Origin of the sequence: Paenibacillus sp. S-38 (assembly GCF_049942825.1) — a bacterium.
Classification (GTDB): domain Bacteria; phylum Bacillota; class Bacilli; order Paenibacillales; family NBRC-103111; genus Paenibacillus_G.
The window spans coordinates 2055670-2111366 of record NZ_CP187970.1 but is presented as its reverse complement, the minus strand read 5'-3'; the positions used below and the strand labels follow the sequence as shown (position 1 = coordinate 2111366).

58 protein-coding genes and 2 pseudogenes (2 of these 60 only partly in view) are annotated in these 55697 nt (G+C 58.5%); 25 read left to right on the top strand and 35 right to left on the bottom strand.

Annotation, left to right across the window (positions count from 1 at the left end):
• Positions 1-195, top strand: the 3' portion of a protein-coding gene (locus ACP26L_RS10115; RefSeq protein WP_426452402.1) for an LCP family protein. 801 nt of this gene lie to the left of the window's left edge; 195 of the gene's 996 nt are visible here — the last part of the coding sequence; its start codon lies beyond the left edge, outside the window; it ends in the stop codon at positions 193-195.
• 556 nt (positions 196-751) lie between these two features.
• Entirely contained in the window at positions 752-979 is a 228-nt protein-coding gene (locus ACP26L_RS10110; protein ID WP_426452401.1) for a hypothetical protein, read from the top strand.
• Between the two features lie 59 nt (positions 980-1038).
• Here ACP26L_RS10110 and ACP26L_RS10105 read toward each other — a convergent pair whose 3' ends face one another.
• The 3 genes from ACP26L_RS10105 to ACP26L_RS10095 all read right to left on the bottom strand — a co-directional run bounded on the left by ACP26L_RS10105 (position 1039) and on the right by ACP26L_RS10095 (position 2276).
• Positions 1039-1260, bottom strand: coding sequence for a hypothetical protein (locus ACP26L_RS10105; RefSeq protein ID WP_426452400.1), 222 nt, complete (start codon positions 1258-1260; stop codon positions 1039-1041).
• A gap of 72 nt (positions 1261-1332) precedes the next feature.
• Positions 1333-2049, bottom strand: coding sequence for an adenosylcobinamide amidohydrolase (locus tag ACP26L_RS10100; protein WP_426452399.1), 717 nt, complete (start codon positions 2047-2049; stop codon positions 1333-1335).
• Positions 2046-2276, bottom strand: coding sequence for a hypothetical protein (locus tag ACP26L_RS10095; RefSeq protein WP_426454884.1), 231 nt, complete (start codon positions 2274-2276; stop codon positions 2046-2048). Before ACP26L_RS10095 ends, ACP26L_RS10100 begins: the two co-directional genes overlap by 4 nt.
• Before the next feature lie 95 nt (positions 2277-2371).
• Here ACP26L_RS10095 and ACP26L_RS10090 point away from each other — a divergent pair, with 95 nt between their 5' ends.
• Complete coding sequence (locus ACP26L_RS10090; RefSeq protein WP_426452398.1) at positions 2372-2695, top strand: hypothetical protein; 324 nt, start codon at positions 2372-2374, stop codon at positions 2693-2695.
• Positions 2696-2827: 132 nt separating this feature from the next.
• Here ACP26L_RS10090 and ACP26L_RS10085 read toward each other — a convergent pair whose 3' ends face one another.
• Positions 2828-3151 carry a hypothetical protein gene (locus ACP26L_RS10085; protein WP_426452397.1) on the bottom strand — a complete coding sequence of 108 codons (324 nt, stop codon included), beginning with the start codon at positions 3149-3151 and terminating at the stop codon, positions 2828-2830.
• A gap of 253 nt (positions 3152-3404) precedes the next feature.
• Complete coding sequence (locus ACP26L_RS10080; protein ID WP_426452396.1) at positions 3405-3974, bottom strand: xanthine phosphoribosyltransferase; 570 nt, start codon at positions 3972-3974, stop codon at positions 3405-3407.
• Positions 3975-4338: 364 nt separating this feature from the next.
• On the opposite strand from ACP26L_RS10080, the gene ACP26L_RS10075 reads away from it, so the two are divergent.
• On the top strand, positions 4339-5061 hold the full coding sequence (locus ACP26L_RS10075; RefSeq protein WP_426452395.1) for a DUF4309 domain-containing protein: 723 nt from the start codon (positions 4339-4341) through the stop codon (positions 5059-5061).
• A gap of 111 nt (positions 5062-5172) precedes the next feature.
• Here ACP26L_RS10075 and ACP26L_RS10070 read toward each other — a convergent pair whose 3' ends face one another.
• Positions 5173-5793: a DedA family protein gene (locus tag ACP26L_RS10070; RefSeq protein ID WP_426452394.1), complete on the bottom strand. Its 621-nt coding sequence runs from the start codon at positions 5791-5793 to the stop codon at positions 5173-5175.
• Between the two features lie 195 nt (positions 5794-5988).
• Here ACP26L_RS10070 and ACP26L_RS10065 point away from each other — a divergent pair, with 195 nt between their 5' ends.
• The gene (locus ACP26L_RS10065) at positions 5989-7035 is read left to right on the top strand and encodes a YkvI family membrane protein (RefSeq protein WP_426452393.1); all 1047 of its coding nucleotides are present in this window, start codon (positions 5989-5991) and stop codon (positions 7033-7035) included.
• Here ACP26L_RS10065 and ACP26L_RS10060 read toward each other — a convergent pair.
• Both ACP26L_RS10060 and ACP26L_RS10055 read right to left on the bottom strand, forming a co-directional pair.
• Entirely contained in the window at positions 6961-7407 is a 447-nt protein-coding gene (locus ACP26L_RS10060) for a hypothetical protein (RefSeq protein ID WP_426452392.1), read from the bottom strand. The genes ACP26L_RS10065 and ACP26L_RS10060 overlap by 75 nt on opposite strands.
• Before the next feature lie 73 nt (positions 7408-7480).
• The gene (locus ACP26L_RS10055) at positions 7481-7750 is read right to left on the bottom strand and encodes a hypothetical protein (RefSeq protein ID WP_426452391.1); all 270 of its coding nucleotides are present in this window, start codon (positions 7748-7750) and stop codon (positions 7481-7483) included.
• A gap of 169 nt (positions 7751-7919) precedes the next feature.
• Here ACP26L_RS10055 and ACP26L_RS10050 point away from each other — a divergent pair, with 169 nt between their 5' ends.
• Positions 7920-8684: a glucose 1-dehydrogenase gene (locus ACP26L_RS10050; RefSeq protein ID WP_426452390.1), complete on the top strand. Its 765-nt coding sequence runs from the start codon at positions 7920-7922 to the stop codon at positions 8682-8684.
• A gap of 75 nt (positions 8685-8759) precedes the next feature.
• Positions 8760-9692 carry an EamA family transporter gene (locus ACP26L_RS10045; protein WP_426452389.1) on the top strand — a complete coding sequence of 311 codons (933 nt, stop codon included), beginning with the start codon at positions 8760-8762 and terminating at the stop codon, positions 9690-9692.
• A 1321-nt stretch (positions 9693-11013) separates the two neighbouring features.
• Here ACP26L_RS10045 and ACP26L_RS10040 read toward each other — a convergent pair.
• Positions 11014-12153 (bottom strand): glycosyltransferase family 4 protein, encoded by a 1140-nt coding sequence (locus ACP26L_RS10040; RefSeq protein WP_426452388.1) that lies wholly within the window; start codon positions 12151-12153, stop codon positions 11014-11016.
• Between the two features lie 201 nt (positions 12154-12354).
• Here ACP26L_RS10040 and ACP26L_RS10035 point away from each other — a divergent pair, with 201 nt between their 5' ends.
• Positions 12355-13503: a GGDEF domain-containing protein gene (locus tag ACP26L_RS10035; protein WP_426452387.1), complete on the top strand. Its 1149-nt coding sequence runs from the start codon at positions 12355-12357 to the stop codon at positions 13501-13503.
• A 793-nt stretch (positions 13504-14296) separates the two neighbouring features.
• On the opposite strand, the gene ACP26L_RS10030 is transcribed toward ACP26L_RS10035, so the two are convergent.
• The 5 genes from ACP26L_RS10030 to queD form a co-directional block, all read right to left on the bottom strand.
• Positions 14297-15115, bottom strand: a complete 819-nt coding sequence (locus tag ACP26L_RS10030; RefSeq protein ID WP_426452386.1) for an aminoglycoside N(3)-acetyltransferase — start codon at positions 15113-15115, stop codon at positions 14297-14299.
• On the bottom strand, positions 15112-15600 hold the full coding sequence (locus tag ACP26L_RS10025) for a hypothetical protein (RefSeq protein ID WP_426452385.1): 489 nt from the start codon (positions 15598-15600) through the stop codon (positions 15112-15114). Before ACP26L_RS10025 ends, ACP26L_RS10030 begins: the two co-directional genes overlap by 4 nt.
• Positions 15601-16080: 480 nt before the next feature.
• Positions 16081-16779, bottom strand: a complete 699-nt coding sequence (gene queC / locus ACP26L_RS10020; protein WP_426452384.1) for a 7-cyano-7-deazaguanine synthase QueC — start codon at positions 16777-16779, stop codon at positions 16081-16083.
• A gap of 105 nt (positions 16780-16884) precedes the next feature.
• Entirely contained in the window at positions 16885-17619 is a 735-nt protein-coding gene (locus tag ACP26L_RS10015) for a 7-carboxy-7-deazaguanine synthase QueE (protein ID WP_426452383.1), read from the bottom strand.
• Positions 17616-18086, bottom strand: coding sequence for a 6-carboxytetrahydropterin synthase QueD (gene queD, locus ACP26L_RS10010; RefSeq protein WP_013915373.1), 471 nt, complete (start codon positions 18084-18086; stop codon positions 17616-17618). The genes ACP26L_RS10015 and queD overlap by 4 nt, the downstream gene beginning before the upstream one ends.
• A 137-nt stretch (positions 18087-18223) precedes the next feature.
• Here queD and ACP26L_RS10005 point away from each other — a divergent pair, with 137 nt between their 5' ends.
• The 7 genes and pseudogenes from ACP26L_RS10005 (at position 18224) to ACP26L_RS09975 (ending at position 22282) form a co-directional block, all read left to right on the top strand.
• Positions 18224-19606, top strand: a complete 1383-nt coding sequence (locus ACP26L_RS10005; protein WP_426452382.1) for an RsmB/NOP family class I SAM-dependent RNA methyltransferase — start codon at positions 18224-18226, stop codon at positions 19604-19606.
• Between the two features lie 37 nt (positions 19607-19643).
• Positions 19644-19802 (top strand): annotated as a pseudogene (locus tag ACP26L_RS10000) (methyltransferase RsmF C-terminal domain-like protein); the annotation flags it as partial.
• Between the two features lie 19 nt (positions 19803-19821).
• Positions 19822-20097 (top strand): hypothetical protein, encoded by a 276-nt coding sequence (locus ACP26L_RS09995; protein ID WP_426452381.1) that lies wholly within the window; start codon positions 19822-19824, stop codon positions 20095-20097.
• Positions 20098-20154 (top strand): annotated as a pseudogene (locus ACP26L_RS09990) (methyltransferase RsmF C-terminal domain-like protein); the annotation flags it as partial.
• 58 nt (positions 20155-20212) lie between these two features.
• Positions 20213-20599 (top strand): hypothetical protein, encoded by a 387-nt coding sequence (locus ACP26L_RS09985; protein WP_426454882.1) that lies wholly within the window; start codon positions 20213-20215, stop codon positions 20597-20599.
• Positions 20568-21727 (top strand): IS3 family transposase gene (locus ACP26L_RS09980; RefSeq protein ID WP_426449808.1). Its coding sequence is split into 2 segments (ribosomal slippage): positions 20568-20823 and positions 20823-21727, totalling 1161 coding nucleotides; the frame shifts between segments, so codons are not numbered across the junction. The genes ACP26L_RS09985 and ACP26L_RS09980 overlap by 32 nt, the downstream gene beginning before the upstream one ends.
• A gap of 336 nt (positions 21728-22063) precedes the next feature.
• On the top strand, positions 22064-22282 hold the full coding sequence (locus ACP26L_RS09975; protein ID WP_426452380.1) for a CsbD family protein: 219 nt from the start codon (positions 22064-22066) through the stop codon (positions 22280-22282).
• A gap of 169 nt (positions 22283-22451) precedes the next feature.
• Here ACP26L_RS09975 and ACP26L_RS09970 read toward each other — a convergent pair whose 3' ends face one another.
• Complete coding sequence (locus tag ACP26L_RS09970) at positions 22452-23525, bottom strand: hypothetical protein (protein WP_426452379.1); 1074 nt, start codon at positions 23523-23525, stop codon at positions 22452-22454.
• A gap of 257 nt (positions 23526-23782) precedes the next feature.
• Between ACP26L_RS09970 and ACP26L_RS09965 the strand changes: the two genes are divergently transcribed.
• Positions 23783-23872: a YjcZ family sporulation protein gene (locus ACP26L_RS09965; protein ID WP_426452378.1), complete on the top strand. Its 90-nt coding sequence runs from the start codon at positions 23783-23785 to the stop codon at positions 23870-23872.
• Positions 23873-23956: 84 nt separating this feature from the next.
• On the opposite strand, the gene ACP26L_RS09960 is transcribed toward ACP26L_RS09965, so the two are convergent.
• Genes ACP26L_RS09960 through ACP26L_RS09950 form a run of 3 tightly spaced genes read right to left on the bottom strand, consistent with a single transcriptional unit; the run spans position 23957 to position 27088 of the window.
• Entirely contained in the window at positions 23957-24778 is an 822-nt protein-coding gene (locus ACP26L_RS09960; protein WP_426452377.1) for a Cof-type HAD-IIB family hydrolase, read from the bottom strand.
• A gap of 54 nt (positions 24779-24832) precedes the next feature.
• Positions 24833-25573, bottom strand: coding sequence for a pseudouridine synthase (locus ACP26L_RS09955; RefSeq protein WP_426452376.1), 741 nt, complete (start codon positions 25571-25573; stop codon positions 24833-24835).
• Positions 25574-25579: 6 nt separating this feature from the next.
• Positions 25580-27088 carry an RsmB/NOP family class I SAM-dependent RNA methyltransferase gene (locus ACP26L_RS09950; RefSeq protein ID WP_426454880.1) on the bottom strand — a complete coding sequence of 503 codons (1509 nt, stop codon included), beginning with the start codon at positions 27086-27088 and terminating at the stop codon, positions 25580-25582.
• Between the two features lie 278 nt (positions 27089-27366).
• Here ACP26L_RS09950 and ACP26L_RS09945 point away from each other — a divergent pair, with 278 nt between their 5' ends.
• The gene (locus ACP26L_RS09945) at positions 27367-27852 is read left to right on the top strand and encodes a thioredoxin family protein (RefSeq protein ID WP_426452375.1); all 486 of its coding nucleotides are present in this window, start codon (positions 27367-27369) and stop codon (positions 27850-27852) included.
• Between the two features lie 521 nt (positions 27853-28373).
• Here the strand turns inward: ACP26L_RS09945 and ACP26L_RS09940 are convergent.
• The 3 genes from ACP26L_RS09940 to ACP26L_RS09930 are packed head-to-tail and all read right to left on the bottom strand — an operon-like array spanning position 28374 to position 30761.
• Positions 28374-28790, bottom strand: coding sequence for a DUF309 domain-containing protein (locus tag ACP26L_RS09940; protein ID WP_426452374.1), 417 nt, complete (start codon positions 28788-28790; stop codon positions 28374-28376).
• Positions 28791-28832: 42 nt separating this feature from the next.
• Entirely contained in the window at positions 28833-29639 is an 807-nt protein-coding gene (locus tag ACP26L_RS09935) for a GTP pyrophosphokinase (protein ID WP_426452373.1), read from the bottom strand.
• Between the two features lie 18 nt (positions 29640-29657).
• Positions 29658-30761, bottom strand: a complete 1104-nt coding sequence (locus ACP26L_RS09930) for a quinone-dependent dihydroorotate dehydrogenase (protein WP_426452372.1) — start codon at positions 30759-30761, stop codon at positions 29658-29660.
• A gap of 176 nt (positions 30762-30937) precedes the next feature.
• Between ACP26L_RS09930 and ACP26L_RS09925 the strand changes: the two genes are divergently transcribed.
• Positions 30938-31075 carry a hypothetical protein gene (locus ACP26L_RS09925; RefSeq protein WP_426452371.1) on the top strand — a complete coding sequence of 46 codons (138 nt, stop codon included), beginning with the start codon at positions 30938-30940 and terminating at the stop codon, positions 31073-31075.
• A 162-nt stretch (positions 31076-31237) separates the two neighbouring features.
• On the opposite strand, the gene ACP26L_RS09920 is transcribed toward ACP26L_RS09925, so the two are convergent.
• From ACP26L_RS09920 to ACP26L_RS09895, 6 genes are all read right to left on the bottom strand, one after another.
• Positions 31238-32851, bottom strand: a complete 1614-nt coding sequence (locus tag ACP26L_RS09920; protein ID WP_426452370.1) for a stalk domain-containing protein — start codon at positions 32849-32851, stop codon at positions 31238-31240.
• 35 nt (positions 32852-32886) lie between these two features.
• Entirely contained in the window at positions 32887-34719 is a 1833-nt protein-coding gene (locus ACP26L_RS09915) for a FecR domain-containing protein (RefSeq protein ID WP_426452369.1), read from the bottom strand.
• 124 nt (positions 34720-34843) lie between these two features.
• Positions 34844-36673: a CHASE2 domain-containing protein gene (locus tag ACP26L_RS09910; protein WP_426452368.1), complete on the bottom strand. Its 1830-nt coding sequence runs from the start codon at positions 36671-36673 to the stop codon at positions 34844-34846.
• A gap of 144 nt (positions 36674-36817) precedes the next feature.
• Positions 36818-37051 carry a ferredoxin gene (locus tag ACP26L_RS09905; protein ID WP_426452367.1) on the bottom strand — a complete coding sequence of 78 codons (234 nt, stop codon included), beginning with the start codon at positions 37049-37051 and terminating at the stop codon, positions 36818-36820.
• A gap of 149 nt (positions 37052-37200) precedes the next feature.
• Positions 37201-37716 (bottom strand): molybdopterin-guanine dinucleotide biosynthesis protein B, encoded by a 516-nt coding sequence (mobB, locus tag ACP26L_RS09900; protein WP_426452366.1) that lies wholly within the window; start codon positions 37714-37716, stop codon positions 37201-37203.
• Positions 37713-39035 (bottom strand): DNA polymerase IV, encoded by a 1323-nt coding sequence (locus ACP26L_RS09895; protein ID WP_426452365.1) that lies wholly within the window; start codon positions 39033-39035, stop codon positions 37713-37715. The genes mobB and ACP26L_RS09895 overlap by 4 nt, the downstream gene beginning before the upstream one ends.
• Before the next feature lie 193 nt (positions 39036-39228).
• Here ACP26L_RS09895 and cimA point away from each other — a divergent pair, with 193 nt between their 5' ends.
• Complete coding sequence (gene cimA, locus ACP26L_RS09890; RefSeq protein ID WP_426454878.1) at positions 39229-40848, top strand: citramalate synthase; 1620 nt, start codon at positions 39229-39231, stop codon at positions 40846-40848.
• 200 nt (positions 40849-41048) lie between these two features.
• On the opposite strand, the gene ACP26L_RS09885 is transcribed toward cimA, so the two are convergent.
• Complete coding sequence (locus tag ACP26L_RS09885) at positions 41049-41609, bottom strand: TlpA family protein disulfide reductase (protein WP_426452364.1); 561 nt, start codon at positions 41607-41609, stop codon at positions 41049-41051.
• 202 nt (positions 41610-41811) lie between these two features.
• Between ACP26L_RS09885 and ACP26L_RS09880 the strand changes: the two genes are divergently transcribed.
• Positions 41812-43128 carry an MFS transporter gene (locus tag ACP26L_RS09880; protein WP_426452363.1) on the top strand — a complete coding sequence of 439 codons (1317 nt, stop codon included), beginning with the start codon at positions 41812-41814 and terminating at the stop codon, positions 43126-43128.
• Between the two features lie 122 nt (positions 43129-43250).
• Complete coding sequence (locus ACP26L_RS09875; protein WP_426452362.1) at positions 43251-43694, top strand: M67 family metallopeptidase; 444 nt, start codon at positions 43251-43253, stop codon at positions 43692-43694.
• A gap of 49 nt (positions 43695-43743) precedes the next feature.
• Here ACP26L_RS09875 and ACP26L_RS09870 read toward each other — a convergent pair whose 3' ends face one another.
• The 3 genes from ACP26L_RS09870 to ACP26L_RS09860 are packed head-to-tail and all read right to left on the bottom strand — an operon-like array spanning position 43744 to position 47032.
• A complete protein-coding gene (locus tag ACP26L_RS09870) occupies positions 43744-44481 on the bottom strand; it encodes an exonuclease domain-containing protein (RefSeq protein ID WP_426452361.1) in 738 nt (245 codons plus the stop codon).
• A 46-nt stretch (positions 44482-44527) separates the two neighbouring features.
• Complete coding sequence (locus ACP26L_RS09865) at positions 44528-45607, bottom strand: DUF294 nucleotidyltransferase-like domain-containing protein (protein ID WP_426452360.1); 1080 nt, start codon at positions 45605-45607, stop codon at positions 44528-44530.
• A gap of 33 nt (positions 45608-45640) precedes the next feature.
• Positions 45641-47032 (bottom strand): ammonium transporter, encoded by a 1392-nt coding sequence (locus ACP26L_RS09860; RefSeq protein ID WP_426452359.1) that lies wholly within the window; start codon positions 47030-47032, stop codon positions 45641-45643.
• 396 nt (positions 47033-47428) lie between these two features.
• Here ACP26L_RS09860 and ACP26L_RS09855 point away from each other — a divergent pair, with 396 nt between their 5' ends.
• On the top strand, positions 47429-47860 hold the full coding sequence (locus ACP26L_RS09855) for a MerR family transcriptional regulator (protein ID WP_426452358.1): 432 nt from the start codon (positions 47429-47431) through the stop codon (positions 47858-47860).
• A 39-nt stretch (positions 47861-47899) separates the two neighbouring features.
• Positions 47900-48580, top strand: coding sequence for a zinc metallopeptidase (locus ACP26L_RS09850; protein WP_426452357.1), 681 nt, complete (start codon positions 47900-47902; stop codon positions 48578-48580).
• A gap of 64 nt (positions 48581-48644) precedes the next feature.
• Here the strand turns inward: ACP26L_RS09850 and ACP26L_RS09845 are convergent, their stop codons facing one another.
• Together ACP26L_RS09845 and ACP26L_RS09840 are read right to left on the bottom strand one after the other, a co-directional pair.
• Positions 48645-50486, bottom strand: a complete 1842-nt coding sequence (locus ACP26L_RS09845) for an ABC transporter substrate-binding protein (protein WP_426452356.1) — start codon at positions 50484-50486, stop codon at positions 48645-48647.
• A 316-nt stretch (positions 50487-50802) separates the two neighbouring features.
• Positions 50803-51717, bottom strand: a complete 915-nt coding sequence (locus ACP26L_RS09840) for a LysR family transcriptional regulator (protein WP_426452355.1) — start codon at positions 51715-51717, stop codon at positions 50803-50805.
• A 209-nt stretch (positions 51718-51926) separates the two neighbouring features.
• Between ACP26L_RS09840 and tpx the strand changes: the two genes are divergently transcribed.
• Positions 51927-52430 carry a thiol peroxidase gene (gene tpx / locus ACP26L_RS09835; RefSeq protein WP_426452354.1) on the top strand — a complete coding sequence of 168 codons (504 nt, stop codon included), beginning with the start codon at positions 51927-51929 and terminating at the stop codon, positions 52428-52430.
• 158 nt (positions 52431-52588) lie between these two features.
• Here the strand turns inward: tpx and ACP26L_RS09830 are convergent, their stop codons facing one another.
• A complete protein-coding gene (locus tag ACP26L_RS09830) occupies positions 52589-52978 on the bottom strand; it encodes a DUF1499 domain-containing protein (RefSeq protein WP_013915338.1) in 390 nt (129 codons plus the stop codon).
• A 100-nt stretch (positions 52979-53078) separates the two neighbouring features.
• A complete protein-coding gene (locus ACP26L_RS09825; RefSeq protein WP_426452353.1) occupies positions 53079-54308 on the bottom strand; it encodes an ROK family protein in 1230 nt (409 codons plus the stop codon).
• Between the two features lie 187 nt (positions 54309-54495).
• On the opposite strand from ACP26L_RS09825, the gene xylB reads away from it, so the two are divergent.
• Positions 54496-55697, top strand: partial view of a xylulokinase gene (gene xylB / locus ACP26L_RS09820; RefSeq protein WP_426452352.1) — the 5' portion only. 337 nt of this gene lie beyond the right edge of the window; the window shows 1202 of its 1539 coding nt (coding positions 1-1202); its start codon is at positions 54496-54498; the stop codon falls past the right edge of the window.

Below are 55697 nucleotides of genomic sequence, written 5' to 3'. Positions count from 1 at the left end.
GATACGAATCTTACGGACAGCGACATCATCTCCCTCGCTTTGATGTACAAGGATTTGATGCCGGAGGATATGGTCTATGTACAGCTTCCCGGGCATTCTCTCACCGCCCAGGATCCGCTGGTGGGCCAGCCTCTGTGGTACTGGGAGCCGGATCTCCCGGCTGTTCGGGCTATTGGCAGCCAGTATCTGCGCTGATCCCGGCCGCCTTCGCGGTCCTGTCCTTCGGTACGCGATTCTTGACCTAAGCTCTAGAGCCATGGCTGAGGAATACCTCTATCGGGCCTCCGCACCAACCGGGCAGCCGCGTCCCCCTTACACCCCAAAGAGCCGTTTCCGCCAGGGAACGGCTTTTTGCTGCGAGCAACCGCCATGGTCCGGGCTAATGGAAGCCCCGCTCCTCCTCTTCCACACAACGAACGCTGCCGGCTTCCTGCCTTCCAAGCGCGTCGCTGCTCTCCGCCTTCACACCTTCCGTCATCCTGCCTCAACCCAATCACTCGATAACCATAGCCCCATTACCCGATCCACCGACTGATGCCCCAAATGATCAGCGCCCAGATCGGCAGCGTAAACAAGATGCCGAAAACCGTCCCCCGCAAAGCCGAGCCCTCTCTCATCAGCCCCGCCTCCTGCACGTATAGTGGTCTAACAGTATATGCTCGGCGCCTGTCCCGGCATACCACAACCGGCTGGGTACCGGATCATCATCTTTTGTCCGGGTCTTCATATACTCCTCATAGGAGGGATGAACGTGGTTATACTGCAAATTTTGGCAGGTATTCTGCTCGCGGTGCTGTTCTGGAAGCTCGTTCAATTGACGGTTCATATTCTGCTGACGGCCGTAGGTTTGTTCTTCCTGCTGTCCTTGGTGTTCCCCGGTGTCCTGCTTCTGCTTGGGAGTCTGCTGCTCGTGATGGTCAGCCTGATCGCTACCTTGGCGCTGCTTTGTATCGGGACGGCCTTCCGGACCAAAACATGACATGAACTTGTCATGGAACCGGTTCGATACGCTTACACTCCAGCAGCTGCTCCATCCGTTCAGCCTTCCCTGATCGCCCTAAGAGCCGTAACCGCCCATGAAGCTGCGGCTTCTTCGGAAGACTGAAGGGGAACATCAAAAAGATGCGTTCCCGTACCCGGAGAGTTCAGGTCTCTCATCACGACCTCCCCCTCCACCCCGCTGCCTGCGGTATATAATTTCAGTATATAATCTTTCTCGAGCTCCACACTGCCCGAAGGTTCTTCCCGTCTGTGTTCCATTCCCGTACCTCCTGTCCGGATCCGCTTCCTTCGGCGGTCTGCTGCCTATAGCATGTACGCCCCCGGAAGCTCTCATTCCTTCGCAGAAAGCTGCCGGTTTAGATACCTGGCCGCCGATTCCACCGTTGCTTCGTATACGGTACGCGAAATCGCGTAGCCCAGCCTGGTCGAGATGCCTGCGTACCGGTGACGCTCTCCGCGCTGCAGCGAAGCGATGATCACCGCATCCGTCGACGTGCCGGTGGCGGTCAGTCCGCAGTCCTCCAGACGCACATCCAGGTCCTGCAGGGCTGCCGTTTTGGCTTCGGTCACCGTAATGACCGCGTTCACGAAGGCCGCGTCCGTCATATCCCCGTCCACGACTACGATGGTGTTGATCGTGCCGGGATAGAGTGCCGCATCCTCACAGTCTTTGCCGCCGCGGATCTTGTTGCCGAGCCCCGCCGTCACCCAGGCGCACACCCCTCCGCCGAGGCCCAGCTCCACGTAACGGTACCCCCGGTCCTTGAGCTCGGCGGCCGTCAGCAGCGCTGCGCTCCCCTCCCAAGGCGTTCCCTGCCCCTCAAAGTAAGCCTGCATCTCCTTCAGCGGATCCTCCGCAAGGTAATGCTTGGAGACCTGGCGGTTGATCAGCCTGCGGGAAGCGGTGAATCCTTCGCCCCACATGGAGGAATTCAGCGCCCGCATCGGCGCTTCGCTCTCGATCATCATTACGCTTTCGTACCCGCTGTCCACGTAACCGAAGCGCAGCCCCTCGATCGGCAGCGGCTCGTACTGGACCCCTCTCATTCTTCCTCCTCCTCTGCGAACAGCTCTGCCCGCGTTTCCGTATACGGCTGGTACACATACCCGCGGTCGAGCTTCACCACACGGCGTGTCCGTTTGCGGATCATGACCGTCTCGTCATCCCATGCTACGACATAGCCGCGCACGTCATTGGCCCGGTCCGCATCACGGACAATCCGCAGCAGCGTTCCATCCACCCGGTATTGATCGAGTTCTTCGTCGGTAATCATCATCTACCCGCCTTTCCTTTGTTATAAGAATACACCATTTGGGGGATACAATAAACAAGAGAGAACGCGAGAATAGCCGGAGGAGACCACAGACCATGGACAAGAAAACCTACTATATTGCGGTCGGATCAGGGGAAATTCTGGAACCTGCCGATTCCACCGGCAATTTTGAATTCGAGATTCAGGCCACTGACGAGGAGATCGATCAGCTCGCGGAGCTGTTCGAGGACCAGGATGATGCCGAAGGCGATACGGCGGTAAGAGCCGTCATCCCCTACCGTCTGTACCACAAGGATAAAGAAAATGACGTCTATGACGCCAACCTGGAGGAAATTTACCGGATGCTGCACAAGCTGGGTACCCCCGAGACCCGCAGCCATATCGAATCCATGAACATTCTTGACGGACTGCGGCAGTAGCCCGGGGCCGCTCGAGGCAGCCCCTTTCCTCGTGAAGCGGGTCAGCAGCTGTCCGGAGCCCGTCCCCGGCTTACAAAAAAAGAACCTGTACCACCGGATACCGGGGACAGGTTCTGTCATTATCAAAACGGATTAACCTACATGCTCGCGGGAATCATTGGTCTCGAACCAGTAATCCAGCACCTTGCTGGACATCACGCGCTTGTTGATGTACTCGATCTGCTGCTCCGTGAATTGTTCCTCCCACGAAACCTCAAGCTCCTTGCACAGCTTCACAACCGTGAGAAGTTCGGACCAGGCGACATAACGTTTGTACCAGAAAAATTGAGGATGCTCAATCATATAGGGATACAGATCGTCAAAATCCGTATGTTTACAATCCAGGGCACGTTCAAAGTGGATCTTGGCTTCGTTCAGCTTCGTTACGAAAAAATCAACCGGAATTTCTTTCCCCATGCTAGCTGCACCTCCCCTTGTTAGTCAAGCAACAATCCTTCCTGCGTCAAAACCGTGACCTCTCTCGTCTGTAGCTCCGTCAGTCCAGCTTCTTCTGCACAGCAAACGGTTGGGATGAAGCTCCCCCTGCCAGTAATCGCACCCTGCCGTCCGGGACGGCCATGCTTGTTTACCTTAGTCGCTTAAGGCTATTATAAAGGAAAACGACACCGGATGGAAGGCTTCATCCCCGAACCCTCCCGCCCAAATCTTGTTATTCAAACTCGATCCGGCCGCCGGCGAGAGACGAGATTCTCACGAGTGACTCCACGCGCACGCCCGACTCCCGGATGGTCCGTCCGCCCGCTTGGAACGATTTCTCCACAGCGATTCCAAGGCCGAGCAGTTCCGCACCGGAGCGGCGGATAATTCGGATCAGCCCGCGGGCCGCATCCCCGTTCGCGATGAAATCGTCGATGAGTACGACACGGTCTGTCTCGTTCAAGAATTCTTTACCCACCATAATATCCGTTACAAACCCTTTGGTGAAAGACGGCACGCGTTCGCAGTACGTTTCGACATCCGTATTCAGCGTTTTTTTGCGGCGGGCGAACACCATCGGCACCCCAAGCTCCTGGGCGGCTGCGAAAGCAATCGGAATCCCCGAGGATTCGATCGTCAGAACCTTCGTCACCCGCTGCTCCCGGTAGAGTCTGGCAAACTCACGGCCCATCTCCGTCGTCAACACAGGATCCACCGCGTGGTTGAGTATGGCGTCCAGCTTGATCACCTCGTCCGAGACCACCACGCCCACTTCGCGAATCTTTTGTTTCAACAGTTCCATACCTCGTTCTCCTTCCGCTCTTCAACCTTATTCGTAAACTTATCACAAGGTCCGCAGGGGTTTCAAGTGCAGCAGGCGGGGAAGTTTCCCCAGCAGGGGTGCAACCTTCCGGTTTCAGCTTTCGTTAAATAGGGTATATAGGGTAGAAAGACGAGCGATTGCCTAATATTTGCAGTGATGAAAATGAAAAGGGCTGATCTTCTTTCATTTTGACCGGATTTGGCCTGATTTGATCTTTGAAGACTTGGAGCGAACAGAGTATGATGAGATAGTCCATCTCTATAGGTTGCTGTGGAAGCCCATCGGCAGTCATGCGAGAGCATCAATTGCAAGCGCGTAACCATGTACGGAAAGGAAGTTCGTGATGACCAGAGAGAGAGCCTTCACCGGTTTCTTGTCCGTCTTGACCATAATTTCAACCCTCGCCGCGGCGGGGTGCCAGACTGCGGACACCCGAACGGAGGCTTCACAGCCTGCCCAGGGGCCGGCAGCACCGCAGCAGCAGAAGCCGGCGGCCGTCCTTGACCTGCCTGCCGGTCCCCCGTCTCCAGCACCGCAGACCACGCCCGCAGCCTCCGACGATCAAGTATCGCTTGCGAGCAATGCGGAGAAGACGGCCGGCGCTCCAACGCCGCCGCCGGCCAAAGACGCCAAAGGAAAAACCGCCGCGGCGGACAAACCAAAGATCGAGATCAAGTCGCCTTACACGGAAGCGAATCCGACCCTGCTCGGCCTGACGCTCAAAACGGATGCCGGGGAGATCACAAGCAGGTTCGGCAAGCCCAAAGACCAGTTCGTCATGGAGGACGATGCGGACCCGATCACCGTCTACGACTACACGGATTTCCTGGTCGGCTTCAACAGCCAGAACCAGCTTCACTTCGTCGACGTGCGGAGCGGCGAGATCAACCCGGGACTGAACGGACTGAAGCTGGGGGATCCGGTGTCCAGCGTATACGAGGCACTCGGCAAGCCTGATTCCAATACCAGCTATGTATTGACGTACAAAGCGACGGGGGCCATTCTCAAGCTCGACGTCGATCCGAAGAGCCAGAAGGTCAATTCGATCAAGCTTTTCGCCGAATAGCTGCATGCAAAAAGAGACCTTGACCCTAACCGGTCAAGGTCTTTTGGCTGTGCCTATGTTTATAAATAAAAATGGGAGACGCGGTTGACATAGAGCCGACCAGCGGCGCCGTTACTCCGAGGAACCGAATGCCGATTTCTTGCGGCGGCGGTACCGAATATACAGGATGATGCCTGCAGCCAGGATAAGAATGAGTATGATAGGTAACGCCATGTGATGATGAAGCCCGTTAATCAGACGAATCGCATTCGTGCCGATGACATGACCCAGCGTGAGGAACGTTGTAACCCAGACGAGAGCGCCGGAAGCTGCATACAGCAGATACCTCCAGATGCTCACATTGCTGACTCCCGCCAAATAACAAGTAAAGTGGCGTACGCCTGGAACGTAATACCCGAAGAACACGGCCCACATGCCGTACTTCTTGAACCAGCCCTCCGCCACCGAGAGGCGCTCCGGCGTCAGTTTGACCCACCGGCCGTACTTGTACAGGAAAGGCTTGCCCACCGTCCTGCCCAGTGTATAGCTCAGCATCATGCCCGTCATCGCCCCGAGAAACGATACCAGAAGCGTCGTACCGAAGTGCAATACGGGATTATTGGCTGCCGTCAGGGTGCCCACCGTCGTCATCAGAATCTCATCCGGCACCGGAATCCCGACAATGCCCAGTGCCAGCAGCCCGTACAGAGCGATATAACCGTACTGGTTTATATACTGAAGAAGATGCTCCACTCTGACACGCTCCAGCAATTTTTTTCAAGAGAAGAAAGGCACTTGTCGAATCTTGTACCCCATCTCCCATTGTATCAGAAAACGTCCGAAAGCCCAAGCTTCCCTCAATGCAAATCGGAAGAAAAGGCATGAGGCTTGCCCCTGTTTCATAGGTTGTATAGTAAGCTCAGGTCGGCGAGGAGGACTCGGGTACACATGAAAAAATGGACTGACGTCTTGCAGGTCAGTTTTACCTATGTGGGCACGGTGGTCGGCGCCGGCTTCGCGACGGGACAGGAGATACTCCAATTCTTTACCCGGTACGGGTGGATGGCCACCTTCACGATCGGGGTCTCCACCTTCCTGTTCATCTGGATCGGCATCAAGCTCATGATTCTGGCCAGCGAAGTAGGCGCCAAATCGTATGAGGGTCTCAACAAGCTGCTCTTCGGCGATAAAGTCGGCGGGTGGGTCAGTCTGCTTACGCTGATCTCCCTGTTCGGCGTATCCACCGTAATGCTCGCGGGCTCGGGCGCCGTCTTCTCGGAGCAGCTCGGCTTCCCGCACCAGCTCGGCCTGCTGATCACTCTGGCCCTAGCTTACATTCTGCTTGTCCGGGGGATGGACGCCATCGTGGCTGTGAACACCGTGGTGGTCCCCCTGATGGGCGCCTTCATCTGCCTGATCGTCTGGCAGACGCTCGGCACCCCGGGAGCCGGTAATTGGCTTAGGCTCGAATCGGACTACCCTGCCGCCCGGATCTGGTTCTCCCCGCTGCTCTACGCCGCATTCAATCTCACGATGGCACAGGCGGTGCTGGTCCCTCTCGGGGTGCGCGTCGGGGACCGGAATGTGCTTCGCTGGGGCGGCATCATCGGCGGGGTGTGGATCGGCGCCATGCTCCTTGCGGTACATTTTGCCCTCTCCGCCCATATGCCCGGCATCACCCAGTTCGACATTCCGACAGGCCAGCTGATCCACCAGGTCGGGCCGCTGCTGCAGCTGCTCTTCATTCTCGTCATCTACGGCGAGATCTTCACCACGCTGCTCTCGGATGTCTACGGAGTGGTACTGCAGCTCGAACAGCGGACAAGATGGCCCTACCAGATCCTGCTTCCGATCATTCTGTGCCTGTGCTACTTCGTGAGTCAGGTCGGCTTCAAGACGCTGCTCTCGTCGCTCTATCCCTTATTCGGCATGCTCTCGCTCGCCTGGTTGGTTCTGATGATCCTCCGCCGGAACAGTGCTTCCAGCGCCTCCTGAATTCAGTACCAGGAAGAGGCGGAGCGCCATCATGAGCATTCCGGTAAAGCTGAAGACAAAGCCGCACAGCAAATATCCGTAATGGTACGGCGGGAACAGCTCCGCGTCGCGCAGTACGGCGATCAGATCCGTGAAGAGGAACATGCTGCCGGTCAGGAACAGAAGAAGAAGCATATAGTCAAAATAAGTCCACTGCCGCGGAACAGCCGCCTGCAGGTGGGGCAGCAGTCCGGGCTTCACGCCCCCTGCCCCGTTCGAGGCCGCAGCCGCACCGGCACGCCCGGCCGACCACACCGTCCAGGCCATCCATACGGCGGCCGCCGTCATCGCCAGTCCCAGGACAGCTCCAAGTATTGCAAGCACCATCATCATACGCTCATACACCTCGGGTTATCATCTCTCGTTCAGGTTATGCGGTGAGTACCGGAGAACGCGGCCCCCGGTTTCATATCATCCGGGCCAGGAGATAGACCAGCCAGAGAAAGCCGGCGAAGACGGCTGCAGGCAGCAGGAGCAGCAGCAGCGGGGTCCACCGGGGAAGGCTCCGGTGAGGGCTCTGCCAGAGCAGGCTGTGCCGGTGCGCCGGGTACCCGCTCTCCCCTGCGCTTCTTCCCCCACGATCCGAGACAGTCTCCCTGCCCGCGGGGCAAATCTTCCCGCGCCTCCATCCGTCCCTGTAAGTAAGTTCTCTTGGTTCACGCCCGCCGGAGTCCATAAGGAAGCTCCTTTCTACTTGAAATACTCCCGGAGAATTCGCTATACTCAGAGGAATAAAGCGACCCCTAAAAAGGATGTGCCTGGAAATTCGGGATATGTCCAGAATATACGATCGGGCTTTCTTTGTACAAGTCTATCATCAATCCCAGCGAATCGGAGGTGAGCTTATGACGAAGGTAGCCGCCGTCACGGGCGGAGCCCAGGGAATCGGCCGGGCGGTGTCCCTTGCTTTCGCTTCGGCGGGCTATGAGATCGCCGCGGCCGATCCGGACAAGGAAGCGGGACTCGAGCTGGTGCAGGAGATCCGCCGGCTCGGCGGAAGGGCCATGTATGTACCGGCCGACGTCTCCAAGGAAGAGGATGTGGAGCGATGGTTCAAACTGATCCGTGAAGACTTCGGGCGCGTGGACGTGCTTGTGAACAACGCCGGGATCATGCGGGCGGGATCGATGCTCGAGCTTCCGCTCGCCGCGTTCGACGAGGTGCTCGGGGTCAATCTTCGGGGCACCTATATGTGCTCCCGCCTCGCCGCCAGGCTGATGAAGGAGCAGCGCTCCGGCGTGATCCTCAACATGTCCTCCACCCGGGCCCTGATGTCGGAGCCCGATACGGAGTCGTATGCCGCCTCCAAGGGAGGCCTGCTCTCGCTCACCCACGCCATGGCCGTATCGCTCGGCCGCTACGGCATCCGGGTCAATGCCATCTCCCCGGGCTGGATTGAGACGGCCGACTGGCAGAAGGCTTCGGCCCGCCGCAAGCCCGTCCATTCCGATCGGGACCGGCTGCAGCATCCCGCCGGTCGTGTCGGCACCCCGCCGGACATCGCCTCCGCCTGCCTGTACCTGGCCAGCGACCAGGCGTCGTTCATCACCGGTCAGAATCTCGTCATCGACGGGGGCATGACGGTGAAGATGATCTACGAAGAAGAGTAACATGCACTTCATCTTGAGGCGCCGCTTCCGTCCGTCGGAAGGGCGCTATTCCATGTCAGCAGGGAGTTTTTCGTCATGTGGTTCGTATTTGCCGCCGCCTCAGCGCTGTGCTTCGGGCTGAGAGGCATCCTGTATCAATGGTCCTCCCAGCGTCCGCTGGACCGCAATTTGATGCTGCTGGGCGTTTATTTCTGCGGCATGGTGGTGGCTCTGGCCGCCAGCCTGCTCACATCCGCCCCTTGGAGTCCGGCTGTCTGGATGGGCACGCTGCTCGGGCTCTTCTCTTTCACCTCCAACGCGGCGATGTACAAAGGGTATGCCGTAGGCAAAGCCTCGCTCGTCGCGATGTTCACCGGCCTCCCTCCTGTCGTCGTCGTGCTGCTCGCGTACCTGGTGTGGGGCGAGAAGCTCAACGGGTGGCAGCTTGCCGCCTTCCTTATCATCGTCGCCGGTGTGCTCATGATCCGCTATTCCAACGATATCTCCCTGAAGAACCTGCAGGGGGCCCACTGGGGTGCGATCGCCATGCTGTTCTTCGGGCTGACGGACCTGTCGACGAAGGGCGCCACCCTGATGGGAGCGGCCACCCTGCCGACCCTCACCCTGATGTACGCGACCGGCACCGTGCTCTTTGGCCTGATGTGGCGGCTTGGCCGCAGCCAAGCGGAGGCAGCGCGGAAGGAAGCCGTCGCGGCCCGCAGCGAACTGGCGGCCGCAGGGGATAGCGGAACGGCTGAAGGGCTTCCCCATGCACCCGCCGTCTGGACGAGCAGCCGCACGTTCCTGTGGGGCATGGCGGTAGGCCTGACGAACATCTCCGGCATGATGCTGATCATGCCGGCCTTCCGCCTCGGCGTCACGGGACTTGTCTCCGTCGTCTCCGCGATGAACGTCGTGATCGTTCTGCTCTACGCCCGCTTCGGGCTGCGCGAGCCGTTCACCCGGCTGGAGGCCGCCGGTTTGACCGCAGCGCTGCTGGGCGTCATTGTGCTGCGCCTGGCTTCGTAGGGCGGAAGCGCGGTGATGCGGCTCGCGTGGGGCGGCGACTGCAGGCGCGGTGATGCGAGCGTGCTCGGGCAGCGTCGTAGCGCGGCGGCGATGCGGCTCGCTTGGGCGGCGACTGCAGGCGCGGTGATGTGAGCGCTCGGGCGGCGGCGGAGGCGCGGTGATGCGAGCGCTCGGGCGGCGGCGGAGGCGCGGCGATGCGAGCGTATAGAAGCTGTGGTGCGAGCGCGATGATTCAGGCGCACACGTGTGGATGCGGTGAAACAAACGTGCTCGGCGCCCTAGCCGGCGTGGGTATCAAGCATGCCCGGGCAGCGGACCGGGCACGCGTGCTATAGCGGATGCATACGGGCTAGTACCCGTAAGCTAATGTACTGGAGCACCAAAAAGCCTGACGGTATACGTGCCGTCAGGCTTTTATTTCATGCATCGCTGGTCCTTGGCTTGTTCCAATAGCGAAATAAAAATAAGGGAACTAGGATGCCTTATTTGAGTATTTCCCGTTATTTCCCGACGAATAGCGGAACTCAGGTGTCTTATCGGCCCCATTTTGAACAAAAGACAGCCTTTCGCTAATAGATAGCGAATCTCAGTTCCTCTATTTACGGAATAGCCCTGCAGATGCAGAACTTAACGCATCTGAGTTCCTCTATTAGGCGAGGCGTACTAAAGTGAAGTGTACTAGGTCCAGCATCTTGGCAAAAAATATCTCCAGAAGGAATCCGTCCAGCTATCTTTGCTAGCACACGCTCCTCCGGCCAGGCGAACCAGCTATGCAGCTCAGTCTTCCGTCCAGGTCGGGGCTCTGCTGACTATGCAGCACTCACTCCACTGGCCAGGCAGTCCAGCTATGCAGCTCAGTCATCCGTCCAGCTCTCCTCTGATGACTATGCAGCTCACGCTCCTACGGCCAGGCGGACCAGCTATGCAGCTCAGTCATCCGTCCAGGCCGGGCTCTGCTGACTAAGCAGCCACCCGCTCCTCTGGCCAAGCTGACCAGCTATGCAGCCCAGTCATCCGTTCAGGTCCGGGCTCTGCTGACCAAGCAGCATGCACATCACGCGCCAGGCAGTTCGGCTTGCGCGCCGCTCTCCCTCCAGCCCTCCTCAGCCCGCAAACGGTACAGGGAACTACCCTGCCACCTCTCTCGCTTAGTCGATAAGACCCGCGGCAGGCGAGCAACCCAAGGACACTGTTTGTGCCCCTACGGCCCCTACAGCCTTCTACAGCCAGCTCTGCCGCTCCTTCCCCCACGATCCGCACGCGTATGCTTTACTGACCGCAGTCATCCAGCCACCTTAAGCATTGTCCCTTGCCGCACGGCTTACGAGTCCTTTTTTTCCTTGCGGTACGTCCGGTATACGCCCCGCAGCTGCTGGACGACCCGCGCCATCGAGTACGACTTCGTCGCCTTCTCGAGGGCTATGCGTCCTAGCTGGTAGCGGTACATCGGGTCGCCGATGACCTTCTCCAGCGCGCTGGCAAGCGCCTGCACGTCACCGACAGGCACAAGCAGGCCGTTCACCCCGTGCTCGATCTGCTCGGCGATGCCGCCCACCTGCGTCCCGACGACAGCCAGGCCGCACAGGGCCGCCTCCGCGAAGACCGAGCCGAACGCCTCCGCCTGCGAAGGCAGGACGAAGACGTCAAAGAACGGCATGAAGTCTTCCGGATGCAGCATGTAACCGTAGAAAATCGTGTCCTCGTAGAGCCCCTGCTCAATGGCCAGCGCCTCGAGCTCCGGCCGCATCGGCCCGTCCCCGATCAGGTGCAGCACGAACGCATGGCCTCTGCGCCGCAGTTCGGCGCAGGCAAGCAGCAGCGTATCGAGGCCCTTGGCCGGAACAAGACGGCAGACCGTGATGAGCTGCGGCACCTTGTTCTCATGGTGCACCGGCTTGAACCGCTTCTCGTCGAATCCGTTCGGGATGACGCCGATTTTCTCGGGCTCCTGCACATACTCGGAGAGATAGTGCTTGAAGGAATTCGACACGGTAATGAGCTGGTCCACCGTCTCCTCCAGCTCGCGGTAGATCGAAGTGAGGAACTGGTGCTCAGGCCCGTTCTCCTTGATGCGGCCGTTCAGGATGAGCTCCCGCTCATAGCTCGAGTGGATCGTCATGATCAGCGGAGTGTCCGGGAACAGCCGCTTCATCACGAGGGCGGCAATGGGATGATGCGCATGAATGAGGTCATAGGTCTTGTTCTGGCGCATCTTTGTCCACCAGACGTAGTCCTTGAACGTTTGTATGTATTTGTCCACAATGGGATGGCCTGCATAGACCGTCCAATCGAATGTGGAGAACGTCACTTCCTCGCTCCCCTTGCTGCGCACCCGTTTCGGAAGCGAGAACAGATCCATCTCCCAGCCCCGCTTGTTGAACCGGTCCAGCATGAAGGGGACCATGGAGGATACGCCGCCCGGCTGCTCCGGCGGAAAAAACAACGCTTGCAGTATACGCATGATTCTCCTCCTCCGGTCTTTCTCTTTGTTGTCGCTTGCGGCTTGGCACGTCCGCGTGCCGCTGCACTGCTTACTCTTCCATCCTAACAGATTCTCAGAACCTATCACAAGGCTTCCCGAAACGAATATACGTTTGGTATAATAGGCAGGTGTCAATGAGATTTACACCATTTTTCCAGGGCGGAGGCCTTCCCAAACCGCATGAACGCAAATCCAACATCCCTTAGTGAGACGCTGTACGGACCCTCGGGCTCCGTCTATCTTTACAGTCTGCTTATCGTCATCATCCTGATGACCATGCTCGTATCCTTCCGCCTGCTGGTCACGCGGCGCAAGATCGGCTACCTGTCCATGATCATAGCCCTCGGGCTCCTGGTCATCCAGCATATCCAGATGATCGTCCTGGCCTATTCAGGCTCCCTGTCGCCGGGCGAGGAATATACTGCGCTCCTGTTGAAGGTGCTGGCGTTCGTCATGGTGAACATCGGGCTCTATCAGCTCTACAACGCGACCAAGCGAAGGGATTTTATTCTCTACGGCTTTACCTTCGCCTTAACGGTCTGTGTCTCTATTACATATTGGTCCGCCAACCGCTGGCTGGCCGGCAATGAGGAACTCCACACGCTGCTGCGCCCTCTTGGCATGGATTTATTCCTGTTCGTGCTCATCTTCCTGTGCTTCATGCTCGTCCATCCGCGGATCGGGCAGAACGGGAAGTATCAGACGATGCTTACCGTGTATTTTGCCGCACATGCCATTCACACGGTGAACGCGTATCTCTTCGACGGGAACCAGGGGGATCTGCACCTGCTCGAGCTGACGATTCCCTTCCTTTTTTATATCGTACTCTTCCTGTTCATCGTTGAGAGGGTCATCGAAATTCTGCAGGCCGTCTACACCTCCTCAATCACGGATGACCTGACGAAGCTCTATAACCGCAAGTACTTCGATGCCCGGGTCGTCCAGTATGTCAAAAGCGGCGTACCAGTGACGGTGATCTTCAGCGATATCGACAACTTCAAGAAACTGAACGATACGCAAGGGCATCATATGGGCGATAAAGTGCTGAAGCAGGTTGCCCGGATTCTCACCGAGGAGACGGAGGAGAGCGGAATTTGCGGAAGGTATGGGGGCGAGGAGATGGTCATCCTGGTCAAAAATCCGGATACGGACCCGCTGGAGCTGGCCGAACGGATCCGCCGGAGGGTCGAGGAAGAAACGATCGTGACCGTCAGCATGGGCTGCAAAAAGTGGCGCAGGCGGATGTCTCCAGCTTCCCTGATCAAAGGGGCGGATAAGGCTATGTATGAGGCCAAAACAACGGGGAAAAACAAGGTGGTTCAAGGCTGACAGGTCTGCCGCCTTGTTCTGCGCCGACACCGGCAGGAGCAAAACCGGATAGGTGAGCGCCTACACAAGCGGATGAACGGACCTCGCTGGGAGTATCGGAACCCCCTAGTATCGGACCCCTTTTGGAAAGTCGATCTGCAGGCTGACCCGTGGGGACAAGTCTCTCGCGCGGTCCCCGCAGCCACGCGGCTCGTAGATTCTTGGTGTGAAGGGGGAACGAAAGGCCGAAGAGGTACCGGCTGGAAGACACGCTGCAGACAAACAAAGACTTCTGGTCATTCGGTTGCCGCTAACCGGTTATGGTTCGCATCTCGCGGGTGGATGGGAAGTGCGACACTGGCATCGGTCTATATGAAAAGACGCAGCGCGGCTCGTAGATTCTTGGTGTGGAGGGGGAACGGAAGGCCGAAGCGTACCGGCTGAAAGACACGGTGCAGACGGATAAAGACTTCTGGGTCATGCGGTTGCCGCTAACCGGTTATGGTTCGCATCTCGCAGGTGGATAGGAAGTGCGGCACTAGGCATCGGTCTAAATGAAAAGACGCAGCGCGTTCAGTTGATCCGAATGGCGCCGGGGCTCACCCTTCATCGGGAGACCGTCCATCAGCAGGCAGGTCCCCTGCTCCCCCGCTTTTCCCTTTTCCGGTTCGCCTCCATCCTCTTTACCGGAGCATGCCGGCGTACGAGCGTGGAGTTTACCTAACCATGCTGAAGCGCAGCACTCCTGCTTGGAGTAAGCGCGACTCCGTCACCCCTTTTTAACAAGAGACGCTCCCCTCAGCGGGCAGTTCTGCTACCCTCTCTTTTCCCTTCCCCGGTTCGCCACCATCCACTTCACGGCATAGTCGACCAGAGCTCGCTGCGGCATGAATAAAACCGGCGACTCCGCTGCCCTGCCTCGGGTAACAAGTCCGGTCTCAGCCCCGAACGCCTCTCCAATCGCCTCAAAATCATCACTGTCCAAGCGGATATCCGGATAGGTTGTCCATTCCCTTGCTCCGTCCTTCCAGACAGGGGTTCCCTGCTCCTCTTCTTCCTTACCGGGATAAGAAGCGCGGTATTCCGCCAGGTGAAGCGATGTATTATTTCCATGCCCGACCCCGAGCAGCAGCACGCGGGCATCCGCTTCATACAAGCGTGCGAGCGGAGAGTCCTCGCCGAGACTGTAGGCTAGCGCATGCCCTTCCGTGATCCGCTGAGCCCCCGCCCCCCAAGCGGCAAAAGACACCAGTGGATGCGAGCTGCGAAGCACACCCTCCTGCTTGCGGAAGCACTCGGGGATCACCCCCATGGCACGCGTGGGCGTGAGACTCGGGTCGTACGCCGGCATCGTGCGGCGGATCGTCTCCCACCAGGCTTCGGGGACCGGCGGGTTCTGCCAGCGCGAGGGCTCGGATAGATCGGACGAATGGGTCGGCATCACAAGCGTTCCTTCCCGTCCCAGCACCTCTTCGAGTGCCAGTATGACCGCGACCGGTCCTCCGGGAATCCAGCCGCCGAACGATTTGAGCGAAGAATGCACGATCACCGTCATCCCCCTCCGGAGTCCGATACGCTGCAAATCTTCAACCAGGCTGTCGATCGTATAAAGATTTCCTTCGATGGGCTTCATGACTCTTCCCGCTCTTTCTTTTTGGATTTGGCAATCGCTGCCCCCGCGATACGGGTACCCCAGTAGAAGGATGCCAGCGCTGCAGCCGTGCCCCATACGTAATAGCTCCAGACATAATTCGCTCCGCAGTACATCGGCAGTTCCTCACAGAGCACAGCATATCCGCTGCGGGGATAATCCCGGCCATACCAGGGGTAGCCCGTCCCGAGCAGTGTTCCTAGATAGACAAAGACCACCTTCTCCAGCAAAAATCCAATCCCCACCGCATGAAGCATCAGGATCAGCGGCCTGCGTCTCACATAACTGAACAGCAGACCGCCCATCGGCAGATAGGACAGCACGGAGAACAACACGCCGTAATAGATCCACGACACCTCCCGGGACATGTCCGCCGGTACGCCTGATAATAAGCCGTAGCTCGTCGCGGTGATCATAAAAGTCAGCAGATAAAAACCGCCGAACAGCCAGCAGGACAGAAAAGTCACGCTTATCCACGGATACCGCTTGTTCAAAGGGATCACCTCGTTATTTCAGACGTCCCGGGGGAGACAAAAGTTACCAGCAAATGTGCATTACGGCAAAAAAGCGCCCGGTTCCACACAGGAACAGGGCGCTGGGGCAGGGGCATGCTGCGCAGACGGCATCCAGGCCCGGACGAGCACTGCCAGAACGGCACGCAGCATGTTCAGCATGCCGTGAAGAGGGCTGTACACATCTGACGGCACGGTGCACGAGCGGCTCTGGGAGAACTTGGCCGCCGCCTGCACCGCCCGTAGAGAGCGAAACTGCTCGTTGAGCGGGACCTCCCGCGGCGCGAAACCGCTCGATGACCGGAGCCTCACGCGGCGCGAAGCCGCTAGCTGGGCGGGGGCCTCACGCGGCGCGAAACCGCTCGCCGGGCGGCCACCTCCCGCGGCGCGAAACCACCCGCTGCACCATCGCAGCAAGCCCGCGCTCTTACTCCCTTACACTTCGCGGTAAGCGATCGGGTCGGTCGAGCCGGCTTCCTCGAAGCCCTTCAGCCGCAGGCGGCAGCTGTCGCATTCGCCGCAGGCTTCCTCCTGCCCGTTATAGCAGGAGGTCGTCAGGTGATAAGGGACGCCGATCCGGTTGCCCTGACGGACAATCTCCGCCTTGGTCCAATCGATGAGCGGGGTCTCAATGCGGATCGGGCCGCCTTCGACGCCGACGCGTGTCGCCAGCGCCATGACTTCTTCGACCTTGCGGATGAACTCCGGACGGCAGTCCGGATAGCCGCTGTAGTCGAGCGCATTCACACCGATATAGATCGCTTCGGCTCCCGTCACTTCCGCATACGAAGTGGCAATGGAGAGGAAGAGCAGGTTGCGGCCCGGCACGTAAGTAACCGGAATGTCGCTTCCCTCGAGCCCGGTCTCTCCGGCAGCCGGCACGTCAATGCTCTCGTCGGTCAGCGCACTGCCGCCGAATTCCTTGAGGAAGCCGAGCGAGATGACCTTATGCCGGTCGGATACGCCGTAGAACTCAGCCACTTTGCGCGCATTCTCGATCTCGCGCTTCTGGCGCTGCCCGTAATCGAACGTAATCGGATACAGGTCGTACCCCGCTTCGCGTGCGAGCCCCATGCAGGTAGTGCTGTCGAGACCGCCGCTCAGGATCACAACCGCTTTTTTGATGGTGGTCATGGTTTGGTTCCTTCTTTCCTTAGATAACTTGGTCTTGGTATCTCAGCAGCTTAAGGCAAACTTATGTAAGCCGCCGCAGCGGATGGAAAAACCCGGCCCGCGCGCTTACACGCCCCGTTCGGCCGGGTCCCAGATGATTTTGTGCAGCTGCATGTTCAGCTTCACATGGCTCAAGCCGTGCTCCAGCATCAGACCCACCAGCTTCACCGGCGGCATCGTCTCCCATACCGGGGAGAACAGCGGCAGCGCCTTCGTCGGGTAATCCTTCAGCACCTGCACGGCCGTGAAGAAATCGCGCTCGCTTCCGATCACGAACTTCAGCTCGTCCTGTGGACGGAGCAGCGCCAGGTTGCCGGTCAGCATCTTCTCCTGCTCGCCGGAATCCGGCAGCTTGTAATCCATCACATAGCGGACGACAGGAGAGTCAATACGCTCCAAGAACGGGGCAAGGTCGATGGCTCCGTTCGTCTCCACATGAAGATCCGTATAGCGGCCTGTGGCCACAAGCGCTTCGATCAATGCAGCCGACTTATCCCCGTAGAGCAGCGGCTCCCCGCCGGTGAAGCAGATGTGCTTCGACTTGTACTTGGCCGCTTCCTCCACAATCCCGCCGATCGTCATGACATACTCGGCCTCGGCCGGAGGATAGCTGTACTTCGTATCGCACCAGGTGCATCGCAAGTTGCAGCCGAACAGCCGGATGAAGACCGTCGGGAAACCTGCTCGGGTTCCTTCGCCTTCTACGGTTTCGAAGATTTCGACCATCGGCAGGCGAATGTCAAGCGGACTCTTGATGCTTTCCTGCCGCACTGTAAGCTCGTGCTGTTCCAACTCGATCATTCCTCTCCCATTAAGCGGGCGGTGACGGCTGCAAACGAGGTCGGCGTCTCCCACAGGCGCACTTCTTCGAGGCGCACCGCCGGATACAGATTCTCTTCGCGCAGGGCTGCCGCCAGCTGCTCGTACATCCAGACGACCATATTCTCCGCCGTCGTATTCATCGGAGGCAGCACGTCGTTCAGGTAGCGGTGGTCGAGCCTGTCGATCACCCGCTCCTTGGCGATCCGCTTGATATCGCCGAAATCGATCGTAATCCCGCGATGATCCACCTTGCCTCGCATGATGACCTGCAGCTTGTACGTATGGCCATGGAGGCTCTGGCATTTGCCCTCATAGCAATGAAGATGGTGAGCGCTGTCGAAGGTGAACTCCTTCGAGACGAGCACTTCCCGATCATGATATTTGAGCTGGCTTTGCTGTATATCTTCTCCCAGTATCTGCACTTTCTTGGGAATTTCGTACTCCATTTGAACTCCCCTCTCCCAAAAGACAATCCATTATATCACGTACGGTTGACTTCTCACAATAAGGCGAAACTTGTATAATAAAGGAACCGTGCGGGTCCGCACGGCCGAAGTGACGATAGGGGAGCCAAGTGAAGCAAATGACCACCTTACTTTCAAGCTACATTGAACAAATGCGGAAGCAGCTCGGCAGCGATACCGATGCTTTCCTGGCCAGCTACGATCAGCCGAGAACACAGGGACTGCGAATTAACCCGCGTAAAATAAATGAAAATCACCCGGGCGTACTGCCTGAATTGCAGCGGCTCTTTACGCTAGAGCCTATACCATGGTGTCCCACCGGCTATTACTATGAGGAAGAAAGCAGGCCCGGCAGGCATCCATATCATGCAGCCGGCGTGTACTACATCCAGGAGCCGTCCGCGATGTCGGCGGTAGAGCTGTTGGATCCGCAGCCGGGCGAGATTGTGCTCGATCTTGCGGCCGCGCCCGGCGGCAAGTCGACCCACATCGCAGGCAAGCTCGCGGGAGAAGGCCTGCTGATCACCAACGAGATCCACCCCGCCCGGGCCAAAATCCTCGCAGAGAATATCGAGCGGATGGGCATTCCGAATGCCGTCGTCGTCAGCAGCAATCCCCCACAGCTGGCCGCCCGCTTCCCGAGCTTCTTCGACCGGATCATGGTCGATGCCCCCTGCTCCGGAGAAGGCATGTTCCGCAAAGATCCGGACGCCGTAGGCGAATGGTCGCCCGCCCATGTGGAGATGTGTGCGGCACGCCAGCTCGACATTCTGCAGGACGCGGTGCGGATGCTGAAGCCGGGCGGGCGGCTGGCCTACTCGACCTGCACCTTCAACGAGCAGGAGAACGAGAACACCGCCGCTGCGATCCTGAAGCTCTGCCCGGGACTTGAGCTCGAGCGGACCGAGCGGATCTGGCCGCATCTGCACCGGGGCGAAGGCCACTTTGTCGCCGTGTTCCGCCTCGCCGAGGCGGCCGGTGAAGACGCGCCTAAGCCATCCGTCAGAGGCCGTACCCAGGGCAGGGGCAAGCGGGGCACCGTACGGCCGGAGGAGGAAGCCGTACGGCTCTACGAACGCTGGGCCGCTGAGACCTGGATGCCGGAAGGCACCGGCTTCCAGCTGACTCCCGGGGAGCCTTTCCTGTACGGTGAGCAGCTCTACTGGCTGCCGCAGGCTGACTGCTGTCCCTTTGACAGCAGCTGGCTCCAGGGCCTGAAGGTACTGCGCCCTGGGCTTCACCTCGCCGAGGTGAAGAAAAACCGGGTCGAGCCGGCGCACGCCCTGGCCCTGACGCTGCCCCCTGCAGCCGGCGTGCGGCTGCAGGTCGACCTCCCCTCCGATGGCGAGGAGGTCCAGCGCTACCTGCGCGGCGAGGCACTGCAGAGCGTGGAGTCCGGCAGCGGCTGGACGCTGGTCACTGTCGACGGGTACCCGCTCGGCTGGGGCAAGCTGTCCGGCGGCATGCTCAAGAATCACTACCCGAAGGGCCTCCGCCGGTAGAGCGTACTCGGATCCGCAGGTGGACCTCCCCTCCGATGGCGAGGACGTCCAGCGCTGCCTGCGCGGCGAGACGCTGCAGAGCGGAGAGTCCGGCAGCGGCTGGACTCTCGTCACCGTCGACGGATACCCGCTGGGCTGGAGCATGCTGTCCGGCAGCATGCTCAAGAATCACTATCCGAAGGGTCTCCGCCGGTAGAGCGTACGCGGGTCCGCAGGTGGACCTCCCCTCCGATGGCGAGGACTTCCAGCACTGCCTGCGCGGCGAGGCACCGCAGAGCGGAGAGTCCGGCAGCGGTTGGACACTTGTCACCGTTGACGGGCACCCGTCTCGGCTGGAGCATGCTACCCGGCGGGCATGCTCAAGAATCACTACTCGAAGGGCCTCCGCCGATAGAGCGTACGCGGGTCCGCAGGCGGACCTCCCTTCCGAAGGCGGGGAGTCCAGCAGCGAATGGACGCTGGTCGCTGTCGACGGATGCCCGCTCGGCTGAGGTAAGCTTTCCGACGGCATGCTCAAGAATCTCTATCCGAAGGGCCTCCGCCGGTAGAGCATAGGCGGGTCCGCAGGTAGACCTCACCTCCAATGGCGAGGAGGTCCAGCGCTACCTGCGCGGCGAGGCACCGCAGAGCGAGGAGTCCGGCAGTGGCTGGACGCTGGTCACCGTCGGACGATACCCTCTCGTCTGGAGCAAGCTGTCCCGCGGCATACACAAGAACCGCTGCCTGGAGGACTCCGACGATACTAGACCAGAGCATTTTAACCAATTAGGCAGACTCAGCATTGCTTTCAATAGATATAACGGAACCAGGATGCCTTATTCGAATATTTCCCATCATTTCCCGGCAGATAGCGGAACTCAGGTGCGTTATGAGTCTCCTTTTGGATGTAGACTAAACGGTGGACACAACTTAAGGAACGACCTTTATAATAAAGACAAACGAACAAAGGTCGAGGTGTGCCATGAGTCAGCAACGGGAGAGTTACGACAGTGAGTTTAAGAAAAAAACGGTGGAGCATATAGAGAAGGAGGGGAAGAAGCCAATTGAGATTGCCCGGGAACTTGGGATTCCGAAAAGTACCTTAAGCCGCTGGATCAAACAGTACGGGAAAAGTGCGGCTTCGGAACAATCACAAGTCTTTGTGGATTACGAACGACTAAAGAAGTTGGAGCAGCAAACCCGCGAACTGCAAGAGGAGAACGAAATCTTAAAAAAGGCAATGCACTTCTTCACGAAAGACCGGCACTGATTTTTTCGTTTATTCATAAACACCGCTTCCAGTACCGTGTCGAGAAGATGTGCTCCGTTTTACAAGTATCCAGAAGCGGCTATTACAAGTGGGTAAAACACCAGCCTAGTAAACGGGAAAAGCACCGGATGTGGCTGAAAAAACGCATCCGGCATCACTTTTACCGTTTGAAGAAGCGCCCCGGCAGCCCCGTGATTACTGCGATTCTGCAAGAGGAAGACGGTTGTGCTGTATCCTCAAAAACGGTCAGTCGCCTTATGAAAGAGATGGGTCTTAAGTCGATTACGGTTGGAAAATACAAAGCAACGACCAATTCCAACCACAACATGCCTGTTCATGACAATATCCTAAATCAGCAGTTTAAAGTGGAGGCACCCAACAAGGTCTGGGTAACAGATATTACTTATGTCGCCACTGGCGAAGGCTGGCTATATTTAGCCAGTGTGATGGACTTATATTCACGTAAAATCGTAGGCTGGGCTACAGGCGCGCGGATGACCAGGGAGCTCGTGATCGATGCCCTGGAGCTTGCTTACAAGCGCCAGAAACCGGCCCCTGGCTTGATCCACCACTCCGACCGCGGATCTCAGTATGCAAGCGGTGATTACCAAGAACGGCTGGCAGGCTACTTCATGACCGGCAGCATGAGTCGAAAAGGTAACTGCTATGATAATGCGTGTATCGAGTCTTTTCACAGTACATTGAAAAAAGAACTTGTGTACCAAACCAAGTTTAAAACTCGTAAGCAAGCAGCCGATGAACTCTATAATTACATCGAGTTTTACTACAACCGAACACGGCGTCACTCCACTTTGGGTTATAAAACGCCTCATCGCTTTGAACAGATGTACCATGAACAAAGAGCAGCTTAGCCTTAAAGGGTTCCTTCATTTTGTGTCTACTTTATTGACAGAAGTCCATTTTGACCCAAAAAAAGACCCATTCCATAAAATAGCGAACCTCCGTTCCGTTATTGCTGGAAAACCCGCTCGCAAATGAAGCATAACGCATCTCAGTTCCGTTAATGGCTTTTTCTCCTTGGCACCATACCCTAACGTCCTCCCCTCCCCTGCCTGCTGTCCGCCTCTCGCCGGAGCGGCAAGCACGCGCTCTTCCGGTTCATTCCCTGCCCCCCGGGGTAAGGTTAAACAGATGGACTTGTCCCTGGGGCAAGCCAATAGAATGAATGCAGGGGAGGGAAACCCACCATGGAAACGACGGTACTCAAGGGCAAATGGAATCAAATCAAGGGAGAAGTCAAGAAGCAGTGGGGCGAACTGACCGATGACGATCTCGAGCAGATCAGCGGCGAGAAGGACCGCTTAATCGGCATTCTGCAGGAACGCTACGGCCATGCCAAGGAAGACATCGAGCGGGAATACAAGGAGTGGTCGATCCGCTGGACGGACAGCGACCCGCTCCGCTGACTGTAAGCTTTTGAATAACCCGCAGCCCTAACAAAAGAAGACGGGACAAGCTCCCGCCTTCTTTTTCGTATCCGCCCGGCACAGGCAAGCCGTTATCCCGGTATCCTCTAAACGGAGCAGCGCAAAGAGCGGAAACCCGACGGTCCCCGCTCTTCCCGATCCCTGTATGTTAATGGAACGACTCCGTCTCGAACAGCACCTCTTCGATCACCCGGCTGCGATGCATCATGGAGAGATTGATCGCTTCGTAGTCTTTTTCCTTATCGAGCTCTTCCATCAGCAGCGCTGCAATCTCTTCCCGGTCCGTAGCGTTTCCCGGCTCGCGGAAATCAATGAATCCCGTCAGCTGCCGCTCGCTGATATCCACCGTGGCCGTACCGATCGGCAGACCGCCCCGGGACTGCTGATAAATCTCGTAGGTGAGCACGTCCCCGTCATCCCGGGCAAGAACAATCGTATAATCCCGGCTGCCCAAAAAAACGTCTTCGTCCTCATCCGCCTCGGCTTCCTCATCCAGAAGCAGGATCTCGTCCCCTTCTACCCCATCAAGCAGGTCTTCGTGCGTCAGCTCGATGGTCTCGATCACTTCGTTGTCATAGAGCATATGAATAACGAACGTGTCGATCTCGTCCTCGTCGAAGTCCAACACGATGAGATCGGCTACGGCATCCAGCGCGTCATCCCCCGGCTCGATCAGCCAGTGGACCGTACCGGTCACTTCCCGGTCCTCAATCTCAAGGAACGCTTCCGCGACCCAATCCTCATCCCCGTCATAAATGTGATATTCAACAGCGTCTTCGTCTTCGCCCACAATCACCAGTTCGAAATCACCAAGCGTCAGCTCGTCGCGCTCATACGGATCGTCGTCTATGAGGAGGGTGTCGGTGTCGATCCACTCGGTATCGTAATCGAAATCCTCGTCCACGGATTCGAGCTCCTCCGTTACAGAGCTGCCCTCCTCCATAGCAATCACATGATCGAAGGAGCTGTAGGTGACCATCACTTCACACTCGTCCACCCGCAGTGCGACGGCCAAGGACTGCACATAGGCATGCAGATGATCGTACACTTCGTCTATGGCCTCGGCAGAGAGAACTTCCTGTTCCAGCTGGATGGAGCCTGCGATCCGGTCCGACTCCCGGTATACGAGAGTGAGTGTGCCGACATATCGGTTCTTGTACAAGATGTCGCTGACCTCGCCGCCCGCCGTTTTCAAATCCGGTCTTATCCACACGTGATTCATCTCATTCCCCTCCCAATCTGCCGCTTCGGCTCCTAGATCATGGCATGCTTAGGCACATTATCTTTCGGCTTTAGCATGTCCTTCCTCGCCCAAACTCTATGCGCCGGGCGGATGTCTATACGCAATCAGGATATCCGCATATGCTGCAATGTAAACCGGGCCTCGCCCATTCAGCAAAGAAAAAGATGAAGCCGGCCGCATACGCTGCTGCACGGAAGCCCGGTTCGATTTCACAACACGTAAGGAGGAGTTTGGCAATGACTCACACAACGGCTTACACTTCGACAGGGATCATCCTGGTTCTGTTCATCCTGCTGGTGATCGTCTCCCGTGCAATTCTGGTCTAATCTCATTTCATATAGAAGGCCGGCCTGTGCAAAAAAAGGCAGCCCAAAAAGAGGAGCGTCCCCGAAACCCGGACGCTCCCCTTCTTATTGCCCTCCAGCCCCGGCAGCGGCCGCCAATACATAGCGCTGCACGGCATCGTGCACACCCTCGTCGTTGTTCGAGAGCCCGACGACATCCGCCGCGGCCTTGACGGCATCCGGTGAATTCGCTACCGCAATCCCGAGTCCGGCGAAGGTAATCATGTCGATATCGTTATAGTAGTTGCCGATCGCCAGGATCTCGGCTGACGGGATGTCCCAGAGCTCCGCGAGCTGGCGCAGGGCGCTGCCCTTGGAGACACCGGCCGCCATGATGTCGAGGAAGTGAGCCCCGCTGCGAATGCTCTGAATCCCGGGAGGCAGACCGATCTGCGACAGCTCGCTCTCCGCCGCGTCCAGCTGCTCGCCAGAGCCGAACAGCGTGCATTTGACGATCGGTGCCGTCATCGCCAGCACATCCTTCACCCGCTTTACGACCACACCGAACTTGTCGTACATACCGGCCGCTTCCTCGCCAACCCGGTCGACGAACATGTCCAGCGCCGTACAGACATCATAATGGATGCCCTGGACGCGGCAGTACTCGATCAGCTCCTCGATCTGTCCCACATCGTAGCTGTACTCATGCAGCAGCTTCGGCCCCGGCGACTCCACCGTAGCAGCCCCATTGTGCGTGATGAGCACGCCCTGCAGACCCAGTTCGTCGAGCACAGGCACGGCATTCGCCGGTCCCCGTCCGGTACAGAGCACAATCCGCGCCCCGGCCTCGTGGGCTTCCCGGATGGTCAGCGCAGTACGCTGCGTCAGCTCGTCCTTATCATTCAGCAGCGTTCCGTCCACATCCAGCGCAATCAGTTTATAGGTCACGCCGCTTCCCTCCGCTTCTTCTCTTTTGAATACCAGTAGTCCTTCTAACAAAAATCAGCCTTGCTTCCGGAGGCTCTCCAGCTCATCTTCCGTCAGCTCTCTGGCATGGCCCAGCGGAAGCTGCGGATCAAGCTTCAGCGGTCCCATGGACAGACGTTTGAGGTAGACCACGCGCTTGCCGACCGCCTGAAACATCCGTTTCACCTGATGGAACTTCCCTTCCTTGATCGTCAGTTCAATGCGGGAGGCGTCCCCGGCGGCAGGATTCCCTTTGTGCAGGATGCGAAGCTCGGCGGGCATAGTGACATAGCCGTCATCGAAGGTAACTCCCTTGGCAAAAGCTTCGACATCCGTCTCGTCAACCGCCCCTTCCACCTCCGCATAGTAAGTCTTCGGGACATGCTTCCGGGGGGAAAGCAAATTGTGGGAGAGCTTGCCGTCATTGGTCAGCAGCAGCAACCCTTCCGTATCCTTATCGAGCCGCCCTACCGGGAACAGCTCCAGATGGGTATATTCCTCATCGAGCAGGTCCAGGACCGTGCGGTCCCAGTTGTCCTCGGTCGCCGATACGACGCCCGGCGGCTTATGCAGCATAAGATACACGAATTCCCTGTACCGCACCGTCTCCCCGTCCACCTGCACGTCATCGCGGTCCGGGACGATCTGCACCCCGCTGTCCTTGGCGGTCTTCCCGTTCACGGTCACCGAACCGGACTTCACAAGCAGTTTGATCTGGCTGCGTGTCCCAAAGCCCGTATGGGCCAATAATTTATCAAGACGTATGGACGATTTCATCTGATCTTAGGTCCACCTCCAACCGGCGGGATATTCATTCTTGAGCAGGCCATCCTGCCACTTCGCCCAGCCGACGGGATATCCGTCGACGCAGACCAGCGTGTACCCCTTGGCCGGTACGTCCTCATGGGCCCGTAACAGCTCCGGGGGCGCCAGCTCGAGCGTGTCGCCCTTCAGGTACCGCACGGCGCGCGGATCGCCGCCCGCAAAGTTCACGCGGCGCAGCGCCTCCTCCGCGCGCAGCCCCATGGCCAGCGCATGGGAGGGCGCGAAGCGGCCCTTCGCCGCGCTGCCGAGATACCAGCCGGGCCGGACGACGCGGATGCAGTCCAGCACCGGCAGGCCGGCAGGCGCGGCGTACACGTGCTCGCCGCGCAGCACCAGCTCCGCGCCGGCATACGGCTCGCCGGCAAGCGACTCCGCCGCGAAGCGCGCCAGCGCCTCGCGAGGGTCGGCCGCGGCGGCCGCCTTCACGCCCGGGCGCCCACCGGGGCCACGGCGCGGGGGCTTCGCCTGAGGCCGGGCGGCCCCGCGCCGGGCTTCAGGCGCAGGCTCCGCGGCCAGCGCGGCAGCGGCGCCTTCCGGCATTTCGCGGCGGCGCAATGCGGCCGCGAAGTGTCCTTCGCCCGCGAGGCGGTGCGGCCATAGGCGCGCGGCGCCGGCCGTCTCGGCCGCTCGGGCGCTGCCGCCCGGGACCCAGTCCGGGCGGCCCGGCGCGAAGCCCGGCAGCTCCGGCGCCGGGGCGACCTCGAAGTCCGGGTGCTCGTCCAGGAACCCGGCGATAATCGCCTCGTTCTCCTCCGGCGAGAACGTGCAGGTCGAATAGACGAGACGGCCTCCCGGCTTCAGCATGACGGCAGCCTGCCGCAGCAGCACCCGCTGCATCGCGGCGTATTTCTCCGTCCAGTCCTCCTGCCAGGCCTTCGCCATCTCCTCTTCCTTGCGGAACATCCCTTCGCCCGAACACGGAGCGTCGATGAGGATGCGGTCGAAGAACCCGCGGAACGCGTCCTGCAGCTTCGCCGGGTCCTCGTTCAGCACGATCGCCTCCCGCACGCCGTTCAGCTCCAGGTTCTTGACGAGCGCCTTCACCCGCTCGGAGTGAATGTCGTTGGCCGCGACGAGGCCGGTGCCCTGTAGCTTGCCGGCCAGCTGCGTCGTCTTGCCGCCCGGCGCGGCGCACAAGTCCAGCACCCGCTGCCCCGGCCGCACGTCCAGCAGCTCCACCGGAGCCATCGCGCTCGGCTCCTGAATGTAATACAAGCCCGCATGATAGTGCGGGTGCTTGCCCGGGCGTACGCCCTCCTGGTAATAGAACCCGTCGGGGGTCCAGGGAATCGGCTTCAGCTCCCACTCCGTCAGTTCCCGGAAGGCGGCAGGCGGGATCTTCAGTGGATTCACCCTGAGACCGTACAGCCTGTCTTCTCCGTAAGAAGCCTCGAAGGCCGGGTACTCTTCCCCGAGCAGCTCCTTCATATGTACCAAAAACGCCTGCGGCAGCGAACACTCCGCCATATAAGTCAAACCCCGTTTCCGTATGCTTCTAGCTGCCCGTATGAGCCGGCGCCGCTTCCGGCACCGCCTTGTTTTCCGTCCGAAAAAAGGGCTGATGAATACCCTCATTGTACTGTTTCTTCCCAGGTGCCGCAACCGCCGCTTCTCGGGCCGCCGCCGCTTTGAACGTTCGTAAATCCTTCACTTTTGTTGTATGATATAGGAGGAAAACGAGGAAACGGAACCGAATCCTTGTTATGGGGCAGCATTACTACACTTGATGAAATGAGGGGCAGCAATTGAAAAAGCTGGGTATCTTCCTGGCCGTCATTGTCGTACTATTCGGCGCCATTTACTTCGTAAACCAGCAGTCGAACCAAGCGAAATACGGCAAGCACACGGACAATGTGTATGGCATCTCGCCTGACAAGCTTCATCCCGAAACACTGAAACTGCTCGACGATCCGAACTATCAGAGCATTATCCTGCCGGACGCCCTTGACAAGAAGCTCGCGGCCAAAGAGGATTTCTTCGTCTACTATTTCGCGTCCACATGCCCGCACTGTAAAGTCACCACGCCGGTGCTGATGCCGGTGGCCAAGGAGCTTGGGGTGCAGATCAACCAGTTCAACCTCGAAGAATTCAAGGACGGCTGGCAAAAGTACAACTTGGAGTTTACTCCAACGCTCGTCTACTATAAAGGCGGACAAGAAGTAGACCGTCTCGTCGGAGAACAGAAGGCTCCGGAGCTGAAGGCCTTCCTCGAAAAGCACAACAAGAAGTAATCGGCAGCGGATTGCCGGTGTTCCCCAACTTACTGTCTCCGCTAATGCAGGCAGTAAGTTGGAGAAGCCGCAGACCGCTTTTCCTAAGGCAGGACAAGCCAAAGAAGCCTTCACAGCTAGGCCGTGGAGGCTTCTTTGGCTTGCGTAACTCAGGTCAGGGAAGGCGGTTCAGGCAGCTCCTCCCTTATCCATCCCTATACCGGCCTGGACGTAACTGCGTCCTCGTGCCCCTCCGGTGCCGGATGGCTTCCCTGCCCTAGTCCGCGCCCAGACCCCAAGCTGGCAGCTGCCTGTGCCGGCGCTGCTACCTTTTGCTGCCGCAGTACTCCCACTCAGGTCCGCAGACATAACTGCTGCCCGAGCTCCATCCAGTGCCGGATCACTGCCTTTATCAAGCGGAGCTTGCAGCTCTCCTATATCGGCTGCTGCAGGCTGCAGCGGCGCTTTCCCTAACGCCTTCAATCCCCTCACCGAGCAAGCTCATCCCGCAGCCTCCATTCCGGGCTGCAGTCTCGCACTCTTCAATCTTCTTCGTGCGGATCGGGCGGATGGAGCCGGTATTCCTCGACGAGCTCCTCAAGCCGGCCATCCAGGATGCGGATGTCCAGATCGTAGAACGCGAAGCCCTTCTGACCGGGGTCCAGCAGCTTCACGAGGTATTCCCGCCCGTCCTCCCGCAGCCTCTTCAGATCGATCCCCAGGGTCTCGTCCGGGTGCCCCTCCAGCTTCTCGAGAGCGGCGCTCATCAGCTTCACCGCTCCGCCCGCATTGCCGTTGCGGTAATGGTAAAGGCCCACTGCAACCTGCAGCAGGCCTTGGTACAGCGGGCTCCGGCCTTCCTCGAGCCACAGCTCCTCCATCACTTCGTGGCATTCGAAGTAATCGCGTGCGATATTGAAATAATAGACGAACAGCACGTACAGACGGTCATATGCCATGGCCCGAAAAGTCCCCCCGTTTCACGCCTCAAGCCCGGAAGCTCAAGACTGCTGCTGTGCTTTTTTGGCCCGTGCGATGGCCTCCGTGAGATCGTTGAACATCTCATCGAGCTGGCGCACGTCGTCTGTCTCCCACAACTCGTTAAAGCGGAGCTGGAACTGGGCCGCCTCGCGTACCCGGTGGTAGAAGTACAGCTCCTGGATCGCGTTCAGCACCTTTGTCACCGTGTTCGATTTGTCCTCGAAGAGCTTTTGCGCCTCCATGATGTCCACGCGGATCGAGCTCATCTCCTGGTCGAGCAGATAAGCCGCTTCGGCCGCTTTGCTCAGCCGGTTGACGACTTCCTGCGGCAGGCTCTCGCGGTATTTGTAGTTCAGCGAGTGCTCGATCGTCGCCCAGAAGTTCATCGCCAGCGTCCGCAGCTGGATCTCGGCGAGCACCCGCTTCATGCCGAGGGCGGTCTGAACCGGGTACTCCACGATCATATGGTAGCTTCGGTAGCCGCTCGGCTTTTTGTTCACGATATAATCCTTCTCGTAGAGAAGGGTCATGTCCTCCCGGCTGCGGATGAGCTCGGCCAGCCGCTCGATATCCTCCACGAATTGACACATGATGCGAATGCCCGCTATATCTTCAATGCCGGTTTCGAGCTTCTCCATCGGCACGCTGAGCCGTTTGGCCTTGTCCAGAATGCTGGAGATTCTCTTCACACGGCCCGTTACGAACTCGATCGGCGAATACTCTTCCCGGCTTTTCAGCTCCGTACGCAGCGTTTTGAACTTTACTTTCAATTCCTCCACTGCCTGTTCGTAAGGCATCAGAAATTTCTTCCAGTCCCGTCCGTCCATACGTCTTCCTCCGTTCTCTTACTTGCCCCGGTGCGCCGCACCGATAGCTTCCGATACATTCGAGAAGCCGTCCCTCTTGAGCAGTCTGATCAATCCCTGGTTGATGCGGCTGAGTACGGCCGGCCCTTCGTAGATCAGCGCCGTATAGATCTCGACGAGCGAAGCGCCCGCACGGATCTTCGCGTACGCGTCCTCCGCCGTGAAGATCCCGCCGGAGCCGATGATCGGCAGCTTGCCCTCCGTCGCCCGGTAGAGCTCCGAGATCAGCGCCGTAGAGCGCTCCGTCAGCGGCCGGCCGCTGAGCCCGCCGGTCTCCCCGCGGTGCGGGCTCTGCAGCCCATCGCGTCCGATCGTCGTGTTGGAGGCGATGATGCCCGACACGCCGCTCTTCAGGATTGTCGCCGCCATGTATTCGACCTCCTGCGGGCTCAGGTCCGGCGCGATCTTCACGAGCACCGGCTTCTCCCGGCCCCCGAAGCGCGCGTGCTGCCTGCCGATCTCGTCCTTCACGGCCGCCAGCAGGCTCGACAGTTCGTCCCCATGCTGCAGGCTGCGCAGGTCCGGCGTATTCGGGGAAGAGATATTGACCACGAAGAAATCCCCGTAGCCGTACAGCGCCTCGATGCAGGCGCGGTAATCGTCCTCCGCCTGCTCATTCGGGGTGGCTTTGTTCTTGCCGATATTAATGGCAAGCGGAATCGTCCGTTTGCCCTGATTGCGAAGATTGCGCTTCATGCCTTCGATGCCCACGTTATTGAAGCCCATCCGGTTGATCAGCGCCGTGTCCTCCGGCAGCCGGAACAGGCGGGGCAGCGGATTGCCTTCCTGCGGCTTGGGCGTGACCGTACCGACCTCCATGAAGCCGAAGCCGATGTTCGAGAAGCCCGGCACGGCCTTCCCGTTCTTGTCCAGCCCTGCAGCCAGTCCCACCGGATTCGGGAATTCGATGCCCCAGAGCTCGGTCCGGAGCTCCGCCGCAGCCCTGACCCCCCATACGGTGTTCAGCACGGCCCGGCCGCCCGGCAGGTTCCCGAATGTATGTAACCCGTCGATAATGAGATGATGGGCTTTCTCCGGATCCATCTTGAACAAGACCGGCTTGGCTATGTTTTTGTACAGCATGTTCTTGCGTCCTCTCCCCCGTGCAGCAGCGCTTGCTCTGTCTGATAGTGTCTTCTGATAAGTGTATCGTTTTAGCGCTTAAAAATAAAGGGGAGGGCCAACAAATCCCTGCTGGTAAAACGGTTGCAATATGTTACTATATGTGTACACCATTCAAAAAGGCAGGGCTGATCACCATGCAGAAAAAGAAACCGGCTCCCCAGCTGTCGCGCAGAGCCAAAGAGGAGCCTAACAAAAAATTGATCATCTGGGTCGGTTCGATCTTCGGGGCCATCATTGTCGGCATGTCCGTGCTCCTGATCTTGAATCAGTGACCCGCTCCGCACACTTTTCATCCGGGCATAGGCTTTCACCCGGCTCAAAAAACAAAAACACCTTTCCGCCAGGAGGCATGATCCTCCGGCCCGGAAAGGTGTTTTTGGTTTAAAAGAGAACGAATTTCCCGTTTCTAATTTCCCGCTACTCATCTCCCGCTACTAAGGCGCCCTAAATCCAACGTCACGCGTCGGTGTCCGAAGAATGGCCGTCCGGGTGCCCTCGTCCCACTGGACGTCCATACCGATCTCCTCCGCGAAGAAACGGATCGGTACGAAGGTCAGGTCATCCTTGATATACGGCGCAGCATCGGTGTCCTTCTCGGCTTTCAGCGAGCCGTCCGAATACAAGCGGATGCCCGTACGTCCCACGTACAGCTCTACCGTCCGACCTTCCTTGGACAGAGCGACGGAGCGCGCAGCGTCATCGAACGCCACTTGGTAGCCGAGCGCTTCCGTGATGGCCCGCACGGGGACCATCAACCGGCCGTCCGTGATCTCCGGCTGGCTGTCGAACTTCATGACCCCTGCATCCAGCACGACCTTCAGCGCATCCCCGGCCGGAAGATCATCCGGCAGCCGGTAGCCCGTGAGCCTGCGCAGCCGGTTATTGAACGAATCGGCCACGAGCACGCTGCCGTCTCCAAGAACGGCCACGTCCACCGGACGGTTCAGCCCGGCCTCCCCTTCCATGCCGTCCAAGAGGCCGGTCTTCTGCCCTTCGGCTCCTGCCAGCGTGGAGAGCTGCCCCCCGATCAGATAGCGCACCGCATGATTCTGGCTGTCGGCGATGAGCAGCCCGCCTTCCTCGGTTACGGCGATCCCCATCGGGTAATTCAGCCGCGCCTGCAGGGCGGGTCCGTCCGCGAAGCCTCCCGGCACATAGAGATCCTGCAGCCGTGTGGCAGTCCCGCCGCCCGCCACCGTAGTCACCGTGCCCTGGGCCAGATCGATATAGCGGATCCGCTGGTTGCCCGAATCGCTGACGTACAGATTGCCCTTGGCGTCAAGGGCGATCCCGCTGGGCTCGTTGAATTTGGCCTGCGCCAGCGGCCCGTCCGCGAAGTCCCCCGCCGCTGAAGCCTGTCCCGGCGTGGCTTCCACCACGCGGCTCGAACGCGCCGTCAGCGTCGTGACCTCGCCCTCAGGCGAGATGCGGCGGATCGTGTGGCCGAGCGTATCGGCCACATAGAGCGTACCGTCCGGAGCCGCCGCCACATCGCCCGGCCGGTAGAATTCGGCCGAGGCCCCTTTGCCGTCCTTGGCCCCGAGCATTCCACTGCCGGCAACGGTAGTCACGTTCCCTTTGGCGTCAATCCGCCGGATGGCATGGTTGCCCGCATCGGCGACGTAGAGGCTGCCGTCCGGTCCGGCGGACAGTCCGAGCGGCTCCTGGAACAGCGAAGCGTTCGCTGCCCCGTCCAGCAGGCCGCCGACCGGATAGCCCTTGTCGTCCTTCCGGTAGAACGCCCCGGCCAGGCCGACAACGCTGCCTCCGGCCAGCTTCCGGATCACTCCATTACGTGAATCGCTTACGGCCGCCGTGCCGTCCGGCAGCACGGCCAGCCCCGCCGGCAGGCGGAAGGACGCCTCCAGTCCCGTTCCGCTCGCGCTCCCGAGCCGGCCCGTTCCGGCGGCTGTCGTCAGCTCCGTCATGAGACGCCCCTCTGCGGTCCGCAGTCCCCCGGACCAGGAAGAGGCGGCCGCTCCGGAGCCGCCCGCCAGCATGGCGGACAGTACGGAAGCGATGATGAATTGTTTTGCCTTGAATGTCATGGCCTTGCTCCTCTCCAACCCGTTCCCTGATGATGTTATGGAGCAGTAACCGTCAGGGTGATCGGGGTCTTCAGTTCATAGACCATATTCCCTGACGCGTCCAGCACCTTGAAGTAGAACAGCTCCACCTGCGTGGTCTCCCCCGGTTTCATCCCTTCCGTTCGCAGCGGGAGTTCCACCAGTGTCACGCGGCTTCCGTTCAGCTTGACCGGTGCGGGAGCCTCTCGGCCGCTGCCCTGGAAGAGCGTGCCCGTGTAGATGAGCTCGCTCAGCCCGGAGCCGTCGGCCTGCCGCAGCACCTCGGCCGTCTGCTCCCCATCGAAGACGGTGCCCGGCTTGTCCTCCAGCTTCCCGTCGGCTGTGCCGTCATAGTTCAGCTTTCCTGCAGCCATCGAAGCGTGGGCTTCCACCGCATAGAAGGGGAGCTCCTCCGTGAAGCCTTCCATTTGGAGGCTGAGCCGGACGATCCCCGGTTCGGCGGAGGCCGCCTGGGTCAGCTTCACCTGCGGCAGGGCTGTCGAGCCGCCGCCGGAGCTGCCGTCCGAGCCGGAACTTGTGTCCGGTACCGGCTCCACGACCGGCGTGCCGCTGCCGGAAGCATTCTTCTTCCGGTTCTCCTCGAATGCAGCTCTTTCCTTCTCGGCCAACTGGGAGAGAAGCAGTTCCTGCGCCTTCTGCTGCTGCTCCAGCTCAGCCTTCCGATTGGCTTCCTGGAGCTCTTTCGCTTTCGCCTCCATCTGCCTTCTGACAGCCTCGAACGCCGTTTCGGCCTCCTGCATCCGCTTTTCTTCTTCACGGAGGGCCTCGTTTTGCTCTTGAAGCTCCCTTTTTTTCGCTTCCAGGATGGCCGGGTCCAGACCAGCCGTCTTATCCAGCGGAGGCGGATTGTCGATATCCAGCTTCTTCGCCGGATCGGAAATCTCCCGGTTCACCTCATCGATCAGCTTCTTATCGATCTTGTTCTGGTTCACGGCCTCCTTGGCGATCTGGGACACAAAAGCATCGAAATTTTGCTGCACCTTCGAAAGATCGTCCGCGTTCTCAACCCGAAGGATGGACTGGGGATGCGGCCTGCTCATTCCCTGCTCGAACTGCTCCTGCAGCTTCTTCTTCATGGCCTCATTCTCTTTCTGAATGTCGGGCACGTTCCGCAGTATGGCCTCCAGCACCTTGGGAGAAGCCATCTTGACCAGCCCCTGTACATCCACATACTCGACGTGCGTCCGGATATCGCCGGACACGCCATCCGGATCAAGGGCGATCTGCTGCGACGGATATACCATGGCGGACTTCACTTCCTGAGTACCGTCCGTTTGGCTCTGCACGGTCTCCGTGTTGACCCGGCCTGAACCGACGAGCATCACGCTGTGCCCGGTAGCCGGGTCGACGAGCACCGCAAAATGAGTCCCCCGCACGCCCATGACGGCCGTAGGTGTCTCCAGCTCCACCTCATCCTCGGAACTCACCAGGGATTTGACCTTGGCCCACAGGCTTCCCGCCCAGGACTGCACCCTGGTCGTCTTGCCGTTCCCTTCCGTCAGGTCGGCGATATAGATTTCGGTGTTGGCGGCGACGGTAAACTGCACCTCGTTCGCACCCACCTTCAGGATTACGTACGAATCCGCCGCCGTATACAAATAATCCCCCTGGTTCAGGTTCAAATCCTTATACACCTGGAACGTTTTGGAGCCTCCCGCTTTCTTGTAGGTCACCCGTCCCGACACCTCGGCGACATAGGCGGCGCGCTCCGATGCCGCCTCTGCCCGAAGCGCCGGCCCGAAGGAAGCCAGCAGCGTGAACAGCAGCGCCAGAGCCAGTACGGCCGGCAGCCGGCGCGGGCCGGAACGCCCTTTTTCTCTCTCTCCCATTGGAAATCCCCTCTCCTTGCATCACAGCCGCAAGAAATCATTGCTATCATTGTAAAAGCACGCCGTCCAAAGATCAACGCAAAAAATAGCGATTGCAGTCAAACGTTGTCGAATCCATCTCGACTCAAGAAACCTTCGGAGGGGTTTCTCCTGCCGGGTGTTCGTTTTCACCCAGTACTTCATAGAGCCGCAGCGGCAGGCTCTTCCCTTTCATCAGCCTCTCTCCGGCATCACGGTACCGGAAGGCATCGCCGGTCCGCTGGTAGGTCGCCTCCGAGATGAGAATCTGGTTTGGCTGCGCGGAGGATTCGATCCGTGCGGCCGTGTTGACGTTATCCCCGATGGCCGTATAGTCCATCCGAAGGTAGGAGCCGATATTGCCTACGACGACTTCACCGCTGTGTATGCCAATGCCTACGGCGATATCGACGCCGTACTTTTTATAGACCTCTTTGTGCACCTTCCTCATGCCTTCCTGAATCTCGCAGGCCGTCTTCACGGCCCGGTAAGGGTGATCCGGCACATCCAGGGGCGCGTTGAACAGGATCATGGCCGCGTCCCCGATGAATTTGTCGATCGTCCCCCCATTGCCGAGTGCCCGCGCTGTAATCAGGTCGAACATCATAATGAGAAAATCGACGACCTCCTCGGGTTTCAGCTTCTCCGACAGCGGCGTGAAGCCCCGAACGTCGAGGAAGAGCACCGTCAGCTCCTTCGAGATGCCTCCCAGCTGGATCTCCTGCTCGCTGCGGGCGATCTCGCGGACCAGATCCGGGGAGATATACCGGCCGAACTGCCGGGTGATGTACTGCCTCTGCTTCGACTCGAAATAGGTCTTCATCGCGAGATTGCCGAGATAGGTGAGCAGGCCGCAGGCCAGAGCGGCCATCACATCCAGATACTGGCCGCTTGCGGCGAAGAGCGCATACTGGCCGGCCAGCAGCGCGAGGAAGACGCCGAGAGCAACCAGCGCCCCGCCGATCTCCCTCATCCTCCAGGTCATGAGACCGAGCACCAGCATCACGAAGACCGCCAGAGCGAGATCGATCCCCCTGCGAACCGGCACGATCAGCTCCCCCGCCAGAACCTGATTGAGCAGGTTCGCGTGAGCATAGACGAGATGCATGTGCTTCTCGATCGGGGTAATGCCTTCATCGGAGCCGGGAGCCGTATAGCCGACGAGAATGATCCGGTCCTTGAACACCCCGGGCGGGATCGCCCCCTTGATGATGCTGGATATCGGAATCGTCTCGAAGTCGTACTCCCCGGCGTTCCACCGGATAAGCGCCTCGCCTTTGGGCTTGCCCTCCAGCTGGGGCGGATCGAGGTACCGGCTTACGTCCGCACCGGCCAAGCCGGCCGCTGCGAGCGCCAGGGACGGATAAATTCCCTGCGGGGTCTCGATCGTCATCCAATTCGAGCGGATGGCGCCGTCCGTATCGTCGAACGCCGCATTGATATGCGCCCGGTTCCAGACCTTACGGAAGGCCGGTATGGGGTCGATGACCCCTTCGGCCCGCAGCGGCTCCCCTTCCCGGATCAGCGTAGAACGCTGGAGCCGCCCTTCCACATCGCCGTGCGACGGCAGGATGATGTTGTCATGCCTCGCGAGCACCTCCGCCAGCCTCCCGTCCCCTCCGCTGCTGCTGTCCGTATACAGCTCGATGTCGAAGGCGATCACCTTCGCCCCCCCGCTCTCCAGACGTTCGATGAGATCGGCGTATACGGTGCGGTCCCATGGATATGGCCCAATTTCCTTGATCGACTTCGTATCAATGGCCACTACCAGAATATCCTCGTGAGGCTCTCCCGACATCGTGGCCTTCATATTAAAGTCATAGAGCTGGTTCGAGACCACCTTCAGCGAGTCTGTAAGGAGCAGCGCAAAGCAGAGCAGCAGAATCAACGAATTGCCTGCCGCGATGACCCCCGCTTTGCTCCATTGTCGTTTCATAGTGACGCCCCCTGGTGAAAGTTCCTTATCGTTTTGGTGTAATTTATAGTAACACATCCGTCAGCCCTGGGCAGCGAAAAAAAGCCTGTCCCCTGAAAGGGAACAGGCCGATCTTCGATGATATGTCCAGGTCGTGCAGACCGATTAGTTGAACGGCGTGTCAGCTACTTTGATGGAGTCGGTAGGGCAGCCATCTTGAGCGTCCTGCAGATCGTCGTACAGGTCGTCCGGAATTTCCGTTACGCCTTTGTTGCCGTCCGCTTCGTAGATGACTTCAGCCAGACCCTCATCGTCGTAGTCGTAAATGTCTGGTGCCGTAGCGCCGCAAGCGCCGCACGCGATACAGGTTTCTTTATCCACGATTGTGTATTTTGCCATGATTATTCTTCCTCCTCCAAATGTGTAACCTCATCCTAGAATATAATATAAAAAACGCCAAAGTTCAAATAGAAAGTATGCGGCCGGGGTGATAAGGTCAGCTTATAAGGGCTATTACAAGGACATGCGGATAGACCGTTCGGTGCAGATTATTCCTGTTTATCCATCCTCTGGCGGATCCACTCGGCGATGCCCGGCACATCATCAGGGTGAAACACCGGGAGTCCTTCCGGACGGTTCCCCGCTGCCCCCTCATCCGGCGTAACCCAGGCGATGGGCGCGCGCGGCAGCACCGACAGGATGCCCGCCTGCTCCGCCGTCCGGAACACCGCAATCTTGTCATGGTTCTCTTTCTTGAAGCCTTCGACGAGCACCAGACTATAGCGGCCGCCGGCGCGCAGGGCTTCGAGCGTCTCCCCCAGCCCGCTCCACCGCCGTTCGTAGGTCCGGACCGCTTCCGGCGAAACGACGACGACAGCCGAGGCACCGGCCGCCGCAAAGCGCGTGGAATCCGCTCCATCGGCTTCCTTATAATGTCCGTGGGCGTCGTGTTTTATGACCGCCACCCTCACCCCCTGCTCTTCCAGCACCCCGGCAAGTTTCACCAGCAGCGTCGTCTTGCCGCTGTCCGACCAGCCGGCCAGCCCGATTACGGTCATGCTCATGAATCTTCCTCCTTCAGTGCCCGCAGCTTCAGGTGATCCATCTGCAGCGAGGTCCCCCGCCGCTTCGCGTTGCGGATGAGCGCGGACGGGTCGTCGCCGAGCATCCCGGCGGTGAGTACGGCCCCTTCCCCGAACTTGTCCCGCAGCACGTCCATCACCTTCGTCAGCTTATCCTTGGCCGGCTGCTGCTGGTAGCTGAAGAGGTCCAGCTGCACCGCCGCCTCACTGCGGGCTGTCAGGCTCTGCAGTGTCACGCCGAGCAGCCGCACCTCGCTGCCTTCCGGCCAATGCTTGTCGAAGAGGATACAGGCGGCACGGTAGAATTCATCCGTCTGCTCCGTCGGTTCCTTGAGCTTCATCGCCCGGGTGATCGTCTTCATGTCGGGATCGCGTATCGTGATCTGCACCGTTCCCGCCATCAGCCCCTGCTTCCGCAGACGCCGCCCCACCTGGTCCGAGAGGTTCAGGAACACACGGTGAATCTCCGTTCGGTCCTTGTAGTTCACCGGCAGGGTTGTCGTATGTCCGATCGACTTGCTCTGTTCGCTGTCCGGATTCACCGGCGCATCGTCTTCCCCGTTCGCCGCCCGCTTGAGCGCCGCTCCCATCACGCCGAACTTCGATACGAGCAGATGCTCGTCGGCGGCGGCCAGCTCGCCCAGTGTATGGATCTGCAGCCGCTTCAGCTTCTCCGCCGTCTTCCTGCCGATGCCGTAGAGCTGGCCGCACGGCATCGGCCACAGCACGTTAGGCACATCCCGCTTGCGCAGCACCGAGATACCGTTCGGCTTCAACATGTCGGAGGCCATCTTCGCCAGCAGCTTGTTCGGCGCCACCCCGATCGAGCAGGGCAGCAGGAGCTCGATGCGGATCCGCTGCTGGATGCTGTCCGCAATCTCAAGCGGCGTACCGAAAATTTTGGACCCGGTGATATCCACATAGCATTCGTCGATCGAGACGGCCTGCACCAGAGGAGAATAGGCGTAAGCGATCTTCATGAACGCCCGGGAGAAGCGGCGGTAGAGATCGAAGTCCGGCTGGATCAGGATGAGATCCGGGCAGACCTTCAGCGCTTCCCTCACCTGCATGCCTGTCTTGACTCCCTTGGCTCTCGCACGGTAGGAGGAGGTGACGACGATCCCGTGCCGGAGCTCGACGCTGCCGGCGACCGCGGTCGGCTTATCCTTATATTTATCAGGCTCCACCGCTTCGTGCACTGAGCAGTAGAAGGCGTTCATATCTATATGTAGAATGACCCTCCCCTTCGCCGGGTAGCCGTTTGACGGGCCCCCGCCCTTGTCCGCTCCGGTAACATCCATCGTCCCACCTCCCTTTGGTATCAGCATACCGCTCTCTTCCGGAACAGGCAAGACTTGTGCCTTTTCCGATCGGAGTACTAATTTCATTGAAAAGAGCATAGCTGGACTGCAGGCTCATATGCTATAATTATGCAAATCTATTTTGCCTACTAAAGCCCAAAAGCATGAAAGCTGCCGAAACAGGAGGAAGACGATAGTGAGCACGGTGAAAATTTTTGATACTACCCTGCGGGACGGAACACAAGGGGAAGGCGTCAGTCTTTCCGTTGAGGACAAGCTCAAGATAGCACAGAAGCTGGACAGCTTGGGTGTCTCCTACATCGAAGGGGGCTGGCCCGGCAGCAACAATAAAGATATAGAGTTTTTCCTGCGCGTCGGCGAGCTGAACCTGAAGCATGCCAAAGTTACAGCCTTCGGCAGCACCCGCCGCAAAGGCACGCTGGCCGAGGACGACCCGAACCTGAACCGGCTGCTCGAAGTCGGTGTCAAGGCGGCCGCCATCTTCGGCAAATCGTGGGACTTCCAGGTCCACACGGCGATCCAGACGACGCTCGAAGAGAATCTGGCGATGATCTACGATTCCGTCCGCTTTCTGAAGAGCCGCGGGCTGGAAGTGATCTATGACGCCGAGCACTTCTTCGACGGCTACAAGAGCAATCCGGAATATGCGATCGCGACCATCCGCAAGGCGGAGGAAGCCGGCGCGGACTGGATCGCTCTGTGCGACACGAATGGCGGCACCCTGCCGCATGAGGTATCGGCCATCGTCACCGATGTGCGCACCCGCGTCTCCTGTCCCATCGGCATTCACGCTCACAACGACTGTGAGCTGGGCGTGGCGAATTCCCTCGCTGCTGTTATGGCCGGTGCCACCCAGGTCCAGGGAACGATCAACGGCTACGGCGAGCGCTGCGGCAACGCCAATCTCGTCTCGATCATCCCGAACCTGCAGCTCAAGCTGAACTACGATGTGATCAGCGAGGAGCAGCTGGCGTCGCTGACGAGTGTCGCCCGGTATGTCAGCGAGATCGCCAACATGCACATGCCGATCAACCAGCCTTACGTCGGAACGGCCGCATTTGCTCATAAAGGCGGAATTCACGTGTCGGCGATCCTGCGCGATTCGAGCACGTACGAGCATATCAAGCCAGAGCTTGTCGGCAACAAGCAGCGGGTCTTGGTATCCGAGCTGGCCGGCCAGAGCAACCTCGTGTTCAAGGCGCAGGAGCTCGGACTCGACTTCGATACGGGCAATGCGCAGACGAAGGCGCTCATCGAACAGATCAAGTCCATGGAGCACCAGGGCTATCAGTTCGAGGGGGCTGATGCGACGCTCGAGCTGCTGATTCGCAACGCGTACGGCCAGCTGGAGGAAATCTTCACGCTGGAGTCGTTCAAGATTATCGTCGGCAAGACGGTGAATCAGCCGGTCGTCTCGGAAGCGATCGTGAAGGTGCGCGTGCACGGCGAGAGCGTGTATAATGCCGCCGAAGGCAACGGTCCGGTCAACGCACTCGACAACGCGCTCCGCAAGTGTCTCGAGCGGCACTACCCGGCCATCCAGAACATGCATCTGGCGGACTACAAGGTCCGTGTGCTGGACGACAAAGATACCACCGCAGCCAAGGTCCGCGTCCTCGTCGAATCCTCGGACTTCCAGAGCTCATGGAGTACCGTGGGCGTATCCGAGAATATCATCGAAGCGAGCTGGGAGGCACTGGCGGACAGCATCCGGTATGCGCTGCTGAACCAGACCCCCGCCGAGATCCGCACCCTGGAGCAGCGCGAGCCGCTCGGCATTGTGAACCACTAACAGCCGCTGCGCTCAGCTCAGCCGATTACATGCGTACGATGCGGAGACAGCACATTTAGCCTCCGCATCGCACACGTCACAACACCCACAGCCGCAGTTCTCGATGCCGAGGCCTGCGGCTTTTTGTGTATCACTTCATTGGCGCCACTTCATCGCATCCAAATCATGCCCTGCTGCGCTGCCCCTCGAGCCGGAGGGCATTAAGCCCCCTGCGCTCCGATCAGACTACGGATCTTCGCCTCGAGCTGGGCCGCCGGCAGTAAGTGAATGACCTCCACGAGATTCCCCTTACGGTCAATGAGATAGCTCGAAGGCACGAAACGCAGCCGGTAAGCGTCGGCAGCCGTTCCTTCCGTGTCCAGCAGCACCGGGAAGGTGAAGCCGTACTTCTTCACGAATGCCCTGGCCTCCTCCAGACTGTCCTCCCTTGTCACATTCACCCCATAGAAGTCCACCTGATCCTCGTACTTGGCGTACACTGCCTGAAGATCGGGCGCTTCCTCATGGCAGGGGCCGCACCACGAAGCCCAGAAGTTGAGCAGAAGCGGCTTGCTCCGCTCTCCTCCTACAGCGTACTCCCCTCCGCGCATTCCGGCCAGCCGCAGGGCAGGCGCAGGCTGACCGGGCATGACCCTGCCCGACTTGGAGGCCGCTGCAAACACAGGCTGGCTCCGGACCGCTTCCTTCCCCTGCACTTGATACAGGGCCGCCGCCGTCAGCAGCACAATCAGCACCAGCATGCCGGCATATTTTCTTCTCATGTGCTCATTCCCTTCGTCTCCCGATGGTTGGTCATTCCTGAAGTATTGCCAACAGTAGGGCAAACCTTACGTTCCGTTCTCCTACAGGAGGGCGAATGAGGCCGGGGCGGGAATTGTCTGGGCAGAGGATGAAGCCCTTCGTTCACGGGAATAGTAACCTTACCATAAGAATGAATCCCTGTGGTCAGGAGGTAAAAGTGGAATGGAAAAGGCAAAATCCAAACGGCTGCAAATTTCCTTTGACAGCGATATGGCAGCCGGACAGGAAGCGAAGCCCCATGACGCCAAGCCCAAGAAAAAAAAGTCCGAAGGCGGCTCGGCCAAAGGCCATCTGCTGGAATTCGTCGCCATTGCGAGTGTTCCGATGGTTCTTGTCCTCGGGAACTCCATGCTCGTACCGATTCTTCCGGACATGCAGGAACGGCTCGGGATCAGCCAGTTCCAGAGCTCGCTGGTCATTACGCTGTTTTCCGTAACGGCGGGGCTCATCATCCCCATCTCCGGGTATCTGTCCGACCGTTTCTCGCGCAAAGGGGTGATGATCCCTTCCCTCATTATCTATGGGGCGGCAGGGGTGCTGGCCGGTCTCGGTGCCGTATGGAACTCCTACACGATCATCATCATCGCCCGTGCCATACAGGGCCTGGGGGCGGCAGGTACGGCTCCGATCGCGATGGCTTTGGCAGGTGACCTGTACAAGTCCGGCACGGAGAGTAAAGCGCTTGGTCTCACGGAAGCCTCCAACGGCGCCGGCAAGGTCGTCTCGCCGATTCTCGGCTCCCTGTTCGCGCTGATCGTCTGGTACGCCGCTTTTTTTGCATTTCCGGTGTTCTGCCTGATCTCTCTCCTGCTGGTGATGTTCGTGCTGAAGGAACCCGAGAAGACGAAAAAGCCCCCGAAGCTCGGCGTCTATGTCCGAGGCGTCGGGAAGGTGCTGAAAGAGAAAGGGCGTTGGATGATTCCGGCTTTCTTCGCCGGCTCCCTTGCCTTGTTCGTGCTGTTCGGGGTCCTGTTCTATCTCTCGGACATCCTCGAGGAAGCACCACACAGCATTGAGGGCGTCCGCAAGGGTATGGTGCTCGCCATCCCGCTGCTGGGACTCGTCATTACCTCGTATACGACGGGGTCCCTCATTAAGAAGAACGGGCGGCTGATGCGGATCCTGATGAATGTCGGATTGGCCATCATGTCCATCGCACTGGGCCTCTGCACCTTGTTCTTTGATGGAAACTTCTATATTTTCATCAGCCTGCTGACCCTCAGCTCGGTCGGAACAGGTCTGCTGCTGCCCTGTCTGAACACGATGATTACAGGCTCTGTCGAGCGGGAGCAGCGCGGGGTCATCACTTCGCTGTATTCCTCCCTGCGGTTTCTCGGGGTAGCCTTCGGCCCGCCGCTGTTCGGGTGGATGATGGACAAGTCCCACAGCCTGGTGTTCATCGTCGTCACCTCCCTAGCCGTTCTCGCTCTTGCCCTCGTGTTCTTCCTGATCAAACCTCCCGCCCATATCAAGGGGTAGCCCCCGGAACCCTTTTGGCTGGAAGCTCCTGTTGGAGGTATAATAGCCTTACATGACAACAGGCTGGGAATTCGGATCCAAAAAGGCGGTTGGAGCGTATGACGGCACCTGCTATTGCAATCTTGGAAAGCATCTATCGGGAGATGGTCCGTTACGGCCTCTCCCTCCTCCCTGAGGAGGCCTGCGGAGTCTTATCCGGGTTCCGCACCTCTGAGGGATTATGGACGGTTAACCGGTTCGATCCGGTCGCCAACCTTGCACCGCAGCCGCGGATTACATTTGAGATGGACCCGTCCGGGCTGATCCCTGTCCTCCATGCCGCCGAGCAGCAGAGGCAGTCCATCGTCGGGATCGTTCATACCCATCCCGCCTCAGCTCCAATACCTTCCCCGCGGGATCTGTCAACCTCCTGGCATACCCTGCCCAGCCACTGGATTCTCTCGCTTCAGAACCCTTCCGTACCGACTGCGGGTGTGTACCGCTACTTCATAGATCCAACGGGCACTCAGCGATTCGAGCCGCTCCCTTTTCTCATCGTCCCCGATACAGGCGGCGATTCCCCTTAAACACAAAAAAATCTTCAGAGCCGGCTCAGCCGGAAACCGAAGATTCGTCTTAATTCGTATGGCTTAAATGTGTGTATAATTCCCCCAGCGTCTGAATCCCGCGCGATTCCACCTCAAGCATCAGCTTGCACCACAGCTCAGCGGTCATCAGCGCATCTTCCAAGGCGTGATGCCGTACGGTCACCTCGACTCCGTACAAGTCCAGCAGCGTGTCCAGGTCGAATGCCGGGAGCCTTGGGTTGAGCCATTTGGCAATCATCATCGTATCGAGCAGCCGGTGGGACAGATTGACCTTGGATGTCTTCCACAGTGCCGAGTTCAAAAAATGTTTGTCATGTCCCGAGCCGTGGGCTACGAGTACCTTCTGCTGCACAAATTCCAAGAACCCCCGAAGCGCATGCAGGAGATCCGGCGCATCCGTCACCATCTCGTTCGTAATCCCGGTCAGTTCCTCAATTTCCCGGGGAATAGTACGCCTCGGATTCACGAGGGAGTAGAACGTTTCCTTCTCCGATAACGAACGCCCGGTAACCGTAACCGCACCGAAAGAGATGATCTCGTCCCCGTTATAGGGAGAGAATCCGGTCGTCTCGAGATCAAAGACCACCAACTCCACGGTATCCAGCGGAATCTCATACAGGGAATTTTTGCGCTGTTCCTTCATAATCGAGCGGATGAAGGCCATCTGCTGCGCACTCTGCACATCGAACATCGACGTAAGGGCAGGTGTCAATCCGCCCATCTTGTACAAATGCCACATCCGTCCTGCAGGCCTCATATCCTTCATGCACACTCACCTCTCCTTCCGGGCCGGCAAGCCCTGCCTGCACGTTTTAATGGCCTTTCTCCAGCTCGTTTTGCACACTTTTCTTGACATATTTCTGCAGCTCGATCCCGATTCTGAGGCACAGCTTCAGCTCTGAGACTCGTTCCTTGGTGAGCTGCTCCGCGGTCAGCTTGCCGCGTGTTGTATACCGGCCGTCGACCATCTGGTAAGGCGTCATGGACCGGAGCTTGAATGCCAGACTCAAGGCTTCCAGCCAATCGAGGCCGATCTCCTCCTCGACATGCCCTTCCCGGATGAGGGCAAGCGTCCTCTCTTCCGTCGACGTGCACCGGATGCCCGCCTCAATGGCAAGCAGCCGGATTCCGTTGACGATGGGGATATACGCGCCGTATTTGACATCCACTCCGCCCGCATCCTCCCCATACCTTTCTTTGATGAGCTGGCCGAAGATGCCCAGCGACACCTTGTGATGCAGGGTATTGTGCAGCAGATGCTCTAGCATGGAAGGATGAGCCGTCACATAGGAATGGAATACTTCGGCCACGGCTTCACCCAAAGCAGGATCCCCATACACCGTACGCAGATCAGCCGCAATCAGCAGGTACCTGACGTTCTCCCAGTCGGGCTCCCGCAGCCAGCCCGCGATTGTGTGTCGGTAGGCCGTAACGCTCTTGCGCCACTTGGCGTTCGTGCAGATGACATTGCCGCTGCAGGGCGGATAGCCCACCAGCTCCAGGCTGTGGGAGATCCGCTCCGCCAGCCCTTTGAAGTAGGCTTCGGCCTCGACCTCCTCCTCCGGCGTCCCGGGATCCTGGTAGACCAGTCCGTTATCCTGATCGCTCCACAGCGTCTGTTCTCCCCGGCCTCCGCTGCCGAAGAGCAGGAAGGCGAAGGGCAGCGGGGCCGCTCCGTTCACTGACTGGTATTCCTGCTCGGAGAGCTCGATGACCCGGCTGATCACCGTATCATGGAAGCGGTTCGCGTCCCGGTTCCACTCCAGCGGGCTTGCAAAAAGGAGATGCCGCCCGAACTCCCCATGCATTCGATCCCGAAAGGCCCGCAGCTCCGGCACATCCCGCGCGGCCGCCGCTTCCTTGCAGATCTGATCCAATGAGAGACGTTCCATGACGACATCCCCTTCTATAGTTGTAATGATGCCTTAGATGCCGACCGAATGGCCTCCGGCCGCCTTCTTCATCTGCTCAGGATAGCCGTAGGAACCGTGCTCGGACAGGTCGAGACCGACCACTTCTTCCTCTTCCGTTACCCGCAGACCGATCGTGATCTTCAGGATGTACAGAATAACGAAGGATGCGATAAGAACGAATACGAAGGTGGTGAAGATTCCCAGGGCCTGAACGCCAAGCTGCTCGAGACCGCCGCCGTACAGCAGACCCGGCTTGCCGATACCCACTTTCTCTACGAGCTCAGGCTTTGCGAAGATCCCGTTGGCCAGCGTCCCCCAGATCCCGGCAATCCCGTGCACGGAGAAGGCATAGATCGGATCGTCGATGCCCGCTTTCTCGAACCACTGCGCCGTGAAGAATGTCAGAATCCCTGCCACAGCACCGATGATGATCGCATCTCTTACGGAAACGAAAGCGCAGGAGGCCGTGATGGCAACGAGTGCCGCCAGTACGCCGTTCAGCATGCTCGGGATGTCGGCTTTTCCAAAATAAATCCATGCGACGACGATAGCGGCTACTCCGCCGGCTGCAGCTGCCAGGTTCGTCGTCATGGCGATGTATCCGAAGAAGCCGTCGCCCATAGCGCTGAGTGTGGAGCCTGGGTTAAAGCCGAACCAGCCGATCCAGAGAATGATCACGCCGAGAACCGAGAGAACCTGGTTGTGACCTGGAATGAGATTCGGAGTTTTATCCTTATTATACTTGCCGATTCGCGGTTTGAGCATCAGTGTGGCCACCAGAGCCGCCGTAGCGCCTTGAAGGTGAACGACCGTCGATCCGGCAAAGTCCTGCTTGCCGTGGCCGGCGAGCCAGCCGCCGCCCCAAATCCAGTGAGCCGCCACAGGATAGATGAAGATAACGAAGAGGATACTGAAGATGAAGTAGACGGAGAGCTTGGCGCGTTCCGCGAAGCCGCCGAAGGCGATGGCTAGCGATACGCCGGCGAAAGCGAGCTGGAACAGGAACTTGATGCCGATCGGCACGTCGGAGTAGGACAGGGAGCCGAATGCGGCTGCTGCCTGTTCTTCCGACCCGTCCACGAAGAAGCCCGTCATCCCGATGATGCTGTTGCCGTCACCGAAAGCCAATCCGAACCCTACAGCCCAGAAGGCAATGGCACAGATCCCGAAGGTGAGAATGGTCTTGCCGGCAACGTGCCCCGCATTCTTCATGCGTGTGGAACCTGCCTCAAGCAGTGCGAAGCCCGCCTGCATGAAAATAACAAGGATGGCGGCCAGCATGACCCAGACCGCATCTACCGCTCCTTGAAGCTGAGAGGGCGTTGCATCTTCCGCGGCAAAAGCCATGGCTGTCGGCAACATAACTGACATAAGACCCGTGGATAAGAGCAACTTCTTCAACAAACCGACCACTTCCTTTTTAATGTTAGTTTATATAACACCACTTGAAATTCTTATTGTCATTATATAGGCCGACCTTTCGTTTGGCAATAGGTTTTTCGGTAAAGAAACGATAAAAACGAAAAATAACCTGACATCCCATAGTCATAATTCGGTTTTCTTGTCCATATATTAGGAGTTGAACTTTAAGAAACGTAACATCCCGGTTCGTGCCCCTGAATTTGTTCCAGATTATAGGAGATGATTCGCCGCCCGGACCCACGGATAATAAGGAGGTAAGCATAACGTTTGACTGTATGGTTTGGATTCAGTTATCATTGAATTGAAGAACGGCATTCTCGTTCCCGTCCCGCTGCGTCCAATCCATACATATTAAATGAGGTGAAGGAAGATGGGGATATGAAGCTTTACAAAATCGGTGAGCTGGCACGCTTATCGGAGGTCAGCCCCAGAACGATCGACTATTATACCAAGCTGGGCCTGATCGATCCCGAAACCCGCTCTGACACGAATTACAGGCTCTATAGCGATGAAACCTTAACCCGACTCAAACGTATTGAATCCATGAAGAGGGAGAAGTATACCTTAGAGGAAATCAAAGCGAGCCTTCAGCAGCTGGGCAAGGTAAGCAAGGATGAGATGGTGACAGATAAACTGACATCTCTGCAGCTTCTTCTGAAGCAGCTCGAGAAAGAGGCCAAGGAAGTCGGTCCGATGCTCGAGAAGCTCAAGCCGTCCCAGCTCAAGAAGCTTCATAAGATGCTCAATCAGCCGACGGCTGCCTGCATCGAAGCGCTCCTGCTGCTTCTGGGTAAGGGACCCTTTTCGTAGATTCTCATAAGATCCTATGAAGAAATGGAGTGTCAAAACATGCTGTTTACACCATGGACCATACTTATTCTTGCAGCAGTCGGTTTAAGCATCTGGGCCAGTTTCCGGGTCAAGGGCACCTTCAACAAGTGGTCCGATGTTCCCGTAGCTTCAGGCTTGACCGGCTACGATGTGGCAAGACGCATTCTCGACGAGAACGGACTGCACGACGTTCCGGTTGAAGCGGTGCGGGGCGCATTGACCGACCACTACGACCCCATCGCCCGGGTTGTGCGGCTGTCCGAGCCCGTATACTACGAGCGCTCCATCTCCGCCGTCTCCGTCGCGGCCCATGAAGTCGGCCACGCCATCCAGCACAAGGTCAGCTACCCGATGCTCGTCGCCAGACATAAGATTTTCCCAGTCGTGAATTTCTCGTCGGGGATCACACCGTTTCTGCTCATCGGCGGTTTTCTCTTCAAGCTCACTGGTCTGATTCTGCTGGGGATCATTCTCTTCAGCGCCGCGGTGGCCTTCCAGCTGATCACGCTGCCGGTGGAATTCAACGCTTCCTCCAGAGCCCGCGACATCATGGTCTCCTCCGGCTTCATCCGCAACGACGAGGAGCCCGGCGTCGCTAAGGTACTGAATGCGGCGGCCTTGACTTATGTAGCGGCAGCCCTGGTGTCCCTCCTGCAGCTCCTGGAGTACATCTGGATCTTCAACCGCTCCGACGACTAATCGATGAACATGCGAAAGCCCGGAATCCCTTCAAGGGAAGTCCGGGCTTTTTTTGTGATGCCTCTCATGCCTGCTGCAGATCCTCCTGCTCTTCCCCATCCAGCGCATGGGCCGGCTCAAACCACAGATCGCGGAAGCGGACCCAGCCGAGGGAGCCGAGCGAGACGTTCTTGAGGGAGGGGTGAAAAATCGTTCGCTGCGTATGCTGGAACAGGAACACGACGCTGGCCTGCTCCGTCACCAAAGTCCTCAGACGTTCCAGATAGGCTCTGCGCGTCCCTTTGGAGCTCTCCTGATACAGCCGTTCGATCAGCCAATCCGCCCCGCTCCTCAGTTCTTCGCCGAGATGCAGACGCACGACGCTGTTCTCCGCCAAGAAGAGCTCGATGATCGACAATTCCGGCTGCTCATCCATAATATTGCGATGGAACCACAAATGCGCATCGCGCACCCTGGCTTCAACCGAGCAGGACGCACGCCGCTGCACGAGCTCCGTCCGAATCCCAATATTCTCCAGCTGTTCCTGGATGCTGCACATCTCGCCGTGAGCGTTATGGTAGCTGAGAAGAAGCACCTCCCCCGCATACCCGCTCTCGCTTAAGAAGCGCCTCGCCAGGATCGGATCGTAATGCTCATCCGTATCGCTGTACTCCTGCCCGTCTTCGTAGAACCACTTCGCATAGGTCCGGTCGCCTTCCTCATCCTTCGGAATCAGCAGCCGACGGTCGATGGCATGCTGCACGGCTTTGCGGAAAGCGAGCGAATGCTGCGGCCCCGGCATCCCGAGATTGAAGGTGAGGAAGCTGCAGTCGCGGCCGGTCTTCTCGATGGATTTCCACCCCTTCGGTGTTTCACCGCCTTCAATCGAACACTCATACCGCATGCTGTAGCACATCGACTCCAGCTGGCTCGCTTTGCGAAGCAGCTCCGGTGTATACCAGATTTCGATCCGGTCCAGATGCGCTCTGCGTTCATAATAGCGCCCGAACGCTTCGAGAACGAGCATATTCGCATCGTGCTGAACTACCTTGAACGCGCCTGTGCCGACCGGCGTCCGTTCGAACCGCTCGCCCATCTCGGTAACGGCATCATAGGGCACAATGGAAGCCCGGTTGTAGCTCAGATGCTGAAGGAACAGCGGATTGGCCCGCTTCAAGCGGATTCGCACCATATAGCGGTCAACACACTGCACCTCCTGCACATCTGCGAACAGCCAGCGGAATGGAGAACGCAGCTCCTCGCTTTGGATCCGTTCTAACGTGAACTTGACGTCTTCCGATGTCATCTCACGGCCGTGGTGAAAGTAGACCCCTTTGCGCAGATAAAAGAGCCACTCCTTCTCATCCTTCGATAGGGTCCAGTGATGGGCCAATCCGCCTTCATACGTATCCGTATCCTCCCGGTAGCGCACCATCATATCGAAGACCTGTTCCACGATGTGACATTCCACAAGATAATCCAGATGGGCCGGATCCAGGCAGGCAATCCGCTTGCTGTAAGGCAACCGGAGGGTGTCGGTCTGCCGGTCATTCTTCCGGTCGGGCCGGAAACCGAACTGGGTGTCGAGCCAATATACGAATTGGTCCTTAACCTCCGGCAGGTGTGACAGCTCCTCCAGATAAGTGAAGGCCTGCTGAATGTCGCCCTTGCGCACATAATCCTGCGCCGTCTCCAGCGCTACCGACTCACCCGGAATCAGCAGCGTGAGCTTGGAACGGTGTCCCCTTCCCCGTCCCGGCATGTACCGGATCCACTCCAGCGCCTCCAGGCGCTTCAGCACGAGATTCACATTGCGCCCCGAGCATTGGAACAGCTCCGTAAGCTCCGGCAGGGTCACCTCGAACCCCTCTTCCCGCTCTTTCTCCGAAAACCTTTCATGCAGTTTCAGGTAATAGTAGTCCAGCATGCCGCTCCGCCTCCTCTTTGGCATTTAAAAGATGAAGGATTAGAAATTACCTTACACTTTTTATTCACCTTTCGCAAGATATAATGAAAAGAAAGAGGGGAGCGTGGCAATATGAATCACTTTGACCTGGAAATGCTAATGAAAGACCATCAGAGAGAGGTTCGCGTTAAAGCAAAAGAGCTCCGCCTGCACCGGCTGCCGTTAATGGATTGGCTGGTCGGTGCGGGGGGAGCGCTGATCTTGGCCGGTCTCTAAGCCATAATGGAATACGGTCCGCTAAGGCACTTGATTCGCCTTGGAGGGCCGTTTTGCTTTTTTATTCGGAGCTTTCGCCCTTGCGGTACTTCGTCGCCATGAAATCCAGCAGGAACTTCCGGAAGACCTCCGCCACCAAGGGAAGCTTCTCCCCGGAACGCTGAATCATGCCCACGCTGCGCGTGACCTGAGGTTCAACGACCCGGACTTTGACCGGCTGGAGGACGCTGATCTCGGTCAGCGCCATCTCCGGGAGCAGGGAGACCCCCATCCCCGCAGCAACCAGGCCGCGGATCGTATCCGTCTCTTCTCCTTCGAACCCGATCCGGGGGACGAACCCCGCCTTGCCGCACGCCTCCAGGACAATGGAACGCAGGGAATACTCCTCACTGAACATGACGAAGGAGTCCTCCTTAAGCTGTTCAAGCCGGATCGTCTTCGACTCGGCGAGATCATGTCCCTGCGGAACAATCGCATACAGTTCCTCCTGCAGGAGCAGGTCTCCGGTGACATGACTGTGCTTTTCGGGAAAAGGTGAAATGAAGGCCAGGTCGATTTCGCCTTTCATCACATCGCGGATCAGACTGTTATAGGTTCCCTGCCGCAGGCGGAACGTGACGTTCGGATAATGCTTGCGAAAGCTGGCGATTAAAGTGGGAAGCAGATAGATCCCCAAGCTGTGCGGGAACCCGACCCGAATCTCCCCTTTCTCGGGATCCAGGTATTCATGTATTTCATTCACGGCCCTCTCCAGGTCCGTCAAGATCCCTTCCACCCGGCAGAGAAACAGCTTGCCGACAGAAGTCAGCTGCAGATTCCTGCCCTTCTGCACGAAAAGCTGGACGCCCAATTCTTCCTCGAGCTGATGAATCTGGCGCGAGACCGCCGACTGGGCGACGTGCATTTCTTCGGCCGCCTGGGTCACATGCTGTTTGCGTGCCACTTTCACAAAGTATTGAAGCTGCCGCAGTTCCACAAACGCTTCCTTCCTTCCACTGATGCCATTCTAAAGTTGTATAATCGCATGTTCGGCGGGATTTGTCCATACTTACGCAGAAAAGCACGTAAGGTTTCGGTAAAGCATTGCAGACTCGTCCCGACTGGATTACTCGTCCGGTTCAATGTTATAATATTCCTCGGTGAATACCAACATTATCAAGGATCTTGAAGGAGGCCCATGTACTCATGGCACAAGCGACTCTGAAAGGCAATCCGATCACCCTGGTCGGAACTCAACTGAAAGCGGGAGACAAAGCACCTGACTTTACAGTGAACAAGAATCTGCTCGAAACTGCCTCCTTGGCGGACTATGCAGGTAAAATCAAGCTGATCTCCGTTGTCCCTTCCCTGGACACGGGCGTATGTGACGCTCAAACCCGCCGCTTCAACGAAGAAGCTGCTAAGCTCGGCGACAACGTGATCGTCCTGACGATCTCCGTCGACCTCCCGATGGCTCAAGCCCGCTGGTGCGGCGCTGCAGGCATCGACAAAGTCGTGACGCTCTCCGACTACAAAAACCACTCCTTCGGCCAAGCCTACGGCGTGCTGATCGAGGAACTGCGCCTGCTCATGAGATCCATCTTCGTGATCGACGCTAACGACACGATCCAATATGTGGAGTACCTCGGCGAAATGACGGAGCACCCGAACTACGAAGCAGCGATCGAAGCTGTGAAGAAGCTCGTTTAATCAGCTGAACCGAATACTTTCCTCCTAAACGCACATCGTCCTTCACGGGGCGCTGTGCGTTTATTTTTCTATCGGAGGACAGGAAAGCCAGCCCAACGTTCTTCTCCGATATGACAAAAACAGCGTACAGCCACCTTTGGCTACCACGCTGTTTTTTGTCATTCGTTTATTTTATAAGCGGCGAGGCGCTTGTCGATATGCTTGTAAATATCGAGGATGGTCCGGTAATTCGCCCCCAGATCCCCCAGCGAACCGCGAGAAGCGGAGTAGATGTCGACAGCCGTCTTCACCGGCGTAATGCTGAACAAGGTCAATGTAATGTCCTGGGTCCGGCCGGTAATCGTCTTGCGCTCTACCACAATCTCTCCGACACTTCTTACTTCATGAAGCAGTTTGTAGCCGCTGAGTTTCTTGAACATATTGATAATCTCATCCCATGCCTGATCCATGGAGATCTTGTAATATCTGGTTTTCAATGCCGGATCTTTCGCTTTCTCACCCGTGGTTTCGTGGCTGCGGATGAGACCGACCAAGGTACGCTTAAGCAAAGCCTTCCCTCCTCAATGAAGTAACAATAAACTCCGGTTCACACTAACCTCAATCATATCATTGTTTGGGTCCGAGAGAAAGAGGAAATACACAATTCGTTCACGTTCCGTTCGGTTCGGAGGCCCCGCTGCGGACAGGCTGAGTGTCGTGATCCTGCAGGCGCATGCGTGCGCGGAGGATGGAGGATGCCGCTCCCAGTGCACACCCGTTTTCTCCAAGCTGCGAATAGCGGACCGTAATGCGGAAGGAGGCTAAATACGAATACCGGGATGCCAGCGCATCAAGCAGGGGCCTGTTCACCCAGGGGGCGTATTGGCTCATAGCGTTGCCGACCACGATCATCTGGGGATTGAAGGTGTGCATCATATTGCCGATCCCAATGCCGAGATACGACCCTGCCTGCTTCACCGCTTCGCATGCTTTCTCGTCTCCCTGCTCGAGCAGGCTAAGCAGCCGCTCCGAGAATCCAGGTGCGTAATCCAGGCTTAGCTTCTCGGCCAATGCCCGCTCGGAGGCATAGCGCTCCCAGCAGCCTCGGTTGCCGCAGGAACAGGGGAGCCCGTCCATCTGAATGGTCGAGTGACCTACTTCTCCGGCAAGCCCCCCCGTTCCCCGGAAAAGCTCGCCGCCGAGGATGAGGCCGGCCCCGATGCCCCCGCCGGCACTGAGGTACAGCATGTCGCTGCAGTCCGCTTCGGCGCCCGCTCCGAATTCCAGCTCGCCGAGAGCCGCCAGATTCGCTTCGTTATCCAGTATTACCGGCAGTCCGAGAGAAGCTTCCAGCTCCTCCTTCCAGGAGAGATCCTTCCAGCCCGTATGCGGCACAAAGACGACATGGCCCGACGGATATTCCACGAAGCCGTGGACCCCGATCCCAACACCGATGAGCCCCAGTGGGGTGCTCTCCAGCTCCTCCCGCTCCTTCTGCAGGAGCTCCAAAATCCTCTTCAGGAAGAGTCCGGGGTCCCTCAAGGCATCTTCCCCATAAGCATACTCCGCACGCTTTCGGATCCCTCCATGGAGATCCGTCACCACAAGCAGCAGATCCGTCGGCCGCAGGTCGAGTCCGATCACACGGCCGCCGTTGCGGTTGAGCTCCAGCAACATCGGCTTCCGTCCGCCGCTGGATTCGCCAATGCCCGTCTCGATCACCAGATGGTCTCCGATGAGCTCCTCGACCAAAGCCGACACGGTGGCCCTCGTCAGACGGGTCGTCTTCGCAAGATCCGCTCTCGAGATCGGAGCCTGCCGACGGATGAGCCCCAGCAGCGTCGATTTATTTAGGCTTTTTAAAAATGTACTGTCGCCTGAAACCGGTCTTGACTTCACGTTCGTTCACCTTCCGCCCTAGTCCTGCAGATATCGTCCTATTGTATCCGATCTGCTCCTTCTTGTTAAGCGTCCGTTTGATTTTCACATTGCTATCTCTCCTCTATCGTAATATAATTTGTTTATTAAGTAAACAAAGTTGCTTGCTTATACGTTTTCTTCCAATTATCCTAACGGGGTGACATGCATGTTTTTCTTGGGGATCGATCTCGGAACATCCGCCGTCAAGTGCATTCTGGTCAATGACCGCGGCGAAGTGAAAGCGAGTGCAAGCGAGGAGTATCCTCTGCTGCAGCCTCAGCCCGGCTGGGCTGAACAGCATCCGGAGGATTGGTGGAAAGGCACTGCCGGCTGTATCCGCAAACTGCTGGAGAAGGCCGGCATCACCGGCGCTGAAGTTGCAGGTGTAGGCTTGTCGGGCCAGATGCACGGTTCGGTCTTCCTCGACAAGGAGCTGAACGTCGTCCGCCCTGCCCTGCTCTGGTGCGATCAGCGCACAGGGGCCGAGTGCGAATGGATCGAAGAGACGATCGGTAAAGAGGAGCTGGGCCGGCTAACCGGCAATAAAGCGCTCACAGGCTTCACGGCACCGAAGGTGGTGTGGCTGCGCAACCGGGAGCCGCAGAACTTCGAGCGGACCGCGCACCTGCTGCTGCCTAAGGATTATGTACGGCTGCAGCTGACCGGCGAATTCGGCATGGATATGGCCGATGCGAGCGGCACCCTCCTCCTCGACGTGGCGAACCGCCGCTGGTCCGAGGAGGTCCTCAGCAAGCTGGGTATTCCGGCCGCCTGGCTGCCGCCGCTCTTCGAGAGCAGCGACATCGCCGGCACGGTGCTCCCCGCTGCCGCCGAGCTGACCGGCCTGGCGCCCGGTACCCCGGTCGTCGCCGGCGGCGGCGACCAGGCCTGCGGCGCCGTCGGTGTAGGCGTCGTGCGCAGCGGCATCGCTTCCGTCGCCCTTGGCACCTCAGGCGTCGTCTTCGTACACGACGACACGTACCAGGCCGACGAGGAGTGCAGACTCCACTCCTTCTGCCACGGCGTGCCGGGCAACTGGCACCGGATGGGCGTCATGCTCGCAGCCGGCGGCTCGTTCCAGTGGTGGAAGAACCACTTTGCGTATGAGGAACTGCAGCGGGCCGAGCAGGAAGGCAGGGACGTCTACGAATACCTCACGGAACTGGCCTCGACGGCCCCGCTCGGGAGCGAAGGACTCCTTTTCCTGCCCTACCTCACCGGAGAGCGCACACCGCATCCTGATCCGAAGGCCCGCGGCGGTTTCATCGGGCTGAACCTGCGCCATAGCAAAGCCCATCTGACCCGTGCCGTCCTTGAGGGCATCACCTTCGGCCTGCGGGATTCCATGGAGCTCATCAAGGAGTCGGG

Bases quoted from the DNA above. Each gene is read 5' to 3' on its own strand.
- ACP26L_RS10105 (WP_426452400.1), bottom strand. From the start codon at position 1,260: ATGGAACACAGACGGGAAGAACCTTCGGGCAGTGTGGAGCTCGAGAAA.
- ACP26L_RS10100 (WP_426452399.1), bottom strand. From the start codon at position 2,049: ATGAGAGGGGTCCAGTACGAGCCGCTGCCGATCGAGGGGCTGCGCTTC.
- ACP26L_RS10095 (WP_426454884.1), bottom strand. From the start codon at position 2,276: ATGATTACCGACGAAGAACTCGATCAATACCGGGTGGATGGAACGCTG.
- ACP26L_RS10090 (WP_426452398.1), top strand. From the start codon at position 2,372: ATGGACAAGAAAACCTACTATATTGCGGTCGGATCAGGGGAAATTCTG.
- ACP26L_RS10085 (WP_426452397.1), bottom strand. From the start codon at position 3,151: ATGGGGAAAGAAATTCCGGTTGATTTTTTCGTAACGAAGCTGAACGAA.
- ACP26L_RS10080 (WP_426452396.1), bottom strand. From the start codon at position 3,974: ATGGAACTGTTGAAACAAAAGATTCGCGAAGTGGGCGTGGTGGTCTCG.
- ACP26L_RS10075 (WP_426452395.1), top strand. From the start codon at position 4,339: ATGACCAGAGAGAGAGCCTTCACCGGTTTCTTGTCCGTCTTGACCATA.
- ACP26L_RS10065 (WP_426452393.1), top strand. From the start codon at position 5,989: ATGAAAAAATGGACTGACGTCTTGCAGGTCAGTTTTACCTATGTGGGC.
- ACP26L_RS10060 (WP_426452392.1), bottom strand. From the start codon at position 7,407: ATGATGATGGTGCTTGCAATACTTGGAGCTGTCCTGGGACTGGCGATG.
- ACP26L_RS10055 (WP_426452391.1), bottom strand. From the start codon at position 7,750: ATGGACTCCGGCGGGCGTGAACCAAGAGAACTTACTTACAGGGACGGA.
- ACP26L_RS10050 (WP_426452390.1), top strand. From the start codon at position 7,920: ATGACGAAGGTAGCCGCCGTCACGGGCGGAGCCCAGGGAATCGGCCGG.
- ACP26L_RS10045 (WP_426452389.1), top strand. From the start codon at position 8,760: ATGTGGTTCGTATTTGCCGCCGCCTCAGCGCTGTGCTTCGGGCTGAGA.
- ACP26L_RS10040 (WP_426452388.1), bottom strand. From the start codon at position 12,153: ATGCGTATACTGCAAGCGTTGTTTTTTCCGCCGGAGCAGCCGGGCGGC.
- ACP26L_RS10035 (WP_426452387.1), top strand. From the start codon at position 12,355: ATGAACGCAAATCCAACATCCCTTAGTGAGACGCTGTACGGACCCTCG.
- ACP26L_RS10030 (WP_426452386.1), bottom strand. From the start codon at position 15,115: ATGAAGCCCATCGAAGGAAATCTTTATACGATCGACAGCCTGGTTGAA.
- queC (WP_426452384.1), bottom strand. From the start codon at position 16,779: ATGACCACCATCAAAAAAGCGGTTGTGATCCTGAGCGGCGGTCTCGAC.
- ACP26L_RS10015 (WP_426452383.1), bottom strand. From the start codon at position 17,619: ATGATCGAGTTGGAACAGCACGAGCTTACAGTGCGGCAGGAAAGCATC.
- queD (WP_013915373.1), bottom strand. From the start codon at position 18,086: ATGGAGTACGAAATTCCCAAGAAAGTGCAGATACTGGGAGAAGATATA.
- ACP26L_RS10005 (WP_426452382.1), top strand. From the start codon at position 18,224: ATGACCACCTTACTTTCAAGCTACATTGAACAAATGCGGAAGCAGCTC.
- ACP26L_RS09975 (WP_426452380.1), top strand. From the start codon at position 22,064: ATGGAAACGACGGTACTCAAGGGCAAATGGAATCAAATCAAGGGAGAA.
- ACP26L_RS09970 (WP_426452379.1), bottom strand. From the start codon at position 23,525: ATGAATCACGTGTGGATAAGACCGGATTTGAAAACGGCGGGCGGCGAG.
- ACP26L_RS09965 (WP_426452378.1), top strand. From the start codon at position 23,783: ATGACTCACACAACGGCTTACACTTCGACAGGGATCATCCTGGTTCTG.
- ACP26L_RS09955 (WP_426452376.1), bottom strand. From the start codon at position 25,573: ATGAAATCGTCCATACGTCTTGATAAATTATTGGCCCATACGGGCTTT.
- ACP26L_RS09950 (WP_426454880.1), bottom strand. From the start codon at position 27,088: ATGGCGGAGTGTTCGCTGCCGCAGGCGTTTTTGGTACATATGAAGGAG.
- ACP26L_RS09940 (WP_426452374.1), bottom strand. From the start codon at position 28,790: ATGGCATATGACCGTCTGTACGTGCTGTTCGTCTATTATTTCAATATC.
- ACP26L_RS09935 (WP_426452373.1), bottom strand. From the start codon at position 29,639: ATGGACGGACGGGACTGGAAGAAATTTCTGATGCCTTACGAACAGGCA.
- ACP26L_RS09930 (WP_426452372.1), bottom strand. From the start codon at position 30,761: ATGCTGTACAAAAACATAGCCAAGCCGGTCTTGTTCAAGATGGATCCG.
- ACP26L_RS09925 (WP_426452371.1), top strand. From the start codon at position 30,938: ATGCAGAAAAAGAAACCGGCTCCCCAGCTGTCGCGCAGAGCCAAAGAG.
- ACP26L_RS09920 (WP_426452370.1), bottom strand. From the start codon at position 32,851: ATGACATTCAAGGCAAAACAATTCATCATCGCTTCCGTACTGTCCGCC.
- ACP26L_RS09915 (WP_426452369.1), bottom strand. From the start codon at position 34,719: ATGGGAGAGAGAGAAAAAGGGCGTTCCGGCCCGCGCCGGCTGCCGGCC.
- ACP26L_RS09910 (WP_426452368.1), bottom strand. From the start codon at position 36,673: ATGAAACGACAATGGAGCAAAGCGGGGGTCATCGCGGCAGGCAATTCG.
- ACP26L_RS09905 (WP_426452367.1), bottom strand. From the start codon at position 37,051: ATGGCAAAATACACAATCGTGGATAAAGAAACCTGTATCGCGTGCGGC.
- mobB (WP_426452366.1), bottom strand. From the start codon at position 37,716: ATGAGCATGACCGTAATCGGGCTGGCCGGCTGGTCGGACAGCGGCAAG.
- ACP26L_RS09895 (WP_426452365.1), bottom strand. From the start codon at position 39,035: ATGGATGTTACCGGAGCGGACAAGGGCGGGGGCCCGTCAAACGGCTAC.
- ACP26L_RS09885 (WP_426452364.1), bottom strand. From the start codon at position 41,609: ATGAGAAGAAAATATGCCGGCATGCTGGTGCTGATTGTGCTGCTGACG.
- ACP26L_RS09880 (WP_426452363.1), top strand. From the start codon at position 41,812: ATGGAAAAGGCAAAATCCAAACGGCTGCAAATTTCCTTTGACAGCGAT.
- ACP26L_RS09870 (WP_426452361.1), bottom strand. From the start codon at position 44,481: ATGAAGGATATGAGGCCTGCAGGACGGATGTGGCATTTGTACAAGATG.
- ACP26L_RS09865 (WP_426452360.1), bottom strand. From the start codon at position 45,607: ATGGAACGTCTCTCATTGGATCAGATCTGCAAGGAAGCGGCGGCCGCG.
- ACP26L_RS09855 (WP_426452358.1), top strand. From the start codon at position 47,429: ATGAAGCTTTACAAAATCGGTGAGCTGGCACGCTTATCGGAGGTCAGC.
- ACP26L_RS09850 (WP_426452357.1), top strand. From the start codon at position 47,900: ATGCTGTTTACACCATGGACCATACTTATTCTTGCAGCAGTCGGTTTA.
- ACP26L_RS09845 (WP_426452356.1), bottom strand. From the start codon at position 50,486: ATGCTGGACTACTATTACCTGAAACTGCATGAAAGGTTTTCGGAGAAA.
- tpx (WP_426452354.1), top strand. From the start codon at position 51,927: ATGGCACAAGCGACTCTGAAAGGCAATCCGATCACCCTGGTCGGAACT.